Raw genomic sequence first — 57,671 nt, forward strand, 5'->3', positions numbered from 1 at the left:
CTATGTGGATTGTCCTACTATCTATAGGGTTTAGTTATTATTTTGAGTTGGTGGTTCATGAAACAAACCCTATAGCTAAAGAATACATGATATCTGGCATACCTAGTATTCAAACCATCATTTCAGATATGCAGTTACCAAATTTTACCAGTATTGGTAGTTTTTCTTTTTGGTTAAGTGTCCTTGCTATTACATTAATTGCCAGTATAGAATCTTTATTAAGTATAAAAGCGGTAGATAAATTAGATCCCGAAAAGCGGCGGTCTAATGTAAACAAAGATTTAAAAGCACTTGGTTTAGCCACTATTGGCAGCGGGTTTTTGGGTGGGCTAAATGTTGTAACTGTTATAGCTCGTAGTTCTGTTAATGTAAATAATGGAGCCAGTAACAAATCGTCCAACTTTTTTCATGCTACTTTTTTAGTGCTTTTTATTGTATTATTCAGCACACAACTTACCAGAATACCATTACCTGCTTTAATGGCTATTTTAGTATATACAGGCTATAAATTAGCTTCGCCAAACGTAATAAAAAAGATATTTTCTATAGGTAAAGAGCAGCTTATCATATTTTTTGTCACCTTATTGGTGACTTTAAAAGTTGGACTTATAACAGGTATATTAGCGGGTGTTATTACCACGTTAATTATTCATGTGGTCATTAACAAAACATTATCGTTGTTTGTTAGAAATGTAATGAAGCCAAACGTTTTAATGTACCAGGAACAAGGCAATAACAATTTTTACATTAGTGTAAAACACTTTTGCAGCTTTTTAAACTATTACAAGTTAAAAGAAAAATTAGATGCTGTAACAGAAGACAAAGACGTTATAGTCGATTTTTCGCTATGTAGTTTTGTAGACCATACGGTTATGGAAAACATGCATAATTACCAAGAGTTGTTTAAAAAACGTGGCGGTCATTTTGATGTTATTGGTTTAGATATGCACGATACAGACTCTGAGCATCCTTTTGCTTTGCGTCGTTTACTCCCAGTGCCCAATATTATTAAAAACAACCTTACCAGACGCCAAACGAGTATGGAAGCTCTGGCAGAAGATTATGATTTAAACTATACCTCTGAAAAACAAAAAGAGGTTGGTTTTTTAAATCATTTCTTATTTTTTAATACTAAAAACATCAATCATATTTACAATCAATTATCAGATAATAACAATGATCTAAACCTATTTGATCTCGAGTTTTCCGAAGGAGAATTTATAGCTAAAGAAGTGGTGAGGTCTACCATGCTTCATATACAATTAAATCGGACTATACCTGAGTTTACTTTAGATAGGGAAGGCTTTTTAGAAAAGGTATATACCTTTGCCGGTTTTAAAGATATTCCCATTCAAAATCATTCCGATTTTTCCAATCGTTTTTATTTACTTGGAGATAATGAAGAGGCCATAACTGCTTTTTTCGATGATGATTTAGTTCATTTCTTTGAAAGCAATCCGTATTACCATATTGAGTCAAATGGTGAGTCTTTGTTAATCTTCGGAAAAGAACGTCTGGCAAGCATTAAAGAAATTAAAGCCTTGTTCGATTTTGGAAAACGCTTGAAAGGTGTTGTCGAGGATTGATATGAAAATTGTTTGTGTCTCGTCCTAAAACCCAGTTTACAGGTTATGAGTATTATTCCGTAAGAATTGGCGAGGAAATAGAAACCTTATTGCAAGAAAGAACAGCGTATAAATCTTATTAGTGTACAACTATCATACATTATTATTTTAAATCCAGCTATTTAATTATTGGTTTATGTTATTGTATACCAATGTTTAAGTTAAGTAGTGCTTTGGGGTAAACGAATTCGCTATAATTAATCTTTTTATTATTTATACTCATTTAGCAAATTAATTGCTAACGCATTCAAAAACAGTAATAACATCTTCAGTATTGATATAAACCAGTTTAACCTAAAAACTTTTAAAAAGTTAAGTTTTATGTTAAAAAACCATCCTAAAATAAGGTCAATCTTCATTTAATTTTCTCATTAACTGTTTTTTATGTTAAAATTATTTGGATAGTACGAAAATATCTATATATTTGGAAAACCAATTTGGTTAACCAGATTGGAGAACCAGAAAATAAATTTTAACATTAATAATTGAGGGGAAGTGTATAACAATTAAAACTTTAAATTATGAAAACAAAATTACTTTTTATTTTATTACTTGCTAGCTTTATGGGTAATGCTCAATTTTATCTTAACGAAATTATGGTTGACCCTCCAGGGGATGATAACCCAAATGAATATATTGAAATACGTGGGACTGCTAATACAGCATTAACAAATATGTATATAGTAGTAGTTGAAGGAGATGGTAATGATCCTGGAGATGTTAATGAAGTTATAGACTTAACATCTCAAACTATTGGATCTAATGGTTATTTAGTTTTGCTTACTACGGGTCACCCATATACGGTTGATTCTGGAGCAAATATTGCTTTAGATTTGACTGATGGAGAATTAGAAAGTCAGTCTCATACTTTTTTTTTAGTTCAGACAACTACACCACCAAGTACAAGTGATGATATTGATACTGTTGGCGGAGCTGGAGATATTGGTGATGGTACTCCAGATGGAACACCATATACTGATTGGACAATTTTTGATAGCATCTCATTACTTAAAGATAATGATGGTTCTGGAGAAGCGTATGCATATTCAAATATAGGTTTTTTAGAAGACGATACTTCACAAGCTAACCCAACATTATTTGCACCTGCAGGTGCAAATATAATAGTTACTACTGGTGCACAATTCGATTATGTTGCTAGAATTGGAAATTCAACAGGTTCTGCTTTAACAAATGATGAAACAACTTCAGATTGGGTTGGAGGGGACTTGCCATCGGGTAATTTACCGAACTGGACTATTAGTACAACTTCGAACAGAGCATATCCAACTTCTTTTGAAGGCTCAGAATTAAATCATATAGGTTCAGCTAACCCTTCGCAGAATACAACATTATCAACAACTGATATTTCAGCTTCAAATTTTAAAATCTCTCCAAATCCTGCAAATAAATTTGTTAATATAGAATCAAAAAATATAAAAGTGTCTTCTGTAGATATTTATAACCTTTTAGGTAGTAAAGTGAAGTCAGTTTCTCAATTAAATGATAATAAAGTAAACGTTGAGAGCTTATCTAGAGGAATGTATCTTTTAAAGATAAATGCTGAAGCAAAAAGCATTACCAAAAAAATAATCATAGAATGATTGTAGTTAGTTTTTATCAAATCGAAAAGCCTTTTAATTATTAAAAGGCTTTTTTAAAATATTACAGTTAATTAACCAGTTGAACAGTTTATATAAGTGTAAATTTTAATAACAGATGATTACAAGAAGAGACTTTATTATAAAAACGGCATGTGCAGCAAGCCTGTTGCCATTTTCGGCATTTCCTTATCAAGCATTTAAAAGGAGGCGTATTGAAGAGGACTTAGATATAAGTATTTTTTCTAAACATTTACAGTTTTTAGACTATAAAACTACAGGAGAAATGGCTGCGGAAATGGGTTTTTCTGGAGTCGACTTAACGGTTAGACCTAAAGGGCATGTATTACCAGAATTAGTAAAAACAGATTTGCCTAAAGCAGTAAGAGAGATCAAGGAAGGAGGCTCTAACTGTAAAATGATTACCACAAGTATAGAAAGTGTAAATAATCCGTTAGATGTCGATATTATTAAAACAGCAGCAAAACATGGGATTAAATACTACCGGACACATTGGTTTAAATATTTGGAAGGGAAAACAATGTCCGAATCAATTAATGTATATAAACAAGAGATTAAAAATTTAAGTTATCTTAACAAAGAAAATAACATTATAGGCTATTACCAAAATCATGCAGGAACAAATATTGGAGCCTCTTTTTGGGAGGTTAAGGCCTTACTTGAAACAGCAGATTTTAATTATTTTGGAACCCAATATGATATTCGTCACGCTGTTGCAGAAGGAGGACACTCATGGGTAAATGGATTAAAACTTTTACGACCCTATATAAAAGGCATCGTATTAAAAGATTTTAAATGGGGTAAAATAAATGGGAAATGGAAAGCCATTAATGTACCAATAGGAGAAGGTATGGTGAATTTTGATGCCTATTTTAAGTTGTTAAAATTATACGGATTAAGACCGCCAGTATCCCTTCATTTAGAATATAATTTAGGAGGTGCAGAAAAAGGGCTTAGTAACATATCAGTAGATAAAAAAGTGGTGTTTGATGCCATGAGAAGAGACCTAAGTGCTTTACAAGAACTATGGCGAAATGCTTAGTGGAAATGAAAACGGGAATCTAAATTCTTTATTTTGAAAAACATATATTAAAAAACAAAAAATAAAAACCAATAGTCATAATGAATTACATCTTTAATCTTTTAATTAAATTCAACTCTAAACATAGTGCCTTATTATTTTTAAGCCTTTTACTTTTATGCAGTGCATGTCAAAACACACCAACAGTTAATAGTCTTAAAGTAAATACTCAAGAAGAACTTAATGAAGCTATAGCCAACGCTATACCAGGAGATGAAATTATACTGGCTAATGGTGTTTGGAAAGATATACAAATTCAGTTTTCTGGAACAGGAACAAAAGAATCTCCTATTATTTTAAAAGCAGAAACAAAAGGACAAGTTTTTATAGAAGGCATATCAAATTTAAAATTTGGAGGAGAACATTTAGTTGTAGATGGTTTATATTTTAAAAATGGATATACACCAACAAATGCCGTTATAGAATTTAGGGTAGATAGTAAAAATATTGCTAGTAACTGCAGAGTAACCAATTGTGTTATAGAAGGGTTTAATCAACCAAAACGAGACAGAGGAGATCTTTGGGTGCAATTCTGGGGAAGACATAACCAATTAGACAACTGTTATTTAGCAGGAAAAACCAATAGAGGCCCAACAGTAAGAATTGATCTTAAAGGGAATGAAAGTGTATATAATTATCACAAAATAATCAATAATCACTTTGGGCCTCGAGCCCCAAAAGGAGGACCAAGTGCAGAAACCATTCAATTAGGAGATAGTGGCACATCGATGTCTCCTAGTTACACATTAGTTGCTAATAATTTATTTGAAGCATGTAATGGCGAAGTTGAGGTGATTTCCAGTAAATCTAATTTTAATGAATTTAAAAGTAACGTATTTTACAAATGTGAAGGTTCTTTGGTAACAAGACATGGTTCATATTGTAAAATAGATGGTAATTATTTTATTGGTGATGCTAATAATGAAAACATAGGAGGTATACGATTAATAAATACTGGGCATTGGGTTACAAATAATTACTTTTATAACTTAAAAGGTAAAAGTTTTAGGAGTCCGTTAGCCGTAATGAATGGTATACCAAAATCTCCTCTAAATAGATATCTTCAGGTTACCGATATAGTGGTGGCGTATAATACTTATATAAACTGTACATCACCTTGGCAGTTTGGTGTGGGAGTGAATATAGATCAAAAAGATGTGCTTCCGGCGTCAGAAATCCGATCTGCAAGACCAGTAAGGTCTACAGTAGCAAACAATCTTATCTATAATGAAAAAGGTGCTAATAACATAATAATAGAACACGATAAAGCAGATGGAGTTTTATTTAAAAATAACATCATTAATAATCAAGGGGTCGATTTTGTAAACGATAAAAACCTGTTAGTAAGCGATTTTCAACTAACAAAAGTGAGCGATGATATTTTTGTGCCTTCTGAAATATCTGTTGACACTGAACCTTTTATAGGTTTTGAATTTGAAACAATTTCAAAAGATCTTTTCGGGAATTCAAGAACGAATAGTAAAGTTGTTGGAGCAGTTTCAAAAACCGATAATGTAGTAAATCCTAATATTCTTGATAAGTCTAAATACGGTCCAGATTGGTTTTCTAATGTTATAGAAGCAAAAGAGCCTGAAACACATATTGTGGCTAAGGTAAGTGATATACAAATAACAATTAATGAAGCTAGGTCGGGTGATATTATTGCTTTGTTAGCAGGTATTTATAAAGTAAATACCCCCCTAGTAATCAATAAAACCATTACCATTCAATCTCAAGGAGATGGAAAAGCCCACATCAATTTTTTAGGTGAAAGTAACACGCCTTTATTTGAATTAAACCCTGGCGGAAAATTAATTGTAAAAGGTTTAGCTCTAAAAGGGAATAACACTAACAATGCTTTTGCAAGCTTAAAAGAAAACATGTCAGACCATTTCGGATTGTCAGTTTTAGAATGCGACATAAGTGATTTTAATTATGTGTTAAAAGCATATAAAGAATCGTTTGCAGAACGTATTACTTTTAAAAATACGTCAATATCAAACTGTGCTAATGGCTTAGAGCTTTCAGAAGAAACAAATGACAAAGGTGATTATAACACCGAATATTTAACCGTAGATAATTGTAACTTTACCAATGTTAAAGCCAATGTTATAGACTACTATAGAGGTGGTTATGACGAATCTACCATAGGGGGTAACCTTTTAGTAACTAACAGCACATTTACCGATTGTGGAGCTAAAGAGTCTAATAAAATTTTATTGAATCACCGAGGCATTATTAATGTAAATCTTGTAGGGAATACATTTAAAAATAACGCAGTTAATTTGGTGTCTCTACTTTGGGGAGCAAAAAACAATATACATTCTAACAATACATTACTTAATTCTGGAGAAATAAAAACGGAGCAAAACCTAAAATTAAAATTGATGTATTAATTTAAAATATGACAAATATTAAACAGTTGGTTAGCGTTAGATTTATAATTATAAGTTTATGTTTTGCTAGTCAGCTTATAGCACAAAATATCCCATCAAAAAAAGTGATTGCTGTAAGCAGTCTTTCCAATTATTTAAGGGACGATGTTAAAGCAGAATTAAATAAAGACGGAGAGGTTTCAATTTCAGAATTAGCTCAATATTTTAGAGAGAAATTTTCTGAGCGCTACTTTTATAATTGGCAAAATTTTGAAGAAAGATTTAAAACGTATAACACGACCTACCCTAATGCAGAAAAAGGACATACAGAACGCGCTTTAGACCATTTAGCGAAATATGCCGATTCTACACATTGGAAACTACCTTTTAATTATCAATTTGGAGACCCAGTAAATGCTTATGCTTTACGTCATCTTGCCAGACAACACAAAATGGTAGATATAGCATATTACTATAATTACCAAAATAAAAACACAACGTATTTAAACTATTTTAAGAATCAATTAAAATCTTTAAATGATGCATTACATGCAAATAAATACGAGAAGATTGAAGATGGTAATGGTGTTTACGAAGCGTTTAGGTCGGGGTATCGCATTTTAAATTGGCTGAAGATTCATAATATGTTTTTGGGTGAAGAAAGTTATACAGATACAGACCAGTTAACAACCATAGCCACCCTGTTACAACACGGAGCACATTTATACGAGCACAATGCTGAATTTCATCCCGGAAACCATCAAACAAGAGGTTTGTCGGCTTTAGCCATGTTGTCTATTTTATTGAGGGATTTTGAAGGGACAGACAAATGGTACCAGCGTTCTATGGATTTGCTAGAAGAGCACTTATCAAAAGAAATTAATGACGATGGCTTTCAGTTTGAGCGCACCGTGCATTACCACATGAGTGATATAGGTAACTATTATTATGTGTATCAATTGGCAAAATTAAGTGAGCTAAAAATCAATGACTTTTGGAAAGACAAATTAAAATCGCTGTTTATAACATTAACAAAAATTGCGTATCCCGATAAATCTGCTCCCGTACTTTCTGATGATACAAACAATCCCTGGGGAGAAAGCAACGATATTTCGGGCGCTATAACCCTAGGATATTTACTATTCGATTCACCTAAAATGGGCTATTTTGCCAACAACTATGTAAAACCCCAGATGTTTTGGTATGTAACAGACTCACAATTAAACATGCTTAAAAATATTGAGTCAAAACCACCAACAATAAAATCGGTGGCGTTTCCAACAACAGGGTATTATATTATGCGAGAAGGCTGGAAAGCTAATGATAAAATGATGATAGTTTCTGCTGGATTGGACGATGAAAAACCAGATCATCAACACGGTGATATGTTAGGAGTACAAGCCATGGCAAATGGTAAAGTTGTTTTACCAAATTATCAAGTTCGTTACTCACTTAAAGACTTAGAGTTGTTTAAAAATTCTATGGTGAAAAATGTAGCCTTAGTTGATGATGAGTTACAAGGAAAACAATACACTTCTAATAAAGGAGGTAGTGGTTTCGGAAAATTTAGAGAGTTACCAAACCCAAAAACCATAGCCTGGGAAACCAGTAAGGACTTAGATGTATTTGTTGGAAGTCATGATGGGTTTAAAAATGTAGGGGTCGATTATAGTAGACAAGTTATTTACATTAAAGACGATTTTTGGATTGTAAAAGATAACTTCAAATCTCATAAAAAACATACCTACAAACAAGTTTGGCAAGGGCATTATAGTTTAGAAGCATCACCAAATTTAATAAGGTCTACTTTTGATAATGCCTCAGGCTTAGATATTTATCAAATAAATAAAGCAGATACCGTTACAACCTCTGGACAACGAGGGAAACAATGGTCTGTAGTATCAAAAAAAGACCAAACCAATTTCAGTTTTATAACAATATTATACCCTTACAAGGGCTATTCAAATAGAATTGATGAAGACAAAGAAAGTCCAGGTTTAAAGGGTTGGAAATTAAATGCTTCGAAGTGGAAAAAGGAAGGAGAGGAATCTATATCTTTTTCAAAAAATGAGGCATCCCTGTTTTTTTCAGTTAAACAATTACAATTAAAAGATATAGATATTAAGTTTTCTAATGCTATAGATGTATTTATAAAACTTGGTAATAATAAATTAGCGATTCAATCTTTATCAGACAAAAACATTCAAATGTCGATTAAAGGAGTTGTTGACAGTGGAAATATTGAAATGGAACCCGGCATTAAAAAAGAGTTTACAATTAAATAAATAGCCAATTTCAGAATTTCACGAAGTAACGTCTTGAACTCTTAAGCAAGACTCACATTATTTACATAGATATGTATGTCTCATCATATCTTTCCTTTGGGGATTTCTTACAACAACATATTAGCATTAATGGGGTATTTTTAATAATTTGTATATAATTTCTTATAAAAATAACATAGCTTTGTGTTAAATGTGTAAAGATTTTTTTGTTTAGTAATAATTTAACTATATATTTGGTAAACCAAACTGGTAAACCAGTTATATGTTTTTATGAAATTAAGATTCTTTTTACTTTTTATACCATTACTATTTTGTACGAATAAACAAAATAATCTATTAGTTGGTATACACAGTTTCAGAGTTTAATAATGCAGTTCACTACCTGTTAATTCAGAAATTTTAGAAAACATATTCTATAACGAAACAAAAGATAAATTGTTTACAGTTTATAAAGATATAAGTGAGATTACAGATAAAAAATAATATAAAAAGTAAAAATATTGACACAGGAATTTCAAAGAGCTTTGTGAAATCTGAGTTTGGGTTAGTTAATTAATTGAGCAAAGCTTTTTAATTCCCGTGTCTAATAAGAAAATATAGTGGTTACTAGCCATAAAAAACAGGAACAAACCAAGTGAATTTAGAATTAATTTCTAATAATTAAAAATGACTACTAAAATTAAAATAGTATTTATAGTAATTGGTTTTATTGTCTTGTCTTGTAAAGACGAAACAACGAAAAACAATAATGACCAAGTATCAAATCAAGGCCACCCCAATTTAATTTTAACCAAAGCAGGTGTCGAAAAAATTAAATCCCAATTGGGAAGCATTCCCATATTCGATAAAACATTACAAACGACTAAGGAAGACATTGATGCAGAAATAGCTTTAGGGATAGATGTACCAATACCTAAAGATTTTTCGGGAGGATATACACACGCACGCCATAAAAGAAATTTTTTAATACTTCAAAAAGCTGGCGCATTATTTCAAATTTTAGAGGAAGAAAAGTATGCCGTTTATGTTCGTGATATGCTTATGGCTTATGCAAAATTATATCCTACCTTACCTGTACATCCCCAAACACGTTCGTATGCACGTGGAAAAATTTTCTGGCAATGTTTAAACGATTCCAACTGGTTAGTTTATACAGCACAGGCATATGACTGCATTTATGAGTGGCTTAGTGAAGAAGAACGTCACGTTTTAGAAAATGAATTGTTCATACCATTTGCAAATTTTATTTCAGAAGAAAATCCGCAGTTTTTTAATCGTGTACACAATCACAGTACTTGGGGTAATGTTGCAGTTGGTATGATTGCCTTGGTCATGGATCATGATGAGTTACTGGAAAAAGCACTAAACGGATTAAAAACAGACAACCTGAAAGCAGGTATGAAAGATAACGACGGTGGTTTTATAAAAGTAGAAGGTCAAAAAGTGGGGTTTTTGGCGAATGTAGACGAACCGTTTTCTCCTGATGGATATTATACCGAAGGCCCCTACTATCAACGCTATGCTATGTATCCGTTTTTAATATTTGCAGAAGCCTTACACCATGTAAAACCAGAATTAAAAATCTTTGAATATAAAGAAGGTGTTTTGCTAAAATCTGTAAATGCATTAATAAACTTATCAGATGCAGATGGTGAATTTTTCCCATTAAATGATGGACAAAAGGGAATGTCCTATTACTCAAGGGAGTTGGTTACAGCTGTAGACATTGCATATCATTTCGGAGGAAACAATCCAGAATTATTAAGTATCGCAAAAAAACAGGACCGTGTTTTATTAGATGATGCAGGATTAGCAGTAGCTCTGGGTATTAAAGAAGGAAAAGACAAACCATTTGAGAAAAAGTCAATCAATCTTTCCGATGGGCCTAATGGAGATCAAGGTGGTGTTGGTGTTTTAAGAAGTGAAGATTTAGAACTTGTGTTTAAATATGCAGGGCAAGGCTTAAGTCATGGGCATTACGATAAGTTGTCCTTCTCATTATATGAAGATGGAGAAGAAGTGATACAAGATTACGGTTTAGTACGATTTGTAAATATAGAACAAAAAGGAGGCGGTAATTATTTAAAAGAAAATAAAACATGGGCAAAACAAACCATAGCACATAATACCGTAATACAAAATGAAACGAGTCATTTTGAAGGAAAATATGAAGTAGGGAGTAAACACCATTCCGAATTACATTTTTATGATGATATTAATTCTCAAGTTCAAATAGTTAGTGCAAAAGAAACGAATGCGTACCCAGGAACTCAAATGCTTCGAACTTTTGCTATTATTCATGATAAAGATTTTGAAAAACCTTTCATTTTAGATATATTGCAGGTAAATTCGGACAATGAAAATCAATACGATTTACCATATTATTACTTAGGACAAATTATGAAAGCTAATTTTCAATATACTGTACTACCAGAATTAAAACCTTTAGGAAATTCAAATGGATATCAGCATTTATGGAAAGAAGCAACAGGAAAACCATCTTCTCATAACTCAAAGTTTTCGTGGCTAAATAAAGGTAATTTTTATACTATAACGACCATATCAGATGCTCAAGATGATTTAATCATGGCAAGAACAGGAGCAAAAGACCCAGATTTTAATTTAAGGAGAGAACCATCACTTATAATTAGAAGACATGCTCAAAATACGGTGTTTGCATCTGTAATTGAATCACATGGAAATTATAATCCGGTATCGGAATTTGCTGTGAATACTTATAGCAGTATTTCAAATTTGAAAGTTATTTATAACGATGAAAATTATACAGCAATTCAAATAGAAGATGTAAGCAAAAAAGTAAAAGTATTGCTTTTAGCCAATAAGGATGCATCAAAGTTGAGTGAACATATATTAAAAATAGAAGATAAAGAATATAAATGGACAGGTCCATATAATTATAAATTAAAAAGTGAATAAATATGAAAACATTTGGAGCAAGTAAAGAATTTTTATTTGGTGATGATATTGAGTGGGAAGTTGTAGGAGAAGGTCTAAAGCGTAAAATTATGGGCTATGATGACAAAATCATGCTTGTAAAAGTAGATTTTCAGGTGGGAGCAGTAGGCGAGTTACATGAACATTATCATTCTCAAGTAACATATGTTGAAAGTGGCGAATATGAGTTGACTATTGGAGATGAGACTAAAACTGTAAAAGGAGGCGATTCTTTTTATATACCACCTCACGTTATGCATGGGGCAGTATGTACAAAAGCAGGAGTTTTAATTGATGTTTTTAGTCCAATTCGTGAAGATTTCATGGAATAGGGGCTGTTAAAATTTCGAATTAATTTGTTTTAACAAAAAATTAATATATATTTGGAAAACCAAACTGGTAAACCAATTTGGTTTTCCAATAAACAAAAACTAAACTAAATGTATAACTCTTCAAAACTTTTAAAAATATTATGAAAAAATAATACAAAAAAAAAGGATAGGTGCACGCCTACCCTTTTAGAATTGTTTACTTCTTTTAGGAGGGAAGTAAAATGATCATATGTAATTCTACAGAAAAACATAGAATCTTCAAAGGTATAAAAAATTAGGAGAAGATTATGTTTTTTGTGGGGTTACAATAATTAAGCTGGACAACTTAATTCACAAGTTAGAATAGCGAAAAAACTTACTAAACTCTACAAATTAAACGTAAAAAAACTAATTATGAATTTAAAAACTAAGTTAACTTTAATCACAGTATTGCTTTTCAATATTGTATTAATTGCACAGGAGGCTGTTATAAAAGGAACAGTAGTGTCTGCTAAAGATGGTGTTCCCATTCCTGGTGCGAATGTTATAATATTAAATACATCAAAAGGAACAACTACAGATTTTGACGGAAAATACCAAATTACTACTAGTAAAGGAGAGGTATTACAAGTCTCTTATATTGGGTATCTAAGCCAAACAATTACCATAGGAGATCAAACGACTATAGATGTGTCGTTAGAAGAAGATTTGGCCCAACTAGAAGAAGTAGTAGTAGTAGGTTATGGTTCACGTAGAAAAAGTGATGTAACAGGTTCTGTGTCTTCAGTAAAAACTGATGAGTTAACAGCTTTTCCTGTTTTAGATGCTGCACAAGCGCTACAAGGTCGTGCAGCTGGTGTAGATGTACAATCAAATAATGGTGGTGAACCTGGTGCGCCAATTAGTATTAAAATTAGAGGTAATACATCTATTAATGCAAGTAGTAATCCGCTAATTGTAGTAGATGGATTTGTAGGAGCAAATATGCCTCAGGCCGGAGATATAGAGTCTATGCAAATTTTAAAAGATGCATCAGCAACTGCTATATATGGTTCTCAAGGTGCTAATGGTGTTGTTTTAATTACTACTAAAAAAGGTAAAAGCGGTAAATTAAATATCGACTTCAATTCTACGTATTCAGTACAAACTACTTCGAATCGATTAGATTTATTAAACGCAGATGAATTTGCTGATTATCAAACTCAAGTTATCGCAAATCAAGCGATTACATCAGGAAGTACAGCGTCACCTTACGTTCAAGGAGATAGCGATACAGATTGGCAAGACTTAATTTACAGAACAGGTAATACGCAAAATCATCAATTATCTGTTTCAGGTGGGTCAGATAAAGTTAATTATTATGCATCGGGAACTTATTTTTCTCAAAATGGTATTCTTGTAAACTCAGATTACGAAAGAGCATCATTTTTATCAAACCTTAATGCACAAGTAACTGATAGGTTAAAAGTTGGGCTTAATTTAACAGGTGGTTTAAGTACTAAAAGTGGAGTTTCAACACAGTCAGACGGTTCTGTTACTGTGGGTGGAGACGATGTGGTTTCTTTAGCCATGCGTTTTGCTCCAGATAAAGGTATTTACAACAGTGATGGCACCTTTTCAATAAATGATCAAGTTGGTGATCCTGTAGATAACCCATGGGCTGTGGCAACGCAAAGAGATGATGATACAGAAATAGAGAATTTTAGAGCTAATTTTTTTGCGGATTATCAAATTATAGAAGGTTTAACTTTTAAAACAACATTTGGTATAAGTACTAAAAATACATTTAGAGGAGTTTATATGCCTCGTACCTTAGCTATTACGGCAGGACGAGGTCTTGATGGTAGAGCAATTATTGAGGAAGATAAAAGTAAGAGTGTATTAACGGAGAATTACTTAACCTATAATAAAGAGGTAGGGAAAGGAAATTTAACATTACTTGCAGGATTGTCTTATCAAAAAAATACTAATAAAGGGTTTTATAACGAAGGAACAGGAACCATTTCGGATGGTTTTTCTTACTATGGATTGTATACTGCTACGAGTTTAATTCAACCTGAAGATGGTGATGTTTACCTAAGAGAAAAGGAAATTCAGTCTCAATTTGGAAGGATTAATTTTGATTATGATGATAAATATTTAATTACGGCAACAGTAAGACGAGACGGTGCTTCAAATTTTGCTGCAAATGAAAAATATGCTATTTTTCCATCAGGTGCATTAGGTTGGAAAGTTTCTAACGAAGATTTTTTAAGTGATAGTGAAACTATCTCTAACTTAAAATTAAGAGCAAGTTATGGTGTAACAGGAAATCCATCAATTGATCCTTACAATTCTTTAGCCAAAGCATCAACGTTATATGCTTCAAGAAACATGTCTACAGTTCAGGCTGTTACTCCAGATCAACCGGCTAACCCAGATTTAAAATGGGAATCGTCTTATCAGTCAAATTTTGGTATAGATTTAGGTTTACTAAATAATAAAATCACACTTTCTGTTGATTATTATAATATTGATACTAAAGATTTAATTATGGTTAACAATGGTCTAGCTGATTATATAGGTTTTGTTAATGATGAAATATTAGTAAATGCTGGAGAGGTTAAAAATAAAGGAATTGAAATATTCTTAAGTACTAAGAATATTACTAATGATGATTTTAGTTGGACTACAGATTTTGTGTTCTCTAAGAATAAAAACACAGTAACATCTTTAATAAATGGAGATGATTGGTTTGGTAATGGAGCTCCAAGTTATTTTAGTGTAAGTAATACCTATATTTTAAGAGAAGGAGAAGAAGTAGGTTTGTTTTATGGGTATGATTATGCAGGGGTATATCAAGGAGGAGCTTTACCTGCAGGTACGGCTACTATACCTGGTGCTGTAGCAGGAGATCCATTGTTTACAGATTTAGATGAGAGTGGAGATATTACTAATGACGATAGAACAATCATTGGAAATCCTAATGCAGATTTTACTTGGGGTATTACAAATAATCTTACATACAAGAACTTTGATTTTAATATCTTTTTTCAGGGGTCTCAAGGTGGAGAAATTTTTAACATGACCAATGTACAGTTGAATAATGGTGATGCTAATACTACTTCGGGTTATTTTAATAATGCTTGGACAGCTACAAATACAAATACGAACCAACCTAGAGTAGGAAATAATAGTTTTAGAGAAATTTCTTCTCGATTCGTTGAAGATGGTAGTTATATAAGATTAAAAAATATTGCAATAGGTTATAATTTACCATCAAGTGTTCTGGAAAATATAGGTATTGAAAAATTAAGATTATCGCTTAGTGCTCAGAATTTATTAACTATTACAAATTATTCTGGACTAGACCCAGAGGTAAGTTACTTTGGAGACGAAGGTGGAGAAGATGGTAATAATACAGCTACTAATACAACTCGTGGATTTGATTTTGGGAGTTATCCAACGGTAAGATCTGTAAGTTTTAGTCTTAATTTAACATTTTAATCAACATTTTAAAAACATATAAAATGAAAAAAATTAATTATATATTATTGTTGATAATGGGATTATCAATAATAGGATGTTCAGATCTAGAAGAAGAGCCAGTTGGACTTTTGTCACCGGATGGGTTTTTTCAATCTACTGAAGATATACAAATAGCTATTAATGGTGCTTTAACAGCAGCCATTGATGAAGAGATTTGGGGAAGAAAATTATCTATCTCATTAATGTTACGCTCAGATATGGTAAAGCTTCAATCTACCCAACCTCATAGGGTAGAGATGGATATGCATACTATTACAGGTGATAATGAAATGGTATATGACCCATGGAAAAGATTGTATCAAGGTATAGCAGCTGCTAACAATGCTATTGCAGGAGCAGAAGATGTTGATGTAGATGAGGGAATTAAAAACCCCGTTACTGCGGAAGCTTACTTCATAAGAGCTTTCTATTATTTTCATTTGGTAAGATTGTTAGGAGATATTCCTTATATTGATGCTCCTATTGCAAATCTCGATGATATTGATGCAGCTTCTTCAATTGGCTTAACGCCAGAAGCGCAAGTATATGAGAAAATTATTGCCGATTTAGAATTTGCTAAAACATGGTTGCCAAATACACAAGCATCAAGAGCTATACCTTCTAAGGCTGCAGCAAGTTCTTATTTAGCTTTAGTATATTTAACTATGGCAGGAACAAGTGATAATGCAATGTTTCAAAAAGCATTTGATGAAGCCAAAGAAGTTATAGATAATAAAGCAATTTATAATCTAGATTTAGATCCAGATTTTCAAACTTTATTTAATGCCGATAAAATAGATGCGTCTATAGAACCAATATTTGCTTTAGATTATAATAATGTTGAAGCAGCTAATGATTTATATGATCAAATCTCTCCAATGTTAGGTTTAAGAGGTGATGAAGGTTGGTCTGTTGGTGTGCCTACCATGGCTGTATATGATTCTTTTGAAGATGGTGATTATAGAAAAAATGTAAGTTTTCAAACAAAAGCACCATCGGGAGATACAGAAGTGGATTATACTGAATTTATACCAACAGTAACTGTCCATGCGCACGCTGATAATAGACCATATATAGCAAAGTATTCTCGTTACCCGGGAGATTATGCTAGAGGAGATAAAAGAGCAACAAGTCATAACTATTCTATGATTCGCTATGCTGAAATATTGTTAATTGCTGCAGAAGCTGGGGTTGAAATAGGAAGCCCTTTAGCGTTAGGATATCTTAATGAAGTAAGAGGAAGAGCTAGAAACGGAGGTCAATCAACATCTGGTGGTTATGTAGATGTAACTATACCTGCAAGTGCTGTTCCTGCAGATCTTGGATCTATAACAGTAGACGATGTATTGGAAGAGCGTAGAATAGAGCTTGCTTTTGAATGTAAAAGATGGTATGATATTAAAAGAAGACAATTAGGAGATGTAGTGTTTAGTGCTTCTGGTTATGAAGGAGAAAAGCCAAATTGGAATGCTTCCGAAGATTATGATACACCTATACCAGCAGATGAAATAAGTAGTAACCCTAATCTTGGTAATTAATTCAAGAACATGAAACCGGTATTATAAAGGTTTTTTAGGTTTAATTAGTAGTTGCTGTCTTTGTGTTTGTTTTATGAATAAATACAAAGACAGGCTAACTACCTAATTTATAGGCTCTCTCTGCTAACATTGCATGAATTAAATGTACAATGTATGCATTAATAAATTTTTAATTAGCTCAATTAGAGTTGGTTATATGTGTTAAGATTAAAAAGTTTATGTGTAATTGACTAAAAGTAAAACTTTATGATAAAAAAATATTCTAGAATATGATTGCCTATTCTTTATAGAAATGACTTCTCATAAAAAATTGAAGTAAAATTTCATATAATACTTTGCTAAATACAATTCTTATCTGAGTTTATGAAAAAGATGTAAGTGTTTATGGTGTATTATTTTGATAATTATTAAAACAAAAACGTATTAGTTATAGTATTTAAGGGACTAAAAGTTGAAAAATTCAAATAAAAAGCTAATCTATGAATTTAAAAATTAAACTAACTTTTATTGCAATATTGTTTTTTAATATTGCATTATTTGCTCAGAATGAAAAAATTAAGGGTGTTGTATCTGCAACAGATGGTATACCAATTCCAGGTGTAAATGTTATTGTCCAGAATACCACAAGAGGTGTGACTACGGACTTTGATGGTAAGTATGAAATCAAAGCCAATACAGGAGAGGTTTTAGTGTTTTCTTATATTGGATTTGTTACAAAAATAGTGATTGTAGATAGTCAATCTACAATTAATATTTCCATGGAAGAAGATGTAGCTAAATTGGATGAGGTTGTTGTTATTGGTTATGGAGACCAAAAACAAAAAAATCTTACAAATGCAATATCTAAAGTTGGAGGTGAGGTTATAGAAAAAGCAATTACACCAAGAGTAGATGATGCGCTCAGAGGACGAATTGCAGGGGTAAATATTACTACCGCAAATACAGAAGTTGGTGGTGATACCCGTATAACAATTCGTGGAACAGGATCAATAAGTGGTACATCTGCACCTTTGATAGTTGTAGATGGTATTCCTATTGGCACAGACGCAGATTTGCTAAGTAGTATAGACCCAAACAATATAGAATCAATAGAAGTCCTTAAAGATGCTTCTTCAACCGCTATTTACGGTTCTAGAGGAGCAAACGGTGTAATTATTGTAACTTTAAAATCAGGTGTTGTTGGCAATACTAGGTTTAGCTATAATACCTATACAGGTTACAGATTTGCTAAGAAAAATGATAATTTTAATTTATCTATTAGTGAAGAAGAAGTCAGAATAGATAATTTGTTTGTAAACACAGATTTATCTGGTGCTACAGCAGCACAGATAGCAGACTTCAACAGTGATTATTTAACTGCTAAATCTGAATTAACAGCACAAAAATTTATTGCCGCTGCAAATGGTGGAGAAACCGATTGGCAAGATGTAGTTTTTAACGGGGGTTACGTAACAAGTCATTCGTTTTCAGCTAGAGGAGGTTCAGAATTAACGAAATTTGATGCTTCTTTGTCTTATATAAAAGATGAAGGTATCTACCTTAATGACCAGTTTGAGCGCTATAATGCAAGAATTAAAGCCTCTTCTCAAACAAAGAATAAGAAAATAAAATATGGAGGAACTGTTAATGTTAGATTTGTAGATCAAGATAGATTACCTGTTTCTTTTATAGACCCTATTAGACAAACCTCATGGTTACCACAATATTTAAATGAAGGAACATTAGCATATGTAAACCCCTATCCTAATGCAAATGGAACTGATTTGAATGCTGATGACACTGTAATAAATAGTACAAACATTGATGTAAGGGATTTAACAGTTGGTAGTATTGCTTTAGAAAGTGCCTTTAATAGATACTTTCAAGCAGATGGTAATGGTGGTATTATAGTTGACGCAAATGGTGTGCCTGTACCTCATCCAACTTATCAGGGATTAACCATTAGTTCAACCAATAATAATGGACCTAGATCTTTTTTAGATTTAAGATCAAGAACAAAAAGACAATTCACAGGTTTTGGTTCTTCATATATAGAATTTAAATTAGCTAAAGGCTTAAAATTTAAACAAACAATATCAGGGAATTATAGAACTACTAGAAACAACTTATACATTAGTACTTTTTCAGATGAGGATCAGATAATTGAATCTAGAAGATCGGAAAGTATTACTACTAGAGAACAATTAAATGTTGAGTCGTTGCTTACTTATAAAAAGAGTTTTGGTAAGCATAATTTTGATGTCTTAGCAGGTTTTACTTACGACAATTTTAATTATTCTCTAATTAGCTTAGATGTACAAGGCGTTTTTGCTGATGATTTTACTTCAAATATTTCTTTGGCAGATGCCTCTAATTCTCCAGAAACATTTACATTTCTAGGACAAGAAAAATTAGTATCTTATTTTGGTAGAATTATTTACGATTATAATGATAAATATTTATTCACGTTTTCTGCAAGAACAGATGGTAGTTCACGTTTTGGTGTAGAAAACAGATATGGTTTCTTCCCAACTGCTTCTGTAGGGTGGAATATTTCTGAAGAGAATTTTTTAATAGAAAGTGATGTTATCTCTAACTTAAAAATTAGAGCAAGTTACGGTGTATCTGGTAGTAATGATATTGATAGTAACATTTTTAACTCTTTATACAGATCTCAAGCATTAGCAAGTACAGTAACTTATGATGGAAATATAGGTAGAAAAGTTACTAATCTTGGAGATCCTTCTTTAGGTTGGGAGCAATTAATTGAAACTAACCTCGGTATAGACTTTGGTTTCTTTAATAGTACTATTAGTGGTTCAGTAGATTACTATAACAGAACAAGTGAAGACTTAATCTTAGATTTACAAGTACCTTCTGTAGTTGGTTCTAATAACCAATTACAGAATATAGGTCAAGTGAGAAATTCTGGTATGGAAATTCAATTAAATTCAAGAATAATTAGCAAACCAAAAATATCTTGGACACTTTCGGGTCAAGTATCAGCAAACAAAAATGAAGTTTTAGATTTAGGTGGTGCACAGTCAATAGTTACATCGCTTTCAGATGCAAACAGACCAGTACAATGGATTACCGAAATAGGAGGACCAATATCTGCCTTTTACGGTTATGTTCAAGATACAAGCCAAGAAATACCAGCATATGAGTTTACAGAATCAGGTAATGGTGCTTTTGATAGATATGATTTAGAATCCCAGTTTGTATTTGTGGTAGATATTAATGGCGATGGTATTATCGATGAAGATGATAGAACTGTGTTAGGTAGTCCATATCCAGATTTTGAATGGGGTTTAGCAAGTAACCTTAATATCCATGACTTTGATTTTAGTTTTGCCTTGAATGGTTCTCATGGTGCTGAAAGAAGAATAGGTGATATAGGAACCATTAGAAATTCTGATTTTTCACCAGGTTTAGTAAATGGTAGTTTTACAGATGAAAATCTTACCGCACCCAGAAACTTAACATCGGCTCATGTACAAGATGCTTCGTTTGTAGCTTTAAGAAATATTAGCTTAGGGTACACTTTTCCAAAAGATGTTACAGATAGACTGGGTTTAAATAGATTTAGAATTTATTGTACAGGAGAACATTTATTATACTTTTTCGCAGAAGATTATGAAGGGTTTAACCCAGAGTCTGCCGCAACTACTAGTAATGGTGCAAATACGCCAATTACTTATGGTTATCAAAGAGGTGACGGTCCTATATCAAGAACAATATCTGTTGGTTTAAATCTAGATTTTTAAAAAAATGAATACCATGAAAAAATATATAGTTTTAATAGGGATTATTACAATGAGCTTTTTCTCATGTTCAGAAGAAAGTCTTTCATTAGATAGTCCAAACGATGTTACTGTAGAAGGCTTATTAACAACAACTACAGGTTTTAAGCAACTTTTAACTGGTGCTTATGATGCCTATCAAAAGATACCAACAAATGAATATTTGTTGACCGAAGTTAGGTCAGACAATGCAACGGTTGGTGCTCAATTTGGTAGTCTTGCGACGTACGATAATTTTAATATAGTTGTCAATGATGTTGAGGTTTTTAATTATTGGTCTAACAACTACAAAGTAGTTTATCAAACCAATTTAGTGTTAGATAACCAAGATACCTTTCTTGCTTTATCTGGAGCAGACGAGACGGTTTTAGGTGAAGCTTATTTTTTAAGAGCTTTAGCTCATTTTAATTTGGTAAGAGTTTTTAGGGATATACCTTATATAGATCAAGTAATAACTGTTGATAATTTTGAAGAATTTCCACAGTTAGATGAAGCGGAAACGTATCAGAAGATTAACGCAGATTTTGAATCTGCAATAAGTTTCTTAGAAGGTGCAGAAATTTCTAATACTAGAGCTAATGAAGGAACAGCAACAATTTTTTTAGCAAAATCTATTTTAAGCCAACCTAGTCCAGATTATGTTAGAGCACAATCATTGTTACTACCTCTAATAGAAGATACAAATGAGTTTGGTTTCACTTTAACACAAAATTTTGATGATATTTTTGCTAGAGGCGATGATGGAGATGAAAATAATGAAGAAATTATTCTTAAAGTTGCTTATACACAATCCAGTGGAAATCCTGTAACAAGTGATAGTGAAACAGAGGACCAAGTTCAATCTGAAGCAGAAAGATGGAGTTTTGATATGACAGAAAACGGACAGTCTAATGGGGCTAATTTAGCTACTGCAGATTTAGAAACACTAATGACTTCTGCGCTAGAACCCGTTAGATTTCCAACGACGATTATAGAAGATACATTTTTTGATGATCGAACGTTTAACAACAAATGGGTACCTGATAATGGAGAAGGTTCGGGTAATGATTGGGTAGTATTACGATATGCAGATGTATTACTGCTTTATTGTGAGGCAGTAATAGGAGATACCCAGTCAACAGATAGTGAAAATGCGATTGTGGCTTACAATAAAGTTAGAGCAAGAGCAGGCTTAGATACTTTAGACCCTACAACAGAATCTTTATCTCGAGACGCATTACTTGCAGAGAGAAGAATGGAATTTGTATTTGAAAATCAAAGATTTTACGATTTAATTAGATTTGGAGTGGCCATAAATGTGCTTCAAGCCCATTCAGATGAAGTTGGTTTGTTTTTTAGTCCAAGTGATATTTACATAGATATTCCACAGAGAGAAGTGGATAACTCTGATGGTTTTTACAATTAATAAATCTTAAAAAAATTAAAATGAAATACATTAAACATAGAATAACACTGTTAAACATATTCTTTTTAAGTATATTTTTAAGTGCATGTGTTCAAGATAATTTAGATCCAGATAACTATCCAGGAGTTGGAGGTATAGAAGATTTAACACCACCAGAAGCTGCATTCTCATACGAACAAGATATAGTAGATTTTACGGTTTTTTTATTAGTGAATGAGTCTATAAGTGCAACAGGGCAAATTTGGTCTATACCAGACGATGCTGTTTTGGTAGACGACTCTGCAACGTTGACAGATGAAAATATAGAAGTGAAATTTTCAGATGAAGGTCAATTTTCAGTTGGTTTAATTGCTACAGACGATAGACCTACATCTTCAGAAGAATTAGTACAAGTTATTGACGTTGTAGAGCCTACAGAGCCTATTATTCCAACTCCAGTAATACTTGGTGCAGGTTTCGAAGATGAAGATGGTGAAGACGGCAGAAATTTTTGGGGTAGAAACAGTTCAGCCAATGCAAATTATAAGAGGGTTTCCGGGTTGAGTGTTTTTGGTAGAAGTACAGGAAGTAGAGTGCGAACAGGCACATATTCTGCTAAGTTTGAAGATGGTAGCACTAACCTAAGACAAGCATATCAAGAGATAGCAGTAACTCCAAATGTAAATTACAGACTCACTGCTTGGGTTAAATTAGGAAGCACAGGTACATTAGGTAACGGAGATGAATTTAGATTGGCAGTACTAAACCAAACTTTTGATACGTATGATTTAGCAACTTTTGAAGGAGCTATTTTAGGGGCTACTACTGCAGATCCAGGAGATGATTTTGCAGAAGTTCGATTAATTTTTAACCCTGGTGATTTAGAAACCGTAGCTATTTATATGGACTCTAAAGGTACAGTTGAAGTTCAGGTAGATGACATTTCAATAGAAGTATTATAAATATTAAACGCATTGTACTATGAAAAAAATAAAATTTAAAAATCAGATTTTAATCCCACTAAGTATCATTCTTTTTGGTGTTTTAATTTCTTGTGAAGAAGAAAATAGGTTTAATGATTTTAATGAAGCATACATTAATTCTTTAACAGTTCCTGAGGCTAACTTCGATTTTACAATCGATGGCAGGGTAGTTACTTTTAATAATAATTCTACAAATGCAGATGAGTATAGCTGGAATTTTGATGATGACAATGCTATAGAATCTACTGAGACAAATCCCTCATTTACTTTTAGTGATGATGTAGCGTCTACTACCATTACGTTAAGTGCCAGAAATATTGGATCAAGTCTTACGAACCAATTCTCATTAGACTTAATGTTTGTAAAAGCAGATTTTACAATAGCAGGTGTAACCGAAAAAACAGTTAGCTTTGAAAATAATTCTTTAGCAGCTGTAAGCTATCTGTGGGATTTTGGCGATGGTGTTGGTACATCAACTGAAGAAAACCCTACTTACGAATATCCAGATTTTGGCACATACTCTGTTACCTTAACAGTAAAAGATAGTTTTGGCAACGAAGAAACTATAATTAATACAGAAGTAGTAGTAGCACAACCTGGAGCAGGTACTTTTGAAGCTCAAATAATTGCAGGAGATTTTGATACTAGTATATGGGGTAATATTCAAAATCCATGGGCAGTTAATCCAGATAATAGTAGTGATTATGATTTTTGGGATAATATCACTTTAGAAACAGTTGTCCAAGCATTAGATGGTGGAACAGATAAAGGCTCAACCTCGGGAACTTCAAATCTTACACCCAATTCATTAAAACTTGATAGAGCAAGTAAGAGGGCGTACCAGCCTATCAATATAGAAAGTGATGTAGATTATACCATTACTGCATATGTTAAAAATAAAAGTGCTGGTGCGGGAGATTTAGTAGGTACATTCTATATTTTACCATACATTCCAGAAAATGAAACTATAATTGTAACCAATAATATTATAGCTCAGGAAGTCAATGCATCGGCAACAGGCGTTTGGGATGAAACCACATTCGAATTTACTACAACATCTACCTTTTCATTCGATCAAGATGCTGTAGATAATCAAGATGATGATATTTTAACAAGTGTAAATCAAGAATGGGTAATTATATATTTTGTTCCAGATTTAACTACAGCAGCAGAAGTTAATTTAGATGACGTGAGTATTAAAACAAAAGGGTTCGATTAATTAAATAATCCTTTTAAATATATAATAGTTTGGTATAACTGTTGACTATCATTAATTGGATAATAAATAATCTATTATCCAATTAATGATAAAAACAAAATAAAAATGAAATATTTAAAAATAGGTTTACTTAGTTTAATAGCATTTTTTACAGTTGTTAATATTGCTAATTGCCAATCAGAACAAGAAGCAATATCAAAAACAGATGTAAAAGTAGCGGCTAAGAAAAAGAAAAAAAAGAAAAAAGTTAAGTTACCTGATATTGATTTAAGTCACTGGAAAGTTACATTACCTGTTTTAAACGAAAAAGGTAAACCCTATGAAATAGAACCACCAGAAATTTTCGATTTTGCAACTAATGAAGTAGCAAAACCATATATGTATATAGACTCTACAAGAGGCGCAATTGTATTTCATGCGATGCCAACAGCATCAAAAACAAGAAATACTAAATACACAAGATCTGAGCTTAGAGAGCAAATGGAGCCAGGAAATAATAATACAAACTGGACTTTTGCTGATGGAGCATACATGAAAGGGAAGATTGCTATGGTAGAAACAACAAAAGATTCAGAGGGCAAATATCATAGAACAATTATTATGCAAATTCATGGTCGTTTAACTAATGAACAGCGCGACTTAATAGGGGAAGATGATAATAATGCACCGCCAATTTTAAAAATTTATTGGGATAATGGAAAAATACGTGTAAAAACTAAGGAGTTAAAAAATTTAAAGGCTTCAGATACAGAAATTTTGCACGAAGATGCTTGGGGAAACGATGAGGGCTTTAATTTTGAACAAGAAGTAGGGTTTAGAAAATTCACATTGGAAGTTAGAGTGTCAAAAGGTAAGATGGTTATTGTATTAAATAATAATGAATATAAAGTTTATGAAAATATACATATAAGAAAATGGGGTATTTTTGAAAACTATTTTAAAGCAGGAAACTACTTTCAATCAAGAGATAAAGGGGCGTTTTCAAAAGTGAGGTTTTATGAGTTAGAAGTAAAACATTGAAAAATGCTTTATTAAGTTTGTAAAAATGATTAATAAAAATTAAGAATGATAGATAATTTAGAATGTTATGCTAAATATTGCAAAATCATTTACAACATGGGTGAAATTTGATTGAAAAAAAAGGATTGAACCAACTGTTTTTTTTAAATTTAGCCACATTATTTGGTTAACCAATTAATGAAAGAGTTAGTCATGAGACTAAATATTAAAAAACAGTAGGAAGATTATTAGAGGAATTATAGTATAAATGTTACAATAAGTAATTATTCCGAGCATTAAATTATAGCATATGAAATTAGAGGTACTAACATTAAATGAAAGTCAGAAAACACAAAATTCAATAATTAGTAAGATTAGGGATTTAATAAATTATAAAAATCTGGAACCAGGTGATAAACTTCCTTCAGAGAGAATGTTATCCGAAAAGTTTAAGGTTAGCAGAAGCAATGTTAGAGAAGCTATTCAAAAGTTAGAATTTTATGGTTTGTTAAAATCTATTCCACAAAGTGGGACATTTGTTGCAAATATTGGTGTTATTGCTATGAATGGTATGATTGAAGATATTTTGAGGTTAAAAACACCAGATTTTAAATCGCTAGTAGAAACAAGAATATTACTAGAATTAAAAACAGTTCGATTGGCTTCATTAAGACGTTCCGAAAATGATTTAAAAAATATTAAAGAAGCTTTAGACGCTTATGAAAAAAAGGCATTATCTGGCGAAGATGCAGTTCAGGAAGATTTATTATTTCATTTAGCTATAGCAAATGCGAGTGGAAATAGTACCATGAATACGTTTATGCTTTCTATTACACCGCAAATAATTATGAATTTCGAGAAGTATCATGTTTGCGATAAAAGATTATCAGTTTTAGGAATTGATGAGCATACAGAAATATATGAAGCAATTAAAGCTCAAGACCCGAAATTGGCAAAAGAAAAAATGAAAAAACATTTTAATGTATTGTACCAATATTGTTATAGTACAGAATAAAAAATAAAGACTATTTGAAAGGCAAAATTGCACGCTTTTGTTTTTCAAAACAAAAAATATTTAGGAGGGGAGTATACTATTCAATATAGTTTACACATAGACAAGATACATTCAAAGGCACTTATGCCTATCTTAAAACACCGGCGAGCTAGTTTTAGGAGTACTTCCCTGTTATATAATTATTAATAAATAAATTATAAAAAAATGAAAATTAAGGGCTTACGTTGGTGGATTATTACATTAATTTTTATAGCTACCGTTATAAATTATATTGATAGAACAGCTTTTGCATTACTATGGCCACAAATGGGTGAAGACCTTGGTATGGACAAAGCAGATTATGCCATTATGTTAAATGTATTTATGGCATGTTATGCGGTAGGAAAATTTGCTTCTGGTAAATTGTATGACACTATCGGTACACGTTTAGGATTTACAGTTTCAATTATAGTCTGGTCTGTAGCATCAGCATTTCATGCCTTTGCAAGAGGCATAGTTACTCTCTCGATTTTTAGAGGACTTCTAGGTATTGGAGAAGCAGGTAACTGGCCGGGTGCAGTTAAAAGTAATGGAGAATGGTTTCCTATTAAAGAAAGAGCTACAGCTCAAGGTATATTTAATGCAGGTGCATCCATAGGAAATGTTATAGCACCTTTTGTTATCGTTTTCTTGTATACCCAATTTGGATGGAAAACAACGTATATCATTTTAGGTTTAGTTGGAATGCTATGGGTAATTCCATGGTTATTTTTAAATAAATCAACCCCAGAAAAGCATCCTTGGGTAACCGAAAAAGAAAGAAATTTAATTCTTTCTAGTAGAATAGATAAAGTAGAAGATACAGCAAATAACAAAGTTAAAAGTTTAAGTGTAGGTAAGATATTGAGTTATAAGCAGCCTTGGGGTGTATTAACATGTCGTTTTTTTATAGAACCAATTTGGTGGTTTTTTGCAGGGTGGATGCCTATTTATTTGAACGATAAATTTGATTTAAGTATTGAAGAGATAGCTAATACTATGTGGATATCTTATCTAATGGCAGCAGCAGGTAGTATTATTGGGGGCATGTTTTCTGGAGAGCTAATGAAAAAGTATTCTGTAGATATTTCTAGAAAAGCAACCATAGCATTAGGAGGGCTCCTAATATTAATAGCGTTTGTATGTATAATCACTTATGTGAAGGAGAACAATTTTATGACCTTTATATATCTGGCTGGATTGGCATTGTTTGGATTCCAGTTTGCAATTGGTAATATTCAAACCATTTCAAGCGATTTATTTAGAGGGCCGTCTGTAGGTACGTTAGCAGGGTTGGCAGGCACTGTAGCTGCAGTATCACCAATGATAATGAATTGGTTTGTAGGTCAAATTACAGCAAGTTCTTATACTCCTGCATTTATAGCAATATGTGTTTCGGTGGTATTAGGGGTTTTATCAATCTTTATATTTATTAAGAATATAGGACCAGTAAGAAAAATAATAGAATAAAAAATAACCAAAAATTAAAAAATAAATTTAATAGATTATGAGTAATTTAAAAGGTAGAGTAGCAGTAATTACCGGAGCTACAGGAGGTATTGGTTTTCAAGTAGCAAAAAGGCTAGGAGAAGATGGGTACACTGTAGTCTTAAACGGTATAGAAGATGAAGAAGGTGCTAAGAAAGTTGAAGAACTTACTAAAGAAGGTATCACCGCAGAATATTATGGTTTCGATGTTACAAATGAAGAAGCTGTAAATTTAAACATCAATAAAATTGGGGAAAAATATGGTAAAATTGACCTTCTTGTAAACAATGCAGGAGGTTTAGGGGGCAGATCAAGGTTTGAAGGAATGACCACAGAATTTTACAGATTTGTAATGGCATTAAATCTTGATTCAACATTTTTTGCATCAAGAGCAGCCATCCCATTTCTTAAAAAAGGTGAAAATGCTTCAATTATTAATTATACGTCAATTGCTGGTTGGAATGCTGGAGGGCCTGGAGCAGGTATTTACGGAACATCTAAAGCTGCGGTTCATGCAATTACAAGAGCATTGGCAAAAGATCTTGCTGAATACGGAATTAGAGTAAATGCAGTATCTCCTGGTACTATCGATACACCTTTCCATTCACAAATTAAGTCTACCAAACCAGAAGTATTTGCTTCATGGAAGAATAATATCTTATTGGGGAAATTAGGGCAGCCACAACAAGTAGCATCAGTTGTTTCGTTTTTAGCAAGTGAAGACGCTTCTTTCTTAACAGCTGAAACGATTCAAGTTACAGGGGGACAAGGTCTAGGAATATAATATTAAGGACTTTTTTAGGACGTAACAAAGATTAAATAAAGGGGAAGTATTTTATTTACTTCCCTTTTTTCATTTGTATTAACCAATGAAACTTAAGCTAATTAACGCAAATTAATATGGTATAATTTGTAAGTGTTTCATTTTAAAATACCTATAATTTATTTTCTCATTAACATTATATATATTTGTCTCGTAAAATAAAAACGAAGAAATATTTTATACACAATACTTTTTTTGATAAAAAGTAATTAATGAATATAATCTATTAACAGATAAAAAAATGCATTTCAACGATGATTTAAGACCTTTTGTGGGTGTTTTTTTTTAAATAAAAGAATATTTTTTTTGTAGACTTGCTTTTTTTAATACATTTGTGACCCCATGACAGAACAAAATAAAAAATTACTTGCCTCAATCTTATTTTTATTAATAAGTTTTGTATGCGTTGCACAAGAGCCTCCTCCACCAAGTACTCCACCTGTAGGTCTTCCTATTGATGGAGGTGTGTTATTTGGTATGATTTTCGCATTATTTTATGGAGTAAAAAAGTTATGGAGTAAAAAAAATAAAAATTATTAATTTTTTTACTTATTTAACGCTACTAGTTTAGAGACGTACTTTCCTAAAACATCAAATTCTAAATTCACAATAGTACCTATTTCAAAAGTATTAAAATTCGTGTGTTTATACGTATATGGTATAATAGCAACACTAAAAGTATCTTTTTTCGAATTTACAACCGTTAAACTTGTACCATTAATAGTTATAGAACCTTTCTCTATAGTAATATTATTAAGAGAAGCATCATAAGAAAAGGTAAATATCCAACTACCATTAGCTTCCTCTATATTAATACAAGTTGCAGTTTGGTCTACATGACCTTGCACAATATGCCCATCAAGCCTATCTCCTAGTTTCATAGCGCGCTCTAAATTCACTTTATCATTAATTTTTAAAGTGTTAAGACTTGTTTTATCTAAGGTTTCTTTTATAGCTGTAACTGTATATTCGTCACCACTAATATTTACAACCGTTAAGCAAACGCCATTATGAGCAACACTTTGATCAATTTTTAATTCAGCAGTAATATTGCTTTTAATAGATATGTGAAGATTATCCAACTCTTCCATTAGATTAGAAACAACACCAATATCTTCAATAATTCCGGTAAACATATTATTCTCTGTTTATTTGGTTAAATTTGCCATACCAAATGAAATTCAAAATAAGCATTATTATTTTGAATTATTTTTATCTGAACAAAAAAGAAACAAATAAATAGGTTATTTAGATGTCTATTTGGTATAAGATCAAAATTACAAACAAAAGTTGTTATTTTAAGAATGAAAGCAGAAAATATAATAGTAGGAATCTCTATTGGAGATTTAAACGGTATTGGAGGAGAAATAGTTTTAAAAACATTTGAGGATGCAAGAACTTTAGATTTCTGTACACCAGTAATTTTTGCTTCAGCAAAAACCATGAATTTTTTAAAAACCCATTTTAAAAGTCATATCAATTTCCATAATATCAATAACATAAATCAACTGGCTAAAGGAAAGGTTAACGTGTTTAATTGTTGGAATGAGCCCGTTAAGATTGAATTTGGGAAAGAGGACGTTAAAATAGGTAGGTATGCCATAAAATCTTTAGAAGCAGCAACTAATGCATTAAAAAATAATAACATTCATGTTTTAGTCACAGCACCCATAAACAAACATAATATTCAATCTGAAGACTTTAAATTTCCTGGACATACCGATTATTTAGCACAACAGCTAGAAGGAGAGAGTTTAATGTTTATGGTAGCCGAATCGTTAAGAGTTGGATTATTAACAGACCATGTGCCCGTTAAAGATATAATAGAGCATATTTCTGAGGATTTAATTGAGAAAAAAATAAACACGGTTTATAAGTCTCTTAAAAAAGACTTTAAAGTAAGTAAACCTAAAATTGCAGTGTTGGGGATTAATCCGCATACCGGAGATAATGGCGTAATTGGTAGTGAAGATGATAATGTTTTAAGGCCTACGCTTGAAAAAATTAGAGGAGAGGGGAAATTAGTCTTTGGCCCTTATGCTGCAGATAGTTTTTTTGGATCAGGTAATTATAAAAATTTCGATGCAATCATTGCAACATATCACGATCAGGGTTTAATTCCTTTTAAAACATTATCCTTTGGTCAAGGAGTTAACTTTACAGCAGGATTAAATAAAATAAGAACGTCCCCAGATCATGGTACTGCTTACGAAATAGCAGGAAAAGGAGAAGCCGATTCGAGTTCGTTTAAAGAAGCTATTTTTACTGCCATACAAATATATAAGAACAGGTTTGATTACGAGATACTTACCTCGAATCCGTTAAAAAAACAAAACAAATAGATATAAACAAAAAAATGTTTATAAGTATGTTGCATAAATAAAAATTCATATATTTGCAGGCTCAAAATAGATGAGAGAATGAAGCCATTGAAAGAGTTTACAATTCCATTTGTAGGGTTAAAAATAGCTAAACATCATTTTGAGTACAAAATTGAACAAGCGTTCTTTGAATATTTTGAGTATGGAGAGTTTAATAATGTAAACATTAATGTAAATGTTGAGCTTGAAAAAAAGACAACATTACTAGAATTACATTTTAAAGTTTCGGGATGGGTTAATGTTAATTGCGATTTAACAAACGAACCATACAATCAAACTATAGAAAATGAGTTTGATTTGGTGGTGAATTTTGGAGATGAGTATAACGATGAACATATTGATATTCTTATAATTCCTCACGGAACATATGAAATTAATATACAGCAATACATTTACGAATTGGTTGTGCTAGCAGTACCAACCAAAAGAGTGCACCCGGGAGTTGAAGATGGAACCTTAAATTCAGACATACTTAAAAAATTAGAAGAATTAAGCCCAAAGCTTAAAGAAGATAAAGAAAAAGAGGATATAGATCCTCGTTGGAATACATTAAAGAAACTATTAACGGATAAATAATATAGAAAATGGCACATCCTAAAAGAAAAATCTCTAAAACAAGAAGAGATAAGAGAAGAACTCATTACAAAGCAACTGCGCCACAGATTGCTACATGCCCAACAACTGGTGAAGCTCATTTATACCATAGAGCTCATTGGTTTGAAGGAAAATTATATTACAGAGGTCAAGTGTTAATTGACAATTCAGAAGTAGAAAATATAGCATAAATACTATGCATGCATATAATGAAACGCTCACATGTGAGCGTTTTTTTTTATGAAGTATTTTTTCTGAGACAAAAACAATTAATTTGTGTGTTATTAAACGAAAATTTAGTAGTTTTCACCCAAATTTGAACGTTTTTGTCCAATTTTAATGATTTTTTGGTCGAATTAACTATAAAGTTATGAGTAAAATTTCAGCAGCGATTACAGCTGTAGGTGCTTATGTGCCGGAATATGTATTAACCAATAAAATTCTTGAGACTATGGTTGATACAAACGATGAGTGGATTACCTCTCGTACAGGAATTAAAGAACGTCGAATTCTTAAAGACGAGGGAAAAGGCACTTCTTATTTAGCTATTAAAGCTGCCCAAGACCTTATTAGTAAAAAAGGAATTAACCCCAAAGATATAGAACTAGTTATTGTAGCTACGGCAACACCAGATATGAAAGCGGCTTCGACTGCAGCTTTCACTGCTACGAATATTGGAGCTGTTAATGCCTTTTCATTTGATATGGATGCAGCGTGTTCTAGTTTCTTATTCGGTATGTCGGTAGCAGCGGGTTACATAGAATCAGGTAGGTATAAAAATGTATTATTAATTGGGGCAGATAAAATGTCTTCTATTATTAATTATAAAGACAGAGCTACCTGCATTATTTTTGGAGACGGTGCTGGTGCTGTTTTGTTTGAGCCTAATGAAGAAAACTTAGGACTTCAAGATGAATATTTACGAAGTGATGGTTCGGGTAGAGAGTTTCTACAAGCCACTTATGGCGGATCTTCATTTCCGTTAACATCAGAATCTATGGAACAAGGAGGGCAATATGCTTTTCAAGAAGGAAGAACAGTGTTTAAAAACGCTGTATTCAATATGGCAGATGCTACTGTTAAAATATTAGAACGTAATAATTTAACTAAAGAGAATGTCTCTTGGTTGGCAGCACATCAAGCGAATAAGCGAATTATTGATGCTACAGCACAACGTATAGAATTAGAAGAAGAAAAGGTCATGATGAATATTGAAAAATATGGTAATACAACATCTGCAACACTACCATTACTTTTAAACGATTACGAATCGAAACTTAAAAAAGGAGATAATATAATATTTGCCGCTTTTGGAGGCGGATTTAATTGGGGGTCTATTTATTTAAAATGGGCATATAATTCAGTAAACTAACCATTAATATAATTAGCAAAATTATGGATATTAAAGAGATTCAAAACTTAATCAAGTTTGTTGCCAAGTCTGGAGCAAGCGAGGTTAAATTAGAGATGGATGATATTAAAATCACCATTAAGACAGGATCAGAATCAGACACGACAATTGTGCATCAAGTTCCTGCGACTCCTATACCACAAGCAACTCCGGTTGCTGCACCACCTGTAGTAACAGAGGTTACAACTCAGGTAAAGGAACCTGCTGCAACAGAAGACTCAAAATATATTACTATTAAATCCCCAATTATTGGGACTTTTTATAGAAAGCCATCTCCAGATAAACCTTTATTTGTTGAGGTAGGACAAACTATTGCTGAAGGTGATGTTCTTTGTATTATTGAAGCGATGAAACTTTTCAACGAAATAGAATCTGAAGTTTCAGGAAAAATAGTTAAAATATTGGTTGACGATTCTTCGCCTGTAGAATTTGACCAACCATTATTTTTAGTAGACCCATCATAACCTATTAAAAATTCAATCACATCCCGATAACTATCGGGACTCAAAATCCAGTATTTGGAATTTGGCGATTGGAATTTGTAATTTTTAATTCAACAAGTTATGTTCAAAAAAATATTGATTGCCAATAGAGGAGAAATAGCACTACGTGTTATTAGAACCTGTAAAGAGATGGGCATTAAAACGGTAGCTGTTTACTCAACTGCAGATGAAGAAAGTTTACATGTTAAATTTGCAGATGAAGCTGTTTGTATAGGGCCGCCGTCAAGTAGTGAGTCTTATTTAAAAATGTCTAACATCATAGCAGCAGCAGAAATAACGAATGCAGATGCTATTCATCCTGGATATGGTTTTTTATCTGAAAACGCTAAATTTTCAAAAATTTGCGATGAACACGGCATAAAATTTATAGGTGCTTCGCCAGAGATGATCGATAGAATGGGTGATAAAGCGAATGCTAAAGCAACCATGAAAGCTGCAGGAGTACCATGTGTTCCGGGAAGTGAAGGTGTTATAGAAACATTTGAAGAATGTGAAAAGGTTGCAGAGGAAACAGGCTATCCGGTTATGTTAAAAGCATCTGCTGGAGGCGGAGGTAAAGGTATGCGTGCTGTATGGAAACCAGAAGACTTAAAAGATGCCTGGGATTCAGCACGACAAGAAAGTAAAGCAGCATTTGGTAACGACGATATGTATATGGAAAAACTTATTGAAGAGCCAAGACATATCGAAATTCAAATAGTTGGAGATTCTCGTGGTAAAGCATGTCACTTGTCAGAAAGAGACTGCTCAGTTCAACGTCGTCACCAAAAACTAACAGAAGAAACACCATCTCCTTTTATGACGACTAAACTTCGTAATGAAATGGGAGCGGCGGCAGTTAGAGCTGCAGAATATATTAAATACGAAGGTGCTGGAACTATAGAGTTTCTGGTAGACAAGCATCGCAATTTCTATTTTATGGAAATGAATACCCGTATTCAAGTAGAGCATCCTATTACGGAACAGGTGATAGATTTTGACTTAATACGCGAGCAAATTTTAGTAGCGGCAGGTGTGCCAATTTCGGGAAAAAACTATACTCCTAAATTACACTCTATAGAATGTCGTATAAATGCAGAAGATCCATTTAATGGGTTTCGACCTTCACCAGGTGTAATCACTACATTACACGCTCCTGGAGGACATGGAGTGCGTCTAGATACACATGTATATGCTGGTTATGCAATACCTCCAAATTATGATTCTATGATCGCAAAGCTAATTACAACAGCTCAAACCAGAGAAGAAGCTATTAACAAAATGAAGCGTGCGTTAAACGAGTTTGTAATAGAAGGTATTAAAACTACGATTCCATTCCATAGACAGCTTATGGATCATCCGGATTATTTAGCCGGTAATTACACCACTAAGTTTATGGAAGACTTTGTAATAGAAAAAGAAATAGATTTAGAAGAATAAAGAATTAAAAAACTCCGAAAGCAATTTCGGAGTTTTTTTATAGGACTCCTTTTGTGAAATCAGAATAAACAAGTTATTTCTTAAGTAAGGCAGAAGAGCTTTTATCCTTAACATGAAAGCTGTAACTTCGTATAATGGACTTATCATATTGGGAAATAAAAAGCTGGTTAACTAATATAGACTTTACCATTGTTGGTAGTGGTATAGTTGGTTTAAGCTGTGCTTTAAATTTAAAGGAACACTTTCCTAAAGCTAATATTCTGGTCTTAGAAAAAGGGATGTTACCTCAAGGGGCGAGTACTAAAAATGCCGGGTTTGCTTGTTTTGGGAGTCTTAGTGAAGTTCTTGAAGATTTAAAATCGCATACAGAAGCCGAAGTCTTAGAGCTTGTAAAAAAACGAGTAGCAGGTTTACAGTTATTACGTCAAACTTTAGGAGATAAAACAATCAATTATCAAGAGCTTGGAGGTTATGAATTATTTATAGAAGAGAATGACCTATTAGAACAATGCCTTTCAAAGAAAACATACATTAATAAGTTGCTTAAACCTATATTTGAAAATGATGTTTTTAGTACAAAACCTAACGATTTTAAATTTCAAAATGTAAAGAATCAATATATTTTCAACCAATTTGAAGGGCAAATTGATACAGGGAAGATGATGGCGGCATTAACTCAATTGGCATTAAAAAAAGAGATAAGAATTCTTAATAATATAACTGTTAGAGGTTTTTCAGAAGACACTAATACGGTAAAGATAAAAACCAATACATTTGAATTTTCAACATCTAAACTATTAATTGCCACTAATGGTTTTGCTTCAGAATTATTAGAAGAAGATGTGAAGCCAGCTCGTGCTCAGGTGTTAATTACGAGACCTATTAAAAACCTTCATATAAAAGGTACGTTTCATTTAGATAAGGGGTATTATTATTTTAGAAATATTGATAATAGAATATTACTTGGTGGTGGTCGACATCTTGATTTTAAAGGAGAAGAAACCACAGAATTTAATCAAACAGCTCTAATCCAAAATAAATTAGAAACACTTTTAAAAACAATTATTCTACCAGAAATGAATTACGAAATTGATTTTAGATGGAGTGGTATTATGGGAGTAGGTTCCCGTATCGATAATTATCGGAAGCTATCGGGACAAAAAAAAGCTGTTGTAAAGCAACTATCAAATCATGTGTTTTGCGGCGTTCGTTTAGGAGGTATGGGTATTGCTATTGGGAGTCTAGTTGGTAAGGAATTAGCAGATTTAATTTCTGAGTAAAAAAGAGTCTTAAAAAAGTAAACTATTCAAATTGATAAAGCGTTTTTTCAAATTCATATTTAAAATTGTACTCTGGTTTGTTATATTATCTATAGGCCTTGTTTTTCTTTATAAATGGGTTTCCGTTCCTATAACCCCTCTTATGATACTAAGACATTTTGAAAAATCGGATATTAAAAAGGAAACACTTTGGAAACATGATTGGGTTTCGATTGATGCTATTTCTAAGAATTTACAATTAGCAGTTATTTGTAGTGAAGATCAAAACTTTTTAACCCATAACGGATTTGATATTAAGGCTATTGAAAAAGCATATAAACATAATAAAAAAGGTAAAAAATTAAAAGGAGCAAGCACTATAAGTCAGCAAACAGCAAAAAATGTTTTTTTATGGCCGCAACGGAGTTGGTTGCGTAAAGGACTAGAAGTCTATTTTACTTTTTTAATCGAAAAAGTATGGTCTAAAGAGCGTATTATCGAGGTCTATTTAAATAGTATAGAAATGGGTCATGGAATATACGGAGCAGAAGCAGCATCGCAATATTGGTTTAAGAAACCAGCAAGTAAATTGTGGCAATTAGAAGCAGCAGCGATTGCTGCCATTTTACCAAACCCAAGAACTTATAAGGCTAACCCAGCATCACATTATATTCAGACAAGAAAGGTTTGGATTGTAAAACAAATGAGTTATTTTGGACCATTAGATTATACTAAGCATGATGGAAAACCCTTTGAAAATTAAAGAAGCTCTTTATTCGCAGTGTTTAGATTTGGTAAATGGGAGGTTTCAAACCATACAGAATACCATAAACGAAATTCAAGTTTCATTAACTTCAGAAACGAAAAGTAGTGCAGGCGATAAGCATGAGACTGGCCGCGCTATGTTACAATTGGAAAGAGAAAAGGCAGGAAATCAGTTAGCAGAAATTCAAAAAATTAAAGAAACCCTATCTAAAATAGATGTTTCTAAAACGTTAAAAATAGTTGGCTTAGGGAGTGTTGTTTATACTTCACAAGCTAATTATTTTATAGCTATTAGTGTAGGCGAATTAGTTATTGATGGCATTACCTTTTATGCTATTTCTCCCAATACCCCTATTGGAAAGTTGTTGATTGGGAAAAGGGCTGGTGACTCTAACAGTTTTAGAAATCAAGAATTTGTTATCCAAAAGATTTTTTGATCTTGATAAAGGATTATTTTAAAACAGATAAGTATATTTTTAAGTTTTTTTCGAGTGCAGTATCATTCTCAAAAAACACAACCTCTCTATTTAATTCTGCTTCAATCAGGTAATAGTTTCCTTTGTAGTAAGAACGTTTTACTATGGCTTTTAAATCAGATTTGTCAACGAGTTTAAGCTGATGCGCATATACTATGCCATGAGAATCAATCTGATTAAATTCCCCAAAAAAAGAAGCAATTAACTTATGTTCTGGATTATTATATAAATGTTGGGGTGTATTATTGGCAAAAACCTTGTTGTCGTGTAAAACAATCATAGTATCAGAAAATGACAAGACATCATCTTTGTCGTGTGTTGCAACAATACAGGTAATATTCTTTTCCTTTAAATATTTGAATAGACTTCTACGTAACGATTGTTTTTTAAAATTATCAATATGACTAAAAGGTTCATCTAGTAAAATAATTTCAGGTTGTTTAGCAATGGCTCTAGCTAAAGCAACACGTTGTTTTTGTCCGCCACTTAATTCTTTGACTTTCATTTTGGCAAAAGGTCTCAGTTCAACCACATCTAATAATTCGTTAATGCGAGCTTGTTTTTCTTCTGGATAAAAATTAGATAGGAAAGCACCAATGTTTTCTGCAACCGTAATAAAAGGCATTAAATCGAATTCTTGGGCGACATACTTCATGAATTCTGGACCAATAATGAGGTTGTGTTTTGGTCCTAAAATTTCAGTGTCTTTCCAAAAAATATACCCTTTATCTAGATCGTAAGTACCGTAAAGCAACTTTAAAAGGGTGCTTTTTCCAGAACCACTTTCGCCTATAATAGATACGTGTTCACCAGCTTTAACATTAAAATTAATGTTATTTAAAATAGCTTGTTTTTTATAGCGGAATGATATGTTTTTTACTTTTAACATATTCTATAATTAGACCTGCCAGGTTTTTAAAACCTGGTAGGTCTTGTCGAATTTAAGTTGATTTATCAACTTTTTATTTTCTCTTTTGTTTTAGTTGGTAGCACTTCAAAACCCATATTGAATAATGTAAAACCGAAAATATCAGCATATTGCTCAATGGTTTTACTAACAGGGGTTCCTGCTCCATGACCAGCATCGGTTTCAATACGTATTAAAGTTGGGTTATTACCTGCTTGCTTGCTTTGTAGCTCGGCGGCAAACTTAAAACTATGTGCCGGTACGACACGATCGTCATGGTCGCTTGTAGTTATTAAAGTAGCAGGATATTGCACCCCCTCTTTTACATTATGTACCGGTGAATACCCTTTTAAGTATTCGAACATTTCTTTGCTTTGTTCAGCCGTTCCATAATCATAAGCCCAACCGGCTCCTGCGGTAAAGGTGTGGTATCGTAACATATCAAGGACACCAACTGCTGGTAAAGCTACTTTGGCTAAATCTGGACGTTGCGTCATCGTTGCTCCAACTAATAATCCCCCATTAGAACCTCCTCTTATAGCTAAATATTTTGAAGTTGTGTACTTGTTGTCAATGAGGTATTCGGCTGCTGCAATAAAATCGTCAAATACATTTTGTTTTTTTAACTGAGTTCCTGCATCATGCCATGCTTTACCATATTCGCCACCACCACGAAGATTCGGAACTGCTAAAATACCACCTTGTTCCATCCAAACAGCATTAGCAATACTAAATGAAGGGTTTAAACTAATATTAAATCCACCATAACCATAGAGTATGGTTGGATTTTTTTCATTTAACTCGATTCCTTTTTTATGAGTAATAATCATAGGGATTTTAGTCCCGTCTTTTGAGGTGTAGAAAACCTGATTGCTTTCATAGTCATCACTATTAAATTCTATGGATGGTTTCCAATATAGTTCAGATTCTCCTGTTTCAATATTCAGCTTATAAATACTAGATGGTGTATTGTAGCTTGTAAATGAATAATAATCTGTTTTCTCTTCTTTCTTACAACCAAAACCATTTACATTTCCAACACCAGGCAATTTAATATCTCTGATTAATTTACCATTATAGTCATATTGCATCACTTTAGAAATAGCATCAACCATATATTCAGTAAAAAAATACCCGCCACCTGTTGATGGATTTAAAACATGCTCAGTTTCTGGAATTAAGTCTACCCAATTTTCTGGAGTTGGGTTAGTCACATCAACTGTAACTATTTTTTTATTTGGTGCATTTAGATTTGTAACCAGAAACAGTTTGCTTCCTTCATTTTCGATAACATAAGTATCGCTATCTGTGTGATTTAAAACCGGAATTAATTTACTATTAGGTTTGGAAAGGTCTTTTATATATAATTTATTTCCAGAAGTAGAAACACGAGGCGTAATAACCAAATAGTTATCATCTTCGGTAACTTTAGCATAGATATAGCGGTGTTTTTCTTCTTGGGTTCCTCCAAAAATTAAAGCATCCTCTTTTTGAGAGGTTCCAATTTTATGATAGTAAACTTTGTGTTGATCTGTTTTTGCAGATAGCTCACTACCTTCTGGTTTATCGTAACTGGAATAATAGAACCCTTCGTTTTTATACCATGATATTTGGGTGAATTTCACATCTATTAAAGTGTCTTCTATTATTTCTTTGGTTTCAGTATCCATGATGAGAATTTTTCTCCAGTCACTTCCACCTTCAGAAATAGAATAAGCTAGGATACTCCCGTCTTTGGAGAAACTTGTACTGCCTAAAGATATGGTACCGTCCTTAGAAAAAGTATTGGGGTTTAAAAAGACTTCAGGGGTTCCATCCCCCTTTTTTCTATATATAACATATTGATTTTGTAACCCATCATTTTTATAAAAATAAGTATAATCACCTTCAATAAAAGGGGCGCCTATTTTCTCATAATTCCATAGGCTTGAGAGGCGTTCTTTAAGTTCCTTTCTAAATGGAATCTTGTCTAAATAATTGTAGGTCGATTTGTTTTGATTTTTTACCCATGCTTCAGTGTCTTCACTTCTATCATCTTCTAACCAACGATATGGGTCTTTTCTTTCAATACCAAAATATGTATCTGTAGTATCTACGGTTTTGGTTTCAGGGTAATTCACAACAAATATGTTTTTTTGGGAGATTCTTTTTTACAACTAATGAAAATTAAAAAGCTAAACAAGAGTATTGATTTTCTCATAATTTTAATTTTTTTCAAAAGTAAATAAAAAATCACCGATGTTATTGTCATAAGGGATTTATAATCTAAGCGTTATTTTCTACGCTAAATTGTTTTTAGCATTTTTTTAATACTAGGCATATACATCTAGAAAGTAAAAACCGAAGAGTTATTAGGTGTCTAAAAAAAACCTTTTCTAATTTTTTTGTAAGCTATACTTAGTTGAGACTCTACGGTTTTAATAGAAATCTTTAAAATTTTTGAGATTTCTTTATTTTTATAACCTTCTTGTTTACTAAGTAATAGAATTTCTTTACAACGTTTTGGTAATGTTTCAACTATTTTTTTTATTCTTTCTGCTTTTAATTTAAATTCTGAGTCATCTTCTTCTAATAAAGTTAATAGAGTATCATATTTAAGGGACTCAACAAGGTTATTTTTTATTTTCTGCTTTCTGTATTTATCGATATATGTATTATAAGCAGAACGAAACAAATACGATTTTAAAGAAGTTTTAATAATTACCGTTTCACGTTTAATCCAAAGTTTTATAAAAACATCCTGAACAATATCTTCTGCTTCTGGTATACTATATGTGTATTGTAGAATGCTAGAAAACAGGGGTTTGTAATACGAATCAAAAAGGCTTTTAAAAGCTAACTGATCATTATTTTGTATTTTTTCCCATAATAGCCTATCGTCCATTAATTACGGTTTTTAGCTTGAATTTGCAATATATAAATTAAAAATAAATTTTTTTTTACAGGGTATATTTGGTTTTTTACGTCATCAAAATAAAGACTTTTGAAAACAATAATCATTAAATATTTAAACAATGCGATTTCTGAAGCAGAATTAATTCTGCTTCAAGACTGGTTAAAAGATGCCGACAATCAAGAAATTTTTAAAAAAATGTTAGGCATTAACCATAAATTGGATTTTACATATCAAAAAATTGACACAGATTTCGCGTATCAAAAAATTCTTGAAGGGTCAACATCTAAATCGAATAGTAAATTACGAAAATTATACCATACATTTTTTAAATATGCTGCAATAAGCATTTTGTTTTTAGGATTATCTATAAGTGTATATTATTTAATTTTTAGAGAAAATGTATCTACAAATCAGGTTACTTTGATACTAGGTGATGGTACAAAAAAGGTTATTAATGATGAAAGAAGTACGGTTATCACTGATAAAAAAGGACAAGCCATAATAAATCAAAAGCAAAATAGATTTCAATATATTAAAACAGATTCTTTAAGAGGTAAATTGCATTTTAACCAATTAATAGTGCCATACGGTAAGCAATTTTCAGTTGAGCTCTCTGATGGCACATTAGTATTTCTAAATGCTGGCACCAAATTAAGATACCCCAGAACATTTACAGATGTAAACCTAAGAGAGGTTTATTTAGAAGGGGAGGCTTTATTTAATGTAAAACAAAACAAAGAACGCCCATTTATAGTTCATACTGATAAAATGAACATACGCGTATTAGGAACAGAATTTAATGTTTCTAGTTACAAAAATGATTACGAAAGGTCAGTGGTTTTAAAAGAAGGAAGTGTAGGAGTATATAAGTCCAGAGAAGCGTTTAATAAAAACAGTATTATAATTAAACCAAATCAGGAAGCCATTATAGATAAACAAGGAATAAAAGTAAGAGAAACAAATATTGAAAAACACATTGCATGGGTTAATGGGGTATTACATTTTAGTAGTGACCGTTTTGATGAAATTATAAAAAAATTAGAGAGACATTATAATATTAATATTGAAAGTAATGATGAAGCAATAAATAGTATAATATATACAGGTATTTTTGAAGAGAAAACGATAGAAGATATATTAAATACTTTTCAAAAAATTACTCGGTTTAAATATCAGAAATATGGCAAAAATAAGATAATTATATCGCCTTTTAAGTAAATAAAATAGACCATGAGAAAATTAAGTCAATTAAAACCGGTTAACGGCTTGTTTAAAGTACTACTAATTTTAGTTTTGTTTTTTGTGCAAAATAAGGCTTATTGTAGTTCTTTTAATGACCCTAAAATTAGTTTAAATTTAAATCAGGTTACACTCTTTGAGGCTTTTGAAGAGATAGAGAATAAAACAGGTTATAAGTTTTTTTATAAAGACAAAGAAATTGATCTTACCAAAAGAGTTACTATTAAAATAGAAAACAAACCATTAACCAGTGTTTTAAAAACGCTTTTTGAGGACGATAAAAACACATTTGAATTATTTGAAGAATTAATAATAATAACAAGAAGAGGGAGATATGAATCTTCAAAATATAACTCTCAAAAAAATGAAGTAACAGGTATAGTTATAGATAAAGAAACAGGAAAAACAATACCTTTTTGTAATATCGTATTAGCAAACACATATAATGGAACAGCAACTAATGAAATGGGAGAGTTTTCTATAATTGTAGACTCATTTCCTTCTAAAATCATTTTTTCTCATATTAATTATGAAAAAACTACGGTAACAGTTTCTAAAGCTGAAGATATATCGGTCGAACTAAAACCTTTGGTTAAGGAGCTCCAAGAAGTTGTTTTATTGTCTTCAGGTAGAGATGAGTACGCTATTGAGTTAGCAAAAAAAGCGTTTCAGAAAATAAATAAGAATAAAAAAGTTAAGTACGGAAAAGCATTATACAGGCAAAAATCCAAAAACGGAGACCGTTATGTGGAGTTAGCAGAAATTATTTATGATATACGCTATAATGAAGATGGGATAGATGATTGGGAAATACTAGAAGGACGCTATGCCATTAATGATGAGAATGGCGTACATAATAAAAACTACACACTATTATCTCGTTTAATAAGAGTCTTACAGCCTGATACGGATGATATTATGTTTCCTATACACTCAGAATTAGAAATTTATTATGATGTAAGGCTTATTGATAAAATAAAATCTGATAAAAATGAAATAGCCATTTTGTGGTTTAAACCTAATGAAAAAAATAATGTCCCAACATTTGAAGCAGAAGTTTATATTGATACAAAAACCAATAATGTTTTAAAAATTACAGCAAACATTTCTAGAGACGATATAAAATTAATGAAGCTTCGATCTAAAGGTGCGAGTTGGAAGGACTATAAACTTTCATTTGAGCTTGCATATAAGCAAGACAGTATAGATAATATACAATTGGATTATATTAATACAAACCAAGAGTTCGATTATTATAAAGATGATGTCCTTAAGTTTCATGTATCTTCAAAGTCCAACCTTACATTATTTGAATATTACACACCAACTTCTAAAAAAAGATTAGGAAGGCAATTTAAAAAAAATAAAAGCGACTGGGATAAGCTTAATGAGATAGGATATAATAAAAAATTCTGGGAAGATAACCCTATAGTAAGAAGAACTCCAGTTGAAGAAGAGGTCATTGCTGCTTTTGAAAAAGATAATGCATTTGGTTCTATTTTCTTAAATAGTCGTGAACAAGTTGCTTTAATGCAATCTAATATATCTGGAGACCCGTTTATTAAAACATTAGAAAAACAGGTAAATAGATACAATAGTAAAAACCCAAATGAGAAAGTATATTTGCACACTGATAAAGATATATTTTTACCAGAAGAAACCCTTTGGTATAGTGGCTATACTGTTTTAGGACCCTATCATGAATATTCTTTAGCGAGCAAAGTAATTCATGTAGATTTAATAGACTCTAATAATAATATTGTCATTTCTCAAACACAAAAACTTATAGGAGGAAGGTGTAAGGGGTCAATAGATATCCCTAAAAACCTACCTTCAGGTAATTATTATTTGCGTTCCTATACTAATTGGATGCGTAATTATGATGATGCATTCTTTTTTACTAAACAACTTAAAATTATTAATAGTGAGACCACTAAAATTTCACCATCAACAAATGATAATCTAGATGTGCAATTTTTTCCTGAAGGAGGCTATGCTGTAAATAATTTAATGGGAATTATTGCTTTCAAAGCTATAGGAAAAGATGGTTTTAGTAAGTCTATTAAAGGACGTATTGTGGATTCTAAAAATCAACAGATTGCCTCTGTTACAACATTAGATAGAGGTGCGGGTTTTTTCTTTTTAAAACCAAAAGAGGGAGAGCAGTATACAGCTATATTTGACAATGGTTTTAAGTATGCATTACCTAAAGCAGAACACCTAGGTTATGTTATGACTGTTAATAATAGCAGTAGAAGGAGCATAAAAGTTAAGGTTCAGGCAAGTAATAGTTTAAAAGGCAATAAATTTTATGTAGTTGGACATATACATAATAAAAAATACTTTCAAGGAAAATTCGACTTCGGAGGTAAAGATTTAGTTGAATTTGAAATTCCAAAAACAAAATTACCTAGCGGAGTAATGACACTTAGTCTTTTTGATGAAAATAAAAAAGCATGGTGTGAGCGTTTAGTATTTATTAATAATCAAGAAGAATTAGTTATAAATACAGTTCTTAGTGTAGACAAATTTAATAAAAGAGATAAAATTACTTTAGGAATTCATGTAACAGATACTGATGGCAGACCAGTTCCTTCAAGTTTATCAGTTGCTTTAACAGATGTTAATCAAGTGATGAAATCACCAAATTCAGGAAATATTTTAACCCAATTACTTCTACAATCTGATGTTAAGGGGCATATAGAAAACCCTGCATCTTTTTTTAAAGATCAGAAAAAATCAAGTCTACTTAAATTGGATTTAGTTATGTTAACTCATGGTTGGAGGCGGTTTAACTGGGATGAAATATGGAACCCTCTAACTAACTATTCAGCAAAATTCGATTTTTCTAAAGGGCTTACAATTTCAGGAATTGTCAAAAATTTAAACAATAAAGTATTATCTAATACAACATTAAAAGTTATTGCTAAAGGAAAAGATGAATTAGCTATCTACCCAACTAAAACTAAAGCTGATGGAAGATTTTTAATTGACAACTTTAACTTTACTGATTCTACCCACCTTGTTTTTAACACATATAATAAAAAGCAAAACTTGATAAAAAGCAAAGTAATTCTTGACAAGAGAGAAAATATATTGCCTATTTCAAATTATAAATACAGTAGTTATAATAAAGCTTATTCTAATCAAGAAGAAGGATATTTAAAAAATGGACTTAAACGCAAAATGTATGATTCAATTTTTAATTCAAATAAACTTATTGAACTTGAAGAAGTAACTATAAATGTAAAAAAGAATAGAAGGACAAGTGCAGATCCTTCAATTTATGGTATAATTCCTGATGCTACAGAATATACAGATGGAACAACAACAAGCCTTTCTCAGTTATTAAGAAGAGTTGTCGGTGTTCAGGTTGAAGGGGCTAATCAAGATATGAAAGTAAGTATAAGAGGTGGTGGTCCCCCGCTGTGGGTAGTTGATGGAATGGTGGTCTATGGTGATGTAGAAGAAGCATCAGATAGTGTGAAAAATAAGACACTTGAATATCTTAAAGATCCTAGACCAAGTCCAGTACCGTTTCCAGTAATTAATCTTAATGTTTTTAATATTGAAAGAATAGAAGTTCTTAAAGGGCCTTCAGGAGCGGTTTTTGGGTCAAGGGGCGCTAATGGCGTTATTCTTATTTATAGTAAAAGAGGAGAAGATTCGTTTGTGGATATCAGCTCTTCTAATATTACAGTTTTTGGACATGCAGGAGCTAAAGAATATTATACTCCTAAATATGATATAGACGTAAATGACAGGAAAATTCCTGATTATCGTGCCACCTTGTATTGGAATCCAGTAGTTAATACAGATGAAAATGGGAATGCTATGGTAACTTTTTTTAATTCAGATTTCGCTTCACAAATTCAAATTGATATACAAGGGCTTTCAATATATGGAACACCTGGAGCCTATTTAGAAACTTTTGGAGAATAGTATATAGCAAAAAACTTCTGTGTTTTTATCACAGAAGTTTTTTTATAAAGAATAAAGAGAATTTATTTTACACCAAATTATTTTCAACTAAATATTCTGCTATTTGAATAGTATTAGTTGCTGCACCTTTACGTAAATTATCGGCAACAATCCACATATTTAATGTATTTGGTTGTGTTTCATCTCTACGAATTCTACCTACAAAAACCTCATCTTTATCATGCGCATAAATAGGCATCGGATAGGTGTTGGTATCTGTATTATCCTGTACAACAACACCAGATGTTTCATGAAGCATTTTGCGAACATCTGCTAAGTCAAAGTCACTTTCAAACTCTACATTTACAGATTCCGAATGTCCACCTGCTGTAGGAATACGAACTGCTGTAGCAGTTACAGAAAATGTTTTGTCGTTAAATATTTTTTGAGGCTCTCTGGCTAATTTCATTTCTTCCTTTGTGTACCCATTTTCTAAAAATACATCGCAATGTGGTAATGCATTTCTTCCAATTGGATAAGGGTAAGCCATTTCACCATCAATACCAGCTATTTCATTTTCTAATTGTTTCACAGCTTTTACACCTGTACCAGAAACAGATTGATAGGTAGAAACGATAACACGTTTCATTTTATATTTTTTATGCAATGGCGCTAATGCCATAACCATTTGTATGGTCGAGCAGTTAGGATTTGCAATAATTTTATCTTCTTTAGTTAATGTATTGGCATTTATTTCTGGAACTACCAGTTTTTTTGTAGGATCCATTCTCCAAGCAGAAGAGTTATCGACTACCGTTGTACCAGCTTCAGCAAACTTAGGAGCCCATTCTACAGAAGTATCTCCTCCTGCAGAAAAAATAGCTATCTGAGGTTTTGCTGCTACAGCATCAGCTAAACCAATAACTGTATACTCGTTATTTTTATAAGTTAATTTTTTTCCAACCGAACGCTCAGATGCTACAAGTAATAATTCTGTAATAGGAAAATTACGTTCTTCTAATACTTTTAGCATGACTTCGCCTACCATACCAGTGGCTCCAACAACAGCTACTTTCATTTTGTTTGTTTTAATAAATTTCTTAGGGCACAAAATTAAGTATTAATTCTATTTTAGAATCTAAAAAAAGACCTCATTTTTTCAAAACGAGGTCTTTTTAACAACAAATAACACGTTGTTGTATATTTAACAAATTGTTATTTTTTCAATAAATCTCTAATTTCTGCTAATAAATCTTCTTGTGAAGGTCCAGCCGGAGCTTCTGGAGCAGGTTCTTCTTTCTTCTTCATTTTGTTAACACCTTTAACAATCATGAACATAACAAACGCCACGATGATAAAGTCGATTACATTAGTTAAGAAAGCTCCCCAAAGTACAGATACTTCACCTTCTATAACGCCTTCTGCATTAGCTACTCCTTCTTTAATGACGTATTTTAAATCTTTGAAATCAGCATTGAAAATTAACCCAATTAATGGAGATACAATACCTCCTGTAAAAGAGGCAACTACTTTATTAAAAGCAGCACCCATTACAAAACCGACAGCAATGTCAACAAGGTTGCCCTTCATTGCAAATTCTTTAAACTCTTTAAGCATAATTTTTGAAATTTTTAGTTAGTCAAATACTAAAATAGTTAAAATAATTAAAAAATTAGCATTTATAAAACGTCTTTTATTTTATTAAAAGGCGCTTAACTCTCTGAGATATAGAGGTTATTAGTTCGTAGGAAATGGTATTTGTGGTTTCTGCTAATCGTTCTGCGGTAGAGTCTTGCCCAAATACAATAACTTCGTCTCCTTCTTCACAGTTAATATCTGTAATGTTAACCATAATCATATCCATACAAACATTACCAACAATGGGAGCTTGTTGTCCTTTAATAGTAACAAAGCCATTTCCATTTCCATACTGTCTGCCAATACCATCAGCATGGCCAATAGGAAGTGTCGCTGTCTTTAAAAATGAATTAGACTTAAAAGCTCTATTATACCCAACAGATTCTCCTTTTTCAATAACATGAATTTGAGAAATAACCGTTTTTAAGGTAGCAATGGGGATTAAGTTTTTATTTTCCTTATCAGAATTTCCAAACCCATAAAGTCCAATACCCCCTCTAACCATATCAAAATGTGCTTCAGGATAATTTAAGATGCCCGAAGTGTTACACATGTGTAACATGGGCTTATATGCTAGTTTATCAATTATTTTTTTAGAAATAATATTAAAACTTGCAATTTGATTTAGAGTAAATTCTTTTTCATTTAAATCTTCACTAGCAGCTAAATGAGAAAAGACAGATGTTATTTTAACAGCGGTTGTTTGTTTTATTTCAGATATAATATTATCGATGTCATCTTCCCCAAAACCAAGTCGATTTAAGCCTGTGTTAAACTTTATATGTACAGGATAATCGTTTTGTTTTTCTGCAGTGGCTATTTTAACAAATTCCTTTAAAACCTTCATATTATATAAACTAGGCTCTAAGGAATGCTTTATTAAGGTTTTTAAATTTACAACTTGAGGATGTAATACTAAAATAGGTTTTGTAATACCGGCTTCACGCAATGCCACACCTTCACTTATATAAGCTACTGCAAAATAATCGGCTCCTAATACTTGTAAGTAGCTGGCAATTTCACAAGCATCACTTCCATAGCCAAAGGCTTTAACAACAGCTAAAAATTTGGTATTGTTTTTAATTTTCGATTTTAGATGCTCAAAATTATGTTTAAGTGCTTTTAAATCAATTTCAAGTAAAGTTTCTTGCGCTTTAGGCATCTCGAGTATTATTCTGTTTTGGAGTCACTTCTTCGGCATCGTTTACTTTCATATTTCTAACTTTATCTCGCATCATAGCTTTGTAATAAGCGGCCCTGCTTAAAGGTTCGTATTCATCAACTTCACCAAGAAGTACTAAATTGTCATTTTTAGCCTTACGATAACTGTACTGTGCTAAATTACCTGTTCTGGTACAAACAGCATGTACTTTTGTAACATAATCTGCTGTTGCCATTAAAAAGGGCATGGGTCCAAAAGGGTTTCCTTTAAAGTCCATATCAAGTCCGGCAACAATAACCCGAATTCCTTTATTTGCTAAATCGTTACAAACCCGAACAATTTCATCATCAAAAAACTGAGCTTCATCAATACCGATAACATCACAACCATCGGCTAAAATAGGTATGTTAGCGGCTGCAGGGACAGGTGTTGAGCGAATTTCATTATCATCATGAGAGACAACCATTTCTTCATTATAACGCACATCAACAGTAGGTTTAAAAATCTCTACTTTCTGCCTTGCAAATTGCGCACGCTTAAGCCTTCGGATTAATTCTTCGGTTTTTCCGGAAAACATGGAGCCACAGATAACTTCAATCCATCCAAATTGTTCTTTATGATTTACTGTATTTTCAAGAAACATTTCGTAATTTTAGCACTAAAACGAAGGAATTTTTCGTTTGTATAAAGGTGGCGTAAATTTATTAAAAATCAAAAACCAAAATAGCAATAATTTAAAAAATTATAAATAATGAAGAAGAAGCTAGAGTCGGAACTCATTAGTATAGCACATAGAATTCTTAAATTGAAGGGGAAGGAAGATGTTATTAAAATGCATACGGAAGTGTCAGCTCTTTATGAAAAACTGTCGGTATTAAAGTTTGCGCATGAGAATTTTGAAGATGGTATACCAACAATTGGGAGCGACTCGTCCTTTTTTGGTATGTTAGATAAAGCATTTAATAATAAGGTTAGTGATAACATTGAAATTGAAGATAAAATTTATATTAATCTTGATGATGTTGAAGATGACGATATTATGGAGCCTGCTATAGAAACGATTAAAGACATGGTGGCACAAATGCCTCATGAAACTCAAGAAGTCGATGCTATTTTTGAAGAAGCCATCCCTAAACAACACTATCATAAAACCGATTTAGATGATATTACTGCAGGATTTAAAGAAACGCCCGTTTTTGAACCTGTTTCTAAAGTGCAGGAGAATGGAAAATCGGATGAAAAAAAATCATTAAATGATAAACTAAAAACAGGAGGGTTTAACATTGGACTTAATGATAAGATTGCTTTTATAAAACATTTGTTTGATGGTAAAACAGAAGATTACGATCGTGTAATATCTCAACTAAATACATCTGTTACTTTTAGTGAAGCAAAGCGTTTGGTAGAAGATATTATAAAACCAGATTATAATAATTGGGTTGATAAAGAAGAGTTTGAAACGCGATTTATACAAATTATTGAAAGTAAGTTCGAATAAAATTTCTCGACAATAACTTAATGAAAATAAACAAAATCTTGTATTGGACAAGCACAGTGCTTTTGTGTTTGTTAATGGCTTACTCTGCCTCCATGTATTTTACGAACACAGATATGGTTAAAGGTTTTTTTGAAAACCTAAATTATCCAACTTATATTGTGATTCCTTTAGCGATATTAAAAGTTTTGGGTATCGCAATGATTTTATGGAGAAAAAGTACTTGGTTAACAGAATGGGCTTATGCCGGTTTTTTCTTTGATATGGTATTAGCAACGGCGGCACATCATTATGCGGGACATGGTATTGTAGGTTTTTCGTTTTATGGATTACTACTAATTTTCCCGTCTTATTTTTTAGGAAAACAAATAAGAAATTAATGAGTAAACTTTACATCGTACCAACACCAATAGGAAATTTAAAAGACATGACTTTTAGAGCTGTTGATGTTTTAAAAGAAGCCGATTTAATTCTTGCCGAAGATACTCGAACCTCGGGGAAACTTTTAAAGCATTTCGAAATAACCACACCTATGCAATCACACCATATGCATAATGAGCATAAGACTGTTGAAGGTGTCATTCAGAAATTAAAAAGCGGAATTACGATAGCATTGATTAGCGATGCCGGGACACCTGCAATTTCCGATCCGGGATTTTTACTAACACGTGCCTGTATAGAAAATAATATTGAAGTGGATTGCCTTCCTGGAGCAACAGCTTTTGTACCAGCCTTGGTGAATTCTGGACTACCAAATGATAAGTTTGTGTTTGAAGGTTTTTTACCTGTTAAAAAAGGACGACAAACACGATTATTATTATTGGCAGAAGAAACCAGAACCATTATTTTTTACGAAAGTCCGCATAAACTGGTAAAAACACTTGGTCATTTTTGTGAGTATTTCGGAGAAGAAAGACAAGTATCTGTATCTAGAGAACTTACAAAACTTTACGAAGAAACCATTAGAGGAACAGCAAAAGACGTTTTAGAATATTATACCAATAAACCACCGAAAGGAGAAATTGTGATCGTTGTTGGTGGAAAAAACAAGAGTTAATGACACTAGAAGCATTTAAGAATAAGCTTAAAAATACACCAGAAACCATTGTGTTTTCTGAAACAATGGGAGTAATAGAAGCTAACTATAATTTCTCTCCAGTCGCATTTACAAATGGAGATTTACAAAATAAAAGTGGGGAGAATTCAGGTTCTTGTAAATTGTTTGCTTTTGCAAAAGCACAAGATTTAACAAAAGAAGAAACTTTGGCGTGTTTTGGTCAATTCTATTTTGATGAGGTATTGAAAGACCCTGACGGAACAGGTCATCAAAACATTAGAAATTTTATGAAAACAGGTTTTAACGGTCTTTCTTTTAATGGAGAACCGCTAAACAAAAAATAACTTTTTATGTAATGGATGACTTACTTTACAATATAAGACAATGCTCTATATGTTCGGAGCATTTACCATTGGGACCTCGCCCTATTGTAACAGCTCATCCAGAAGCTAAAATTGTTATTATTGGTCAAGCACCTGGGACCAGTGTTCATAAAACAGGAGTTCCTTGGGATGACCCTAGTGGCAGGCAATTACGAAAATGGTTAGGTGTTACAGACGAGCAATTTTATGATGAGACGAAAATAGCTTTAATTCCCATGGGTTTTTGTTATCCTGGAAAAGGAAAAACGGGCGATTTACCGCCACGACCTGAATGTGCTCCAGAGTGGCATGAACCATTATTAAATAAGTTACCAAATATAGAGCTGACTATTTTAATTGGGATGTATTCCCAGAAGTATTATTTAAAAAAAGAAGCAAAGAAAACCTTAACCGAAACAGTAGCGAATTATAAAGATTACTTGCCAAAAAAATATTTGCCCTTACCACATCCATCACCTAGAAATAGATTTTGGCTAACTAAAAACCCTTGGTTTGATGTTGAGGTTTTGCCTGAGTTGCAGGAAAGAGTGAGACGATTACTTTAGTAGAAAAGAAAAAAGGATTTAAAAGTTCATTCAGAACGAAGAGAAGGATCTTATTTTTATAAAAACCCCACCAAAGGCGGGGTTTAAAGCATAAAAAAAGAAAGCCCTAATTTCTAATTTCAAGCTTATTTCCAGAAATCCAAGTGCTATACTCATCTCCATAATATAAATAGGCAGTACTAGCAGGTGCTTGATAGATTCCAGCAATATCTGCTTTTAGGTCTAAACGAATAGTTTTGGTTTCAGAAACATTAAACTGTCTCCAATAGAATACTAAATAATTATCAAAAACCTCGTAATAAGCTATTTTATTTTGCTCAAGCAATTCTTTTAATTGCCAAGGTTGCGCAGTTGTACCGGATGGAATACCAACAATAGCTAGAGCCATTCCTAATTTTTCATTCTTTTTATTAGTAACATTGATAGACATGCTAACGTTGTCTCCAACTTTGTATGGATTGTCTGTAATTATTGTTTCTAAATTAATCGGACAGTTTGTTGATGAATCTGGTAAGTAGCTATCCCAGGTAACATTTAATGAATAAGGAAAACTCACTTTAGGGTTGACGAATCTAACTTCTACATTCTGCTTACCCTCTTTTAAAAGATTCTTTATCTGATTTATGGTTATTTTTCCGTTGTTACTTATTTCTAATTTTTTAGTTAACGTTTGTCCATTTATTATCAATTCTATAGTGTCATTTTGGTTTATGATTTTTCTTTTTTGACTTTTCGTGTATTCAATTAGAGCTTTTAAGGCCATAGCTGTAGATTGTGTAGAACCAAATGTATTATGCTTTCTTTGGCTCACTAGATATTCGATGCCATTGGAAATTAAAAACTCATTGGGAGTATCTTCTTTCATTAAAGCTAATAATGTAAAAGCAGTAGTTTCAATGTTTTTTGCATTACCGTAAGAACGTGTAATAGTGTTGTTAACAGGTAGCTTTTTAAATCCGAAAGCATCAATATTTTCCTTTATCTTATTTATAAGTACGGTAGCTTTTTCCTTTTGGTTTAAATTATAGCTTGATAAAGCTAATAGGGCCATTTTATAAGTGTCTTTACTTTTTAAGGCTTCATTGTAGGCGGTGATGTGTTCAAGACTAATATCTGCGTTTATTTTTGCTTGACTAAGCGCATAAACAATATACGCATTGGAAACATCTAAAGGCGAGCTGGCAAAACTATCATAACCTTTTTTACTTTTCTTGAAACCTCCTTTTCCATCTTTTCTGTTTAATAGCCATTTAACGGTGCGGTCTATCATTTTTTGGTCAACATTATCGTAAACCTCTTTCATTTCTGTAAATTCTAAAATGCCGTATGCCGTTAATGTTTCATGTGGGGGTGTTTTGCCAAACCATTCAAAACCTCCTTCTTTGGTTTCAAAACTTATTAATCGTTCGTAGCCTTCTTTAATAAAATTCATGGCTTTATTTTCGATTTCAGGATTGCTTTTCCCAGATTCTTTTAAATATTTTAAAACCATAATATTAGGGTAGGTTGAAGAAGAGGTTTGTTCGAAACACCCATAAGGTTTGCGAATAAGCCCTTCAATACCGTTCATTACATCGCCAACTACGTCTGTGTAAATATTAAATTCTGCTTTAATACTATTATCGACAACATGATTTATATCAAACTGAAAATTTTGGGATTTTGAGTCGGAAATGGATATTTGAGTTGGGAAGTAAGGACTTAAAATGGTTGTTTTTCTTTTTACGATATCTGAAAAGTTTTCGGATTTTAATCGACATTCCATTAGAATATCTTTACCTGTTTTTATGGGTACTACCTGGATGTTTTTTATAACCGATTTGTTAGCTGTAACAGTTATTTGTGGATCAAAAGGCTCTATAAGTTTTACATGCTCAGGTAGCGTGATTTCCAGATTTGTTGTGATACTATTTTTAGTTTCATTCGTAATGGTAAGGGGTAAACTAATAGTGTCATTTAGTGTCATGTAATTAGGTGATTTAAAATCTATATTAAGAATCTTATTGGTAGCATACATTTTTTCTTGTCTACCCAAAAGACCGTTAAATCCTATGCCCTCTGCCGTTATTTTAAAGGAAGTAATAGCATCCGAATTATAAAACTCGAATTCTGCTTTTCCATTTTCGTCGGTTTGTACTATCGGGTTCCAGTAAATAGTTTGTCTAAAATCTGTACGTTCTTCTGGCAATATTTTGCCTCCGTATTTAGGGATATAAAATTGTTGTGGCGTATAGGTTTTAGAAAGGTTCTTGTTATAAAAAGTTGCAACAGTATAATTGTTGTATTTTGCGTTATTAAGTTTTTTCTTTCCCCTATTGTTAAGGTATTTATTGTTTTTGGTGGTAACTAAAACAACACCATTGGCAGCTCTTGGTCCATAAATAGCAGAGGCATCATCATCTTTTAATACTGTTACAGAACTAACTTGATTGGCATCGATGTTTCCAAATTCATTTTGATTATGAGGCACTCCATCAATAATAAAAAGCGGATCGTTATTACCAGAAATAGACCTGTTTCCTCGTATCATTATTTTAAAAGTGTTTCCAATACCTGAATCTTCAATGATATTAACACCAGATATTCTGCCTTGCATTGCCGAGAGTACCGTGTTTGGGTTAGGTGTGATTTCCGCAGCTACGATATATGCTATGGAGCCAGTTTGTTCTCTCTGTGAAGTTTTATAATACCCTGCATTTATAGTTACTTCGTCTAGTGAAGATATATCTTCGGTTAAAGCTATATTTGCTACAGCTTTTTGCTCTATGATTTCTTGTAAAGGGCTCTCGTTTTTTGAGAATACTTTCGTCTTTTCGGAGTTTTCTTTGTTAAAAGCATTTTTAATGTCAGAGTAATAACCCTCTTTGTATTTGTCTTCAAGAATTTTTAATTTTTTGCTGTTTTCTGTATATACAATAAGTGTTGATGTGCTACCTTCTTTTGATTTAAATGAGAATTTTCCATGTTCATTACTTTCAAATACCAAAACCTTATTGCCGTATTGATCAAATAATAAAAGGTTTGCTTTTACAGGGTTTCCTTTTTCATCTACAATAGTTCCCGATTGAATCGATTTTTGTTCGGGTTTAAAACTGGCGTTTTCCAGAGTAACGTTCTGTATGTTTAAGTAATTTCTCCATCCATGTGTTAGCATAATATAATCTAAGGCTAAATGACTTTTGGATTCCTTTGGGTTGAAATAAAAAGAAGGTTTGTGAATTTTGCCTTTAAGTTCGGAAGATATTAATAGATAAGATAAAATATGGTCTTGCTTATCGTCTGCAAATGATAGTAATTTATTATCTGCAATAGAAACAGATAGATTGGAAGGAATAGGATTATTGTTATGGTCTGTTGTAGAAATTGAAACATTTACCTTCTCTCTCGTTTCGTAAATCGTTTTATCTAATTGAATGTTTACATGGAGTTTTTTGTTTTCATTTATAAAAACAAGACGTTCGGCAACAATATCTTTATTGGTATTAAGGAGGCTAAACTTAGTAATTCCAATAGGAAAACTTTTAGTATTTATACTTATTTCTTTTTTGGTTGAAGTAATGGTTTTGCCCAATAGTTTTTGTGACGCATTCGAAATTTCTAGATAAAGCGGTTTATTTTCTGTAGAAAATATGTTGAGTGTTGTTTTTAAACTGTCTGTAGTTATCGAAAACCGTGTTCCGTTTTCATAAACTTTAGGCAATTCTATGTTTCTACTGGAAATAAAAGGCTTTTTTATTTTGGCATAATAAGTTTCTCCTTTTTTTGGTGATAAAGAGAATGCTCCCATACCATCATGAAAACTGTTAAATGTACTTATAATAACATTGTTTTTGTCAACTATTTCACCAGAAACATCAACAGGTTTGCCAAATTCGTTAATTGCTTTAAAAGCTATTTTATTAGTCGTTCCGGAGATTGTTTTTCCGCTTTCAGGAAAAAATTGTAGATCTATATTGTCTAAAACAACAGGAACACTTCTTGAAATAGATTCAGTTGTTCCGTTGTATGGTACAAGTATGTTTAATACCACATCGGTTGTTTGTAAATTATCAGGTAAAACAAAGGTAGGATTTGCTTTTCCTTTATTGTTGGTAGTGATTGTTTTGGATGTTATTTTTTTACCTTTGATTGAGGTTTCAAATGTTATTTCTTTGTTTTTAAGTGGCTTATTTTTTAAATCCTTTACTTCAAAATTTGCAATGACTGTTGATGCTTTTCCGTAGCCTTCTTTTTCAAATTTTAAGTTTAATAATAGGTTGGGTTTTACAATTTTTTGAATCGTTATTTTTTTGGTAAAAAAGGCATCCTCTCCAAAATTACGCATCCAATTAGTGTACATTTTTAATGTGTAAATACCCCCAACCCAACTATTGTTAATGTCAAAATCACCATAAGCATAACCATTTTCAATAGATAGTTTTATTTTTCTAACAGAAGTCCCTTTTGGTGAAATTAATTCGGCATTCATGATATCGCTTATGGACGAAATGGTATTAGCTTCACTAACAATGTAAGATTTGAACCAAATGGTTTCTCCCGGAAAGTAAAAAGATCTGTCGGTTTGTGTGTATATCTTTTCTAATGGTGCTTTTTCTATATAAATAGACTTAAAA

Annotated in this window: 42 protein-coding genes and 1 pseudogene (2 of these 43 cut by a window edge); 34 read left to right on the forward strand and 9 right to left on the reverse strand. The window is 32.1% G+C overall.

All coding sequences use genetic code 11. The features are described from left to right. The 18 genes from Q4Q35_RS11030 to Q4Q35_RS11115 form a co-directional block, all read left to right on the forward strand. Window positions 1-1,586, forward strand: the 3' portion of a protein-coding gene (locus tag Q4Q35_RS11030) for a SulP family inorganic anion transporter (protein WP_303278028.1). 610 nt of this gene lie to the left of the window's left edge; the window shows 1,586 of its 2,196 coding nt (coding positions 611-2,196); its start codon lies off the left edge, out of view; the stop codon is at window positions 1,584-1,586. A gap of 560 nt (window positions 1,587-2,146) precedes the next feature. Beyond that, window positions 2,147-3,226 carry a T9SS type A sorting domain-containing protein gene (locus Q4Q35_RS11035; protein WP_303278029.1) on the forward strand — a complete coding sequence of 360 codons (1,080 nt, stop codon included), beginning with the start codon at window positions 2,147-2,149 and terminating at the stop codon, window positions 3,224-3,226. 115 nt (window positions 3,227-3,341) lie between these two features. Further along, entirely contained in the window at window positions 3,342-4,286 is a 945-nt protein-coding gene (locus tag Q4Q35_RS11040) for a sugar phosphate isomerase/epimerase family protein (protein ID WP_303278030.1), read from the forward strand. An 80-nt stretch (window positions 4,287-4,366) separates the two neighbouring features. Next, window positions 4,367-6,721 (forward strand): chondroitinase-B domain-containing protein, encoded by a 2,355-nt coding sequence (locus Q4Q35_RS11045; RefSeq protein ID WP_303278031.1) that lies wholly within the window; start codon window positions 4,367-4,369, stop codon window positions 6,719-6,721. Between the two features lie 8 nt (window positions 6,722-6,729). After that, complete coding sequence (locus Q4Q35_RS11050) at window positions 6,730-8,985, forward strand: heparinase II/III family protein (protein WP_303278032.1); 2,256 nt, start codon at window positions 6,730-6,732, stop codon at window positions 8,983-8,985. A gap of 666 nt (window positions 8,986-9,651) precedes the next feature. Beyond that, window positions 9,652-11,922, forward strand: coding sequence for an alginate lyase family protein (locus tag Q4Q35_RS11055; RefSeq protein WP_303278033.1), 2,271 nt, complete (start codon window positions 9,652-9,654; stop codon window positions 11,920-11,922). 2 nt (window positions 11,923-11,924) lie between these two features. Next, window positions 11,925-12,272: a cupin domain-containing protein gene (locus Q4Q35_RS11060; RefSeq protein ID WP_303278034.1), complete on the forward strand. Its 348-nt coding sequence runs from the start codon at window positions 11,925-11,927 to the stop codon at window positions 12,270-12,272. Window positions 12,273-12,665: 393 nt separating this feature from the next. After that, window positions 12,666-15,737: a SusC/RagA family TonB-linked outer membrane protein gene (locus Q4Q35_RS11065; protein ID WP_303278035.1), complete on the forward strand. Its 3,072-nt coding sequence runs from the start codon at window positions 12,666-12,668 to the stop codon at window positions 15,735-15,737. A gap of 23 nt (window positions 15,738-15,760) precedes the next feature. Then, window positions 15,761-17,296 carry a RagB/SusD family nutrient uptake outer membrane protein gene (locus Q4Q35_RS11070; protein WP_303278036.1) on the forward strand — a complete coding sequence of 512 codons (1,536 nt, stop codon included), beginning with the start codon at window positions 15,761-15,763 and terminating at the stop codon, window positions 17,294-17,296. 479 nt (window positions 17,297-17,775) lie between these two features. Then, window positions 17,776-21,042, forward strand: coding sequence for a SusC/RagA family TonB-linked outer membrane protein (locus tag Q4Q35_RS11075; protein ID WP_303278037.1), 3,267 nt, complete (start codon window positions 17,776-17,778; stop codon window positions 21,040-21,042). A 13-nt stretch (window positions 21,043-21,055) separates the two neighbouring features. Next, entirely contained in the window at window positions 21,056-22,483 is a 1,428-nt protein-coding gene (locus Q4Q35_RS11080) for a RagB/SusD family nutrient uptake outer membrane protein (RefSeq protein WP_303278038.1), read from the forward strand. 20 nt (window positions 22,484-22,503) lie between these two features. After that, window positions 22,504-23,424 (forward strand): hypothetical protein, encoded by a 921-nt coding sequence (locus Q4Q35_RS11085; protein ID WP_303278039.1) that lies wholly within the window; start codon window positions 22,504-22,506, stop codon window positions 23,422-23,424. A gap of 19 nt (window positions 23,425-23,443) precedes the next feature. After that, window positions 23,444-24,664 (forward strand): PKD domain-containing protein, encoded by a 1,221-nt coding sequence (locus Q4Q35_RS11090; protein ID WP_303278040.1) that lies wholly within the window; start codon window positions 23,444-23,446, stop codon window positions 24,662-24,664. A gap of 105 nt (window positions 24,665-24,769) precedes the next feature. Further along, window positions 24,770-25,684, forward strand: coding sequence for a polysaccharide lyase family 7 protein (locus Q4Q35_RS11095; RefSeq protein WP_303278041.1), 915 nt, complete (start codon window positions 24,770-24,772; stop codon window positions 25,682-25,684). Between the two features lie 289 nt (window positions 25,685-25,973). Next, window positions 25,974-26,678: a FadR/GntR family transcriptional regulator gene (locus Q4Q35_RS11100; protein WP_303278042.1), complete on the forward strand. Its 705-nt coding sequence runs from the start codon at window positions 25,974-25,976 to the stop codon at window positions 26,676-26,678. Between the two features lie 204 nt (window positions 26,679-26,882). Continuing rightward, window positions 26,883-28,166, forward strand: a complete 1,284-nt coding sequence (locus Q4Q35_RS11105; protein ID WP_303278043.1) for an MFS transporter — start codon at window positions 26,883-26,885, stop codon at window positions 28,164-28,166. Window positions 28,167-28,203: 37 nt separating this feature from the next. Next, window positions 28,204-28,968 (forward strand): SDR family NAD(P)-dependent oxidoreductase, encoded by a 765-nt coding sequence (locus Q4Q35_RS11110; protein WP_303278044.1) that lies wholly within the window; start codon window positions 28,204-28,206, stop codon window positions 28,966-28,968. Between the two features lie 381 nt (window positions 28,969-29,349). Beyond that, window positions 29,350-29,547, forward strand: coding sequence for a PID-CTERM protein-sorting domain-containing protein (locus Q4Q35_RS11115; protein ID WP_303278045.1), 198 nt, complete (start codon window positions 29,350-29,352; stop codon window positions 29,545-29,547). A 5-nt stretch (window positions 29,548-29,552) separates the two neighbouring features. Here the strand turns inward: Q4Q35_RS11115 and Q4Q35_RS11120 are convergent, their stop codons facing one another. Beyond that, entirely contained in the window at window positions 29,553-30,143 is a 591-nt protein-coding gene (locus Q4Q35_RS11120; RefSeq protein ID WP_303278046.1) for a riboflavin synthase, read from the reverse strand. Window positions 30,144-30,311: 168 nt separating this feature from the next. On the opposite strand from Q4Q35_RS11120, the gene pdxA reads away from it, so the two are divergent. From pdxA to Q4Q35_RS11165, 9 genes are all read left to right on the forward strand, one after another. Further along, window positions 30,312-31,349 (forward strand): 4-hydroxythreonine-4-phosphate dehydrogenase PdxA, encoded by a 1,038-nt coding sequence (gene pdxA / locus Q4Q35_RS11125; RefSeq protein ID WP_303278047.1) that lies wholly within the window; start codon window positions 30,312-30,314, stop codon window positions 31,347-31,349. A 78-nt stretch (window positions 31,350-31,427) separates the two neighbouring features. Next, window positions 31,428-31,964 carry a YceD family protein gene (locus tag Q4Q35_RS11130; protein ID WP_303278048.1) on the forward strand — a complete coding sequence of 179 codons (537 nt, stop codon included), beginning with the start codon at window positions 31,428-31,430 and terminating at the stop codon, window positions 31,962-31,964. Window positions 31,965-31,972: 8 nt separating this feature from the next. Next, entirely contained in the window at window positions 31,973-32,173 is a 201-nt protein-coding gene (rpmF, locus tag Q4Q35_RS11135) for a 50S ribosomal protein L32 (protein ID WP_303278049.1), read from the forward strand. A gap of 179 nt (window positions 32,174-32,352) precedes the next feature. Continuing rightward, entirely contained in the window at window positions 32,353-33,354 is a 1,002-nt protein-coding gene (locus Q4Q35_RS11140; protein WP_303278050.1) for a beta-ketoacyl-ACP synthase III, read from the forward strand. 23 nt (window positions 33,355-33,377) lie between these two features. Then, window positions 33,378-33,857 carry an acetyl-CoA carboxylase biotin carboxyl carrier protein gene (gene accB, locus Q4Q35_RS11145; protein WP_303278051.1) on the forward strand — a complete coding sequence of 160 codons (480 nt, stop codon included), beginning with the start codon at window positions 33,378-33,380 and terminating at the stop codon, window positions 33,855-33,857. A 99-nt stretch (window positions 33,858-33,956) separates the two neighbouring features. Next, window positions 33,957-35,315, forward strand: a complete 1,359-nt coding sequence (gene accC, locus Q4Q35_RS11150; protein ID WP_303278052.1) for an acetyl-CoA carboxylase biotin carboxylase subunit — start codon at window positions 33,957-33,959, stop codon at window positions 35,313-35,315. A gap of 134 nt (window positions 35,316-35,449) precedes the next feature. Then, entirely contained in the window at window positions 35,450-36,595 is a 1,146-nt protein-coding gene (locus Q4Q35_RS11155) for an NAD(P)/FAD-dependent oxidoreductase (protein WP_303278053.1), read from the forward strand. A gap of 31 nt (window positions 36,596-36,626) precedes the next feature. Then, window positions 36,627-37,337, forward strand: a complete 711-nt coding sequence (gene mtgA, locus Q4Q35_RS11160; protein ID WP_303278054.1) for a monofunctional biosynthetic peptidoglycan transglycosylase — start codon at window positions 36,627-36,629, stop codon at window positions 37,335-37,337. Then, the gene (locus Q4Q35_RS11165) at window positions 37,327-37,776 is read left to right on the forward strand and encodes a GreA/GreB family elongation factor (protein WP_303278055.1); all 450 of its coding nucleotides are present in this window, start codon (window positions 37,327-37,329) and stop codon (window positions 37,774-37,776) included. Before mtgA ends, Q4Q35_RS11165 begins: the two co-directional genes overlap by 11 nt. Before the next feature lie 13 nt (window positions 37,777-37,789). Here Q4Q35_RS11165 and Q4Q35_RS11170 read toward each other — a convergent pair whose 3' ends face one another. From Q4Q35_RS11170 to Q4Q35_RS11180, 3 genes and pseudogenes are all read right to left on the reverse strand, one after another. Then, a complete protein-coding gene (locus Q4Q35_RS11170; protein WP_303278056.1) occupies window positions 37,790-38,704 on the reverse strand; it encodes an ABC transporter ATP-binding protein in 915 nt (304 codons plus the stop codon). 65 nt (window positions 38,705-38,769) lie between these two features. Then, window positions 38,770-40,922: pseudogene (locus Q4Q35_RS11175) on the reverse strand (prolyl oligopeptidase family serine peptidase). A 159-nt stretch (window positions 40,923-41,081) separates the two neighbouring features. Continuing rightward, the gene (locus Q4Q35_RS11180; RefSeq protein WP_303278057.1) at window positions 41,082-41,606 is read right to left on the reverse strand and encodes an RNA polymerase sigma factor; all 525 of its coding nucleotides are present in this window, start codon (window positions 41,604-41,606) and stop codon (window positions 41,082-41,084) included. Window positions 41,607-41,705: 99 nt separating this feature from the next. On the opposite strand from Q4Q35_RS11180, the gene Q4Q35_RS11185 reads away from it, so the two are divergent. After that, window positions 41,706-42,836 (forward strand): FecR family protein, encoded by a 1,131-nt coding sequence (locus tag Q4Q35_RS11185; RefSeq protein WP_303278058.1) that lies wholly within the window; start codon window positions 41,706-41,708, stop codon window positions 42,834-42,836. A gap of 12 nt (window positions 42,837-42,848) precedes the next feature. Next, window positions 42,849-46,799: a carboxypeptidase-like regulatory domain-containing protein gene (locus tag Q4Q35_RS11190; protein ID WP_303278059.1), complete on the forward strand. Its 3,951-nt coding sequence runs from the start codon at window positions 42,849-42,851 to the stop codon at window positions 46,797-46,799. Window positions 46,800-46,866: 67 nt separating this feature from the next. Here the strand turns inward: Q4Q35_RS11190 and Q4Q35_RS11195 are convergent, their stop codons facing one another. The 4 genes from Q4Q35_RS11195 to Q4Q35_RS11210 form a co-directional block, all read right to left on the reverse strand. Next, entirely contained in the window at window positions 46,867-47,856 is a 990-nt protein-coding gene (locus Q4Q35_RS11195) for an aspartate-semialdehyde dehydrogenase (protein WP_303278060.1), read from the reverse strand. 137 nt (window positions 47,857-47,993) lie between these two features. Continuing rightward, entirely contained in the window at window positions 47,994-48,395 is a 402-nt protein-coding gene (mscL, locus tag Q4Q35_RS11200; RefSeq protein WP_303278061.1) for a large-conductance mechanosensitive channel protein MscL, read from the reverse strand. A gap of 76 nt (window positions 48,396-48,471) precedes the next feature. Then, entirely contained in the window at window positions 48,472-49,578 is a 1,107-nt protein-coding gene (gene alr / locus Q4Q35_RS11205; RefSeq protein WP_303278062.1) for an alanine racemase, read from the reverse strand. Further along, window positions 49,571-50,221 carry a thymidine kinase gene (locus Q4Q35_RS11210; RefSeq protein WP_303278063.1) on the reverse strand — a complete coding sequence of 217 codons (651 nt, stop codon included), beginning with the start codon at window positions 50,219-50,221 and terminating at the stop codon, window positions 49,571-49,573. Before Q4Q35_RS11210 ends, alr begins: the two co-directional genes overlap by 8 nt. A 108-nt stretch (window positions 50,222-50,329) precedes the next feature. Here Q4Q35_RS11210 and Q4Q35_RS11215 point away from each other — a divergent pair, with 108 nt between their 5' ends. Genes Q4Q35_RS11215 through Q4Q35_RS11235 form a run of 5 tightly spaced genes read left to right on the forward strand, consistent with a single transcriptional unit; the run spans window position 50,330 to window position 53,058 of the window. After that, the gene (locus tag Q4Q35_RS11215; RefSeq protein ID WP_303278064.1) at window positions 50,330-51,076 is read left to right on the forward strand and encodes a DUF8457 domain-containing protein; all 747 of its coding nucleotides are present in this window, start codon (window positions 50,330-50,332) and stop codon (window positions 51,074-51,076) included. A 20-nt stretch (window positions 51,077-51,096) separates the two neighbouring features. After that, the gene (locus Q4Q35_RS11220; RefSeq protein WP_303278065.1) at window positions 51,097-51,453 is read left to right on the forward strand and encodes a DoxX family protein; all 357 of its coding nucleotides are present in this window, start codon (window positions 51,097-51,099) and stop codon (window positions 51,451-51,453) included. Further along, window positions 51,453-52,130, forward strand: coding sequence for a 16S rRNA (cytidine(1402)-2'-O)-methyltransferase (gene rsmI / locus Q4Q35_RS11225; RefSeq protein WP_303278066.1), 678 nt, complete (start codon window positions 51,453-51,455; stop codon window positions 52,128-52,130). Before Q4Q35_RS11220 ends, rsmI begins: the two co-directional genes overlap by 1 nt. Then, window positions 52,130-52,474, forward strand: a complete 345-nt coding sequence (locus Q4Q35_RS11230) for a HopJ type III effector protein (protein ID WP_303278067.1) — start codon at window positions 52,130-52,132, stop codon at window positions 52,472-52,474. Before rsmI ends, Q4Q35_RS11230 begins: the two co-directional genes overlap by 1 nt. 11 nt (window positions 52,475-52,485) lie before the next feature. After that, on the forward strand, window positions 52,486-53,058 hold the full coding sequence (locus Q4Q35_RS11235) for a uracil-DNA glycosylase family protein (RefSeq protein WP_303278068.1): 573 nt from the start codon (window positions 52,486-52,488) through the stop codon (window positions 53,056-53,058). Between the two features lie 106 nt (window positions 53,059-53,164). On the opposite strand, the gene Q4Q35_RS11240 is transcribed toward Q4Q35_RS11235, so the two are convergent. Further along, a protein-coding gene (locus Q4Q35_RS11240; protein ID WP_303278069.1) for a TonB-dependent receptor plug domain-containing protein crosses the window boundary here: on the reverse strand, window positions 53,165-57,671 show its 3' portion. Its footprint extends 71 nt past the window's final position; 4,507 of the gene's 4,578 nt are visible here — the last part of the coding sequence; its start codon lies off the right edge, out of view; it ends in the stop codon at window positions 53,165-53,167.

It is taken from the genome of Flavivirga aquimarina, from assembly GCF_030540835.1.
Taxonomy (GTDB): Bacteria; Bacteroidota; Bacteroidia; order Flavobacteriales; family Flavobacteriaceae; genus Flavivirga; species Flavivirga aquimarina.

Excerpts from the sequence above, each read along its gene's own strand:
- Q4Q35_RS11215 (WP_303278064.1), top strand. The coding sequence starts at position 50,330 with ATGAAGAAGAAGCTAGAGTCGGAACTCATTAGTATAGCACATAGAATT.
- Q4Q35_RS11040 (WP_303278030.1), top strand. The coding sequence starts at position 3,342 with ATGATTACAAGAAGAGACTTTATTATAAAAACGGCATGTGCAGCAAGC.
- Q4Q35_RS11085 (WP_303278039.1), top strand. The coding sequence starts at position 22,504 with ATGAAATACATTAAACATAGAATAACACTGTTAAACATATTCTTTTTA.
- accC (WP_303278052.1), top strand. The coding sequence starts at position 33,957 with ATGTTCAAAAAAATATTGATTGCCAATAGAGGAGAAATAGCACTACGT.
- Q4Q35_RS11060 (WP_303278034.1), top strand. The coding sequence starts at position 11,925 with ATGAAAACATTTGGAGCAAGTAAAGAATTTTTATTTGGTGATGATATT.
- Q4Q35_RS11105 (WP_303278043.1), top strand. The coding sequence starts at position 26,883 with ATGAAAATTAAGGGCTTACGTTGGTGGATTATTACATTAATTTTTATA.
- Q4Q35_RS11115 (WP_303278045.1), top strand. The coding sequence starts at position 29,350 with ATGACAGAACAAAATAAAAAATTACTTGCCTCAATCTTATTTTTATTA.
- Q4Q35_RS11045 (WP_303278031.1), top strand. The coding sequence starts at position 4,367 with ATGAATTACATCTTTAATCTTTTAATTAAATTCAACTCTAAACATAGT.
- Q4Q35_RS11055 (WP_303278033.1), top strand. The coding sequence starts at position 9,652 with ATGACTACTAAAATTAAAATAGTATTTATAGTAATTGGTTTTATTGTC.
- Q4Q35_RS11075 (WP_303278037.1), top strand. The coding sequence starts at position 17,776 with ATGAATTTAAAAATTAAACTAACTTTTATTGCAATATTGTTTTTTAAT.
- rpmF (WP_303278049.1), top strand. The coding sequence starts at position 31,973 with ATGGCACATCCTAAAAGAAAAATCTCTAAAACAAGAAGAGATAAGAGA.
- Q4Q35_RS11195 (WP_303278060.1), bottom strand. The coding sequence starts at position 47,856 with ATGAAAGTAGCTGTTGTTGGAGCCACTGGTATGGTAGGCGAAGTCATG.
- Q4Q35_RS11170 (WP_303278056.1), bottom strand. The coding sequence starts at position 38,704 with ATGTTAAAAGTAAAAAACATATCATTCCGCTATAAAAAACAAGCTATT.
- Q4Q35_RS11130 (WP_303278048.1), top strand. The coding sequence starts at position 31,428 with ATGAAGCCATTGAAAGAGTTTACAATTCCATTTGTAGGGTTAAAAATA.
- Q4Q35_RS11080 (WP_303278038.1), top strand. The coding sequence starts at position 21,056 with ATGAAAAAATATATAGTTTTAATAGGGATTATTACAATGAGCTTTTTC.
- Q4Q35_RS11140 (WP_303278050.1), top strand. The coding sequence starts at position 32,353 with ATGAGTAAAATTTCAGCAGCGATTACAGCTGTAGGTGCTTATGTGCCG.
- Q4Q35_RS11050 (WP_303278032.1), top strand. The coding sequence starts at position 6,730 with ATGACAAATATTAAACAGTTGGTTAGCGTTAGATTTATAATTATAAGT.
- Q4Q35_RS11155 (WP_303278053.1), top strand. The coding sequence starts at position 35,450 with ATGGACTTATCATATTGGGAAATAAAAAGCTGGTTAACTAATATAGAC.
- Q4Q35_RS11120 (WP_303278046.1), bottom strand. The coding sequence starts at position 30,143 with ATGTTTACCGGAATTATTGAAGATATTGGTGTTGTTTCTAATCTAATG.
- Q4Q35_RS11090 (WP_303278040.1), top strand. The coding sequence starts at position 23,444 with ATGAAAAAAATAAAATTTAAAAATCAGATTTTAATCCCACTAAGTATC.
- pdxA (WP_303278047.1), top strand. The coding sequence starts at position 30,312 with ATGAAAGCAGAAAATATAATAGTAGGAATCTCTATTGGAGATTTAAAC.
- Q4Q35_RS11070 (WP_303278036.1), top strand. The coding sequence starts at position 15,761 with ATGAAAAAAATTAATTATATATTATTGTTGATAATGGGATTATCAATA.
- accB (WP_303278051.1), top strand. The coding sequence starts at position 33,378 with ATGGATATTAAAGAGATTCAAAACTTAATCAAGTTTGTTGCCAAGTCT.
- Q4Q35_RS11100 (WP_303278042.1), top strand. The coding sequence starts at position 25,974 with ATGAAATTAGAGGTACTAACATTAAATGAAAGTCAGAAAACACAAAAT.
- Q4Q35_RS11230 (WP_303278067.1), top strand. The coding sequence starts at position 52,130 with ATGACACTAGAAGCATTTAAGAATAAGCTTAAAAATACACCAGAAACC.
- Q4Q35_RS11235 (WP_303278068.1), top strand. The coding sequence starts at position 52,486 with ATGGATGACTTACTTTACAATATAAGACAATGCTCTATATGTTCGGAG.
- Q4Q35_RS11065 (WP_303278035.1), top strand. The coding sequence starts at position 12,666 with ATGAATTTAAAAACTAAGTTAACTTTAATCACAGTATTGCTTTTCAAT.
- Q4Q35_RS11035 (WP_303278029.1), top strand. The coding sequence starts at position 2,147 with ATGAAAACAAAATTACTTTTTATTTTATTACTTGCTAGCTTTATGGGT.
- alr (WP_303278062.1), bottom strand. The coding sequence starts at position 49,578 with ATGCCTAAAGCGCAAGAAACTTTACTTGAAATTGATTTAAAAGCACTT.
- Q4Q35_RS11110 (WP_303278044.1), top strand. The coding sequence starts at position 28,204 with ATGAGTAATTTAAAAGGTAGAGTAGCAGTAATTACCGGAGCTACAGGA.
- rsmI (WP_303278066.1), top strand. The coding sequence starts at position 51,453 with ATGAGTAAACTTTACATCGTACCAACACCAATAGGAAATTTAAAAGAC.
- Q4Q35_RS11180 (WP_303278057.1), bottom strand. The coding sequence starts at position 41,606 with ATGGACGATAGGCTATTATGGGAAAAAATACAAAATAATGATCAGTTA.
- Q4Q35_RS11220 (WP_303278065.1), top strand. The coding sequence starts at position 51,097 with ATGAAAATAAACAAAATCTTGTATTGGACAAGCACAGTGCTTTTGTGT.
- Q4Q35_RS11210 (WP_303278063.1), bottom strand. The coding sequence starts at position 50,221 with ATGTTTCTTGAAAATACAGTAAATCATAAAGAACAATTTGGATGGATT.
- Q4Q35_RS11190 (WP_303278059.1), top strand. The coding sequence starts at position 42,849 with ATGAGAAAATTAAGTCAATTAAAACCGGTTAACGGCTTGTTTAAAGTA.
- Q4Q35_RS11095 (WP_303278041.1), top strand. The coding sequence starts at position 24,770 with ATGAAATATTTAAAAATAGGTTTACTTAGTTTAATAGCATTTTTTACA.
- mscL (WP_303278061.1), bottom strand. The coding sequence starts at position 48,395 with ATGCTTAAAGAGTTTAAAGAATTTGCAATGAAGGGCAACCTTGTTGAC.